The organism is uncultured Pontibacter sp., assembly GCF_947492645.1.
Classification (GTDB): domain Bacteria; phylum Bacteroidota; class Bacteroidia; order Cytophagales; family Hymenobacteraceae; genus Pontibacter.
Window position 1 is genome coordinate 230,685 of sequence record NZ_CANLMZ010000003.1, and the last position, 57,671, is coordinate 288,355.

A 57,671-nucleotide genomic window follows, 5' to 3' on the forward strand; every position below is an offset into this window, starting at 1 on the left:
GGAAAGGGTTACCTAAAGCTGCTGGCCTGAACGCTGTTACCGGCTGGTTATTTAAGCCATAGTATGCGCTTGGCTCAAACAAGGTGCTGAACAAGCTAGGATCGATTCTGTTGTTACCAGCTGTACCGTAACTAACTCTGAATTTAAGGTCGTTAAATATATTTCTGTAACGCTCCATAAAGTTTTCATTCAGCACGCGCCAGGCTACCGAAGCCGAAGGGAAGTACCCCCATTGATTGTCTCCCTCAAACACAGAAGATCCATCAGCACGCATTGTCAGCGTTACTAAGTACTTGTCATCAAAAGAATAATTAAGCCTTGAGAAGAAAGAAAGCAACTTTGTCTCTTCCTCAAAAGAGCGAGGTATCTGAGGGTTCGCACCAAGTGTCATGTTGGCCAAAGCCGTCTCAGCAGGTGTGAAAGACGGGAACGAACGGTTCTCAATATAGTAAGACTCGCTTTTCTCGTTCACGATCTCGTGGCCTAACATAAAGTTGATGTTGTTACGCTCACTAAATGCGGTCTTCAGTTTGCTGTTAGAGAAGGTAATAACGTTTGAATTCGTAAGTACGCTTCTGCTGCGCGTATCAATAGATGCCATTGGCTTACCTGAACCAACTTGTCTTGATATAGACGTGATAGAGTCGTTAAAGACATCGGTACGGAACCTGTTTAAATCCACACCTAATGTACTTTTTACAGTCAGGTAGTTTGTCAGGTTTAGGCTTACGTAACCGTTCAGGTTGGTTGTGGTTCTTCTGTTATTTCTGTACTCTGCCTCAGTTAGCAAAAGCGGGTTAACGAGGGCAAGGCTGTTGGAGTTTGTTTCCTCTGCATAATCCTGGTCGTAATCATATAAACCCTGGCCTCCCATCAATAACGGGCGATATTTCACGCTGTGGCGCAATCTGTTTACCGAAGAAGAGCCTTCTGTGGCTGTACCGGCACCATTAACATCAGTATCATTATACCTCACGTTAAAGCCGGTTTTTACTATTTTGCTTAACTGGTGGTCAAATCGGAAGTTTACAAGCTTTCTGTCGAAATCAGAGCCAAGCATGATACCTTCTTCTTTATTTGAAGTAAGGCTTAAGTTAAACTGCGTCTCGGCAGTACCGCCTGTTACACTTACGTTGTGTGTCTGCATAATGGCATCTCTTCCGAATACCTGGTCCTGCCAGTCAACGAATGGGGCATTTCTGTAAAGCTCGATATCTGCGAAGGTGCCGTATGTATTCTGGAATGTAGTTTCTGCAGAAGAGTTGCCGCGGCTGCGCTCGTACTGGTATTTTACGAACTCATACGGGTTCATAACGTCCAGCTTATTTGCCAGCTGCCTAACACCGAAAAGGCCATTGTAACTAACCGTCGTTTTCATTTCTCTACCACCTTTGGTAGTGATGATAACAACACCGTTTGCACCGCGCGAGCCGTAAATTGCTGTTGCTGATGCGTCTTTCAACACATCAATAGATTCGATATCCTGCGGAGACAGCACAGAAAGTGCATTTTCTACTTGTATACCATCTACTACATATAATGGAGAGTTATCCTGCGAAATAGAGGTACCACCACGCACTTTAATCTGCACATTGGCATCGGGTGTGCCCTCAGAACCCGTTACCTGCACACCGGCCAGACGGCCAGCAAGCGCCTCAGCAGCAGAGTTAATTGGAATATCCTTTAACTGCTTGGCCCCAACAGAAGAAACAGAACCAGTTAAGTCTCGTCTGTTAACCTCAGCATAACCAATAACCACTACTTCCTCCAACACTTTATCGTCTGGAGCAAGCGAAACATTGAGCGTAGTTTTAGAACCAACCTGGATCTCCTGGCGCTGGTAACCTACAAATGTAAATACTAGAACTGCATTGCTGTTAGGAACAGTAATCGTATAGCTTCCATCTATACTTGTAGCGGTGCCATTCGAGGCAGATCCTTTTTGAAGAACGGTAACGCCTGGCAACCCAACGCCTTTTTCATCTACTACCTTGCCGGTAACAGTCAGGCTTTGGGCAACCACGCTTGTGATTGCGATAAAGAACAAAGGCACTATAAATAGATACTTCATCCTTTTGAGTAAGAAATGCTCCATAATTGGCTAGTTATGTTTTTAAGGTATAGAACAGGTTATGATAATACTCTTGTACTAATGCAGGTTTACAAACAAATGGAGTAACACCTACAGGCAATCTCTTCTTTTCACAGCGCCCGGGCCTCTTCAGGCACCTGGGCATCTTCCCACTCTCCCGGACATCACGAATCGCTACACAAAACCCACTAAGGGGCCTCTCCCACATTTTGAAGTACGTTAAAAAAAACACTTTGCGCAAACGTTTGCATAAATATTTTTTAATAATTTGTTTACAATTCCAAAACGCGCAGCTTTAAAAATTCTTTAGCGCAACGATTTGCAACAGCTTAAATTTTAGCTAATTTTCAAAATATGAGGTTAATAATTAACAAACACATAACAAACAACACAATCTCTTAACAATAGACAAGAAAACGCAAATAAATGATTAATACAATTACAAGGTTGTTACAGCATATTTTTTCTGATTTTGTGTAATCGTTTGCACATATTACGTATATTACGTGATCAAACGAGAAAACCTACAAAAGCATGAGCATACACCACAGCACACGCCATGCCGTTCATCCGGCAGATTTTAAGGGCTACGATACTGCTAAGTTGAGAGAAAACTTTTTGATAGAGAATCTTTTTAAGGCAAACGGCATCAGCGTTGTTTATTCTATGCATGATCGCCTGATAGTAGGAGGCGCCAACCCGGTAGACCAGGATGTAACACTAGAAACGTTCCCAACATTACGCTCCGAAAACTTCCTGGACAGGAGAGAACTCGGAATAATCAACGTGGGGTCAGAGAGTGCGGTAACTGTAGCGGGCACCCGTTTTATACTTGCCCCCAAAGAGGCCTTATATATAGGCATGGGTACTAAAGAGGTAATCTTCCATCCGGCAGCTAACGGAGAGGCTAAATTTTACTTTAACTCTGCCCCTGCCCATCGTAATTACCCAACAAAGAAAGTATCGCTGGATGAGGCCGAAACGGTAGAACTGGGCTCCCTGGATAACTCAAACCACAGAACCATACGCAAAGTGCTTATCAACTCGGTTGTGCAGACTTGCCAGCTGCAGATGGGCGTGACAGAACTGAAAACAGGCAGCGTATGGAACACCATGCCAGCGCATACCCACGACAGAAGAATGGAGGCTTACTTCTACTTCGAATTGCCCGAGGACCAGGCAGTATGCCACTTTATGGGAGAGCCTGATGAAACCAGGCACCTCTGGGTAAAAAACAACCAAGCCATCATATCGCCACCATGGTCCATCCATAGCGGTGCAGGCACATCTAACTATACTTTTATATGGGGTATGGCCGGCGAAAACCTCGACTACAACGATATGGATAAAGTTGCCATAACTGATCTAAAGTAAGATAAAGCCATGAAAGAGCTATTTGACTTAACGGGGAAGGTCGCCCTTATCACAGGAGCCACACACGGCCTTGGCATGGCCATGGCAAAAGCATTGGGCAAAGCCGGTGCTACTTTAGTGATTAATGGCAACACCCCCGGCAAAATGCAGCTTGCCCTGGAAAACTACAGGCAAGACGGTTTTGAGGTGCACAGCTACCTTTTTGATGTAACCAACGAGGAGCAGGTAAAGGAAAACATTGATCGTATTGAAGAGGAGGTTGGCCCGATCCAAATACTTGTGAACAATGCCGGCATGATACAGCGTACACCTGCATTAGAGATGGAGGTGGCAGATTTCAGGAGAGTGGTGGATGTGGATTTAACAGCTCCTTTTATACTTTCCAAAACTGTAGGCAGGTACATGATAAGCCGCCAGGGTGGCAAGATTATAAACATCTGCTCCATGATGAGTGAACTGGGCCGTGACACGGTTTCGGCCTATGCAGCAGCAAAAGGAGGTTTGAAAATGCTTACCCGCAACTTGGCTACCGAATGGGCAAAGTATAACATACAGGTAAACGGCATCGGACCGGGCTATTTTGCTACAGACCAGACTGCTCCGATACGCGTAGACGGGCATCCGTTTAATGAGTTCATTATCAGCAGAACACCGGCAGGCCGTTGGGGCAACCCAGAAGATTTAGGCGGTGCCGTGGTGTTCCTGGGCAGTAAAGCAAGCGATTTCGTAAACGGGCAAATTATTTATGTAGACGGGGGAATACTGGCAACCATTGGTAAACCCAGCAATGAATAGTAAATTTAACGCTTCTTTACCCTGGGGCACATCTAAAAGCAATGGCAACTAAAACTAAAATCACCATACAGGACATCGCAGAGAAGCTGAACATCACGGCTTCTACAGTTTCGCGTGCGTTAAACAACAATCCGCGCATCAGCGAAGACACTAGGAAAGCGGTCCTGAAAGTTGCCAAACAGCTAAACTACCAGCCGAACAACATTGCTGCTGCCTTGCGAAACGGCAAAAGCCACATTATCGGAGTTATTGTACCTACCGCTGACAGGAAGTTTTTTGCTTCGGTGGTAAGGGGTATAGAAGAAATTGCCAATAAGCTGAATTATAAGGTTATCATCTGCCAGTCTTACGACAGCTACGAGAAAGAAGTACAGACCATAGATGCGCTTTTAAATGCACGCGTAGATGGCATTATTGCCTCTATTGGCAAAGACACAGAGGATTTCAGCCATTACAAAAAGGTATTGGCGTCAGGGCTTCCGTTGGTGCTTTTTGATAGAACAACAGACCAACTTGACGTAAGCCAGGTAGGCATAAACGATTACTTGGGTTCCTATAAAATTGTAGAGCACCTGATACAGCAGGGTTGCAAGCGTATAGCCCACTTTACCAGCCCCAAAAAGATCAGCATTTTCAGGGAACGTTTAAGAGGCTACACCGATGCCTTATTGGATAATGGCATCCCTTTCGATGAAAACCTGGTTATATCCAGCAACTTGCAGTTAGAAGGTGGCCGCCAAAGTATGGAAAAACTGTTTGAGGCCGGCGACCTGCCTGATGCGATTTTCTCGGCAAGCGACTATGGCGCCATGGGTGCCATGCAGGTGTTAAAAGAAAGGGGCATTGCCATTCCGGAACGCGTAGCGCTGGCTGGCTTTAGTAATGAACCGTTTACATCCTTTACAGATCCGCCTTTAACAACTGTAGACCAGCTTAGCTTAACGATGGGCAACATCACCGCAGAGCTTTTCTTTGAGCAGTTTAAAATTAAAGACAAGAAGTTTGTACCGCAGCGTACTGTACTGATGCCAGAGATCATCATCAGGCAATCTTCATTAAAAAAGCGATAAAATCACTAGTAGTTAAGTTTTAAAATAATAAAGCTCCTTTATAAAAATCGATGCGTAAATCTGTACAATCGATTGCACAGATTCAGGGAATTATACTTATATTTAAATTATAGCAACACAAGGTATAGCTGCCAAAGTAGTAGCAACAATCTATCCGGCTTAGTACAGCTTACCCGATAATTACACAGCATGATGAGGACATTAAATCGAAACACAGCAGGTATACTTATGAAACAGCCTGTAAAGGTGTTACAGTTTGGAGAAGGCAATTTTTTGCGTGGGTTTGTAGATTGGATAATAGACGTACTGAACGAAAAGACAGATTTTAACGGCAGCGTACACATTGTGCAACCACTTGAGTTCGGGATAGTGCACATGCTGGAGCAGCAGGAAGGGTTATACCATGTTCTACTAAACGGCATTCAGGGTGGCAAAGAAACGCAGGTTACACGCCTCATCAGCTGTGTAGAAGGAGCAACCAACCCTTACAAGAACTATAGCGCATACTTAGCCCTTGGCGAAAACCCTGCGCTGGAGTTTGTTATCTCTAACACAACAGAAGCCGGTATCGCTTTTGACGATGCTGACAAAGACTTCACTACCATACCAAGCAGTTTCCCAGGAAAGTTAACGGCCCTTCTGTATCGCCGCTATCAGCACTTTAACGGAGCAGCTGATAAAGGCCTGAACATTATCCCCTGCGAGCTGATCGAGAAAAACGGTGAAGCACTTAAGGCGGCTGTATTGCAATATGCCAGCTACTGGCAGTTACCTGAGGCTTTTGCCGCCTGGATAGAAGAGCACAATACCTTCTGCAATACCTTAGTAGACCGCATTGTTCCGGGCTTCCCGAAGGATAACATAAATGAAATTCAAGCTGAACTTGGCTACGAAGATAACTTAGTGGTAAAAGCAGAGCCTTTCCACCTATGGGTGATTGAGGCGCCTGCCAAAGTACAGGCAGCTTTCCCGACAGCTAAAGCTGGCCTGGAGGTGAAGTTTGTAGAGGACCTGACGCCTTACCGCACCCGCAAAGTACGCATCCTGAATGGTGCCCATACGGCCTTAGTGCCTGTTGCTTACCTGGAGGGTCTACGCACCGTTCGCGAGGCAGTAGAAGACCCGAAAGCAGGAAAATTTATACGTGAGGCAATTTTCGAGGAGATTATTCCTACCCTTGATCTTTCGGCGGAGGAACTGGAGCAGTTTGCGAACGATGTGATTGAGCGCTTCCAGAACCCGTTTATACGCCACGAATTAATTTCAATTGCGCTTAACTCCATATCCAAGTATAAAGTGCGTGTGCTCCCATCTGTACTGGAGTATTATAACAGACAAGGCACCTTGCCTGAGCGCCTGCTTACATCGCTTGCGGCACTCATACTTTTCTACAAAGGCAAGTACAACGGCGAAACAATTCCGCTTAACGATACTCCTGAAGTGCTTAGCTTCTTTGAAAAAGTATGGCAAAGCGAAAATGCAGCGGAAGTAACGCATGCAGTATTAGCTAACACAGACTTTTGGGGAACAGACTTGACCCGAATAGAAGGACTGGAGCCATTTGTGGCGCAGCAGCTGGAATTACTGCAAAAGGCAGAAAACATTGAAATATCTTCATAACCCTGAAGTATAAGAATTATTAAAGCCACAGGTTTCGACCGCCTGCAAAAGCCATTGGTTAGCCACACCTAACCGATGGCAGCTTTAAACTAAACACGGTCAAGTATAAAGTACATCGAAACATGATTACTTCTGAACAAGGAACAAAAACCGCGGCAACTTTTCTGGACGAGAACTTTCTTTTAGAAACAGAAACTGCCCGTAAGTTATACCATGAGCATGCTAAGCACATGCCCATCATCGATTACCATTGCCACCTGTCGCCGGAGGATATTGCCAACGACAGAAAATTCAAGAACCTGACGCAGATCTGGCTGGAAGGCGACCACTACAAGTGGCGTGCCATGCGCACCAACGGTATACCGGAACGCTTCTGCACCGGCGATGCACCAGACTTTGAGAAATTCGAGAAATGGGCTGAAACGGTACCTTATACCATGCGCAACCCATTATACCATTGGACGCACATGGAACTGAAAAAGCCATTCGGAATAGAGAAGATTCTGAAGCCTGAGTCAGCGCGTGAAATTTATGACGCCTGCTCAGAAATGCTGCAGACAGACGAATTTAGTGTGAGAGGAATTCTGCGCAAAATGAATGTCGAGATTATCTGCACCACCGACGATCCTATTGATAGCCTGGAGCATCACCAAAAGATAAAAGCTGACGGTTTTGAGGTAAAGGTACTGCCTACTTTCCGTGCTGATAAAGTTGTTTTTATTGACAACGAGGAAGTTTTCCTGCCATACCTGCAAAAGCTGGCAGCAGCATCAGGCGTGGAGATTAATAATTACAGTAGCTTAGTGGAGGCGATTAAGCAACGGCACGATTTCTTCCACGAGAACGGTTGCCGCTTATCAGACCATGGCCTGGAGACAATTTATACTGCCGAGTATACTTCCGAAGAGGTGAACGCCATTTTTGAGAAGGCGCTTAACAAGCAAGCCCTTACTAAAGAAGAAGCGCTAAAGTATAAATCGGCAATGCTGGTGGAGCTGGCGCTGCTGGATCATTCTAAAAACTGGACACAGCAGTTCCACCTGGGTGCGCTGCGCAACAACAACACCCGCATGATGCGCGAGCTTGGACCTGATACAGGTTTTGACTCAATCGGTGATTTTGATGTGGCCAGCTCGTTGGCTAAGTTCATGGACAGGCTGGATAACTCAGACCAGTTAGCAAAAACTATACTTTACAACCTGAACCCAAGCCAGAACGAACTGTATGCCACCATGATTGGCAACTTTAACGATGGCAGCACGCCAGGCAAAATACAGTACGGCTCTGCCTGGTGGTTCCTGGACCAAAAAGACGGCATGGAGCGCCAGATGAACGCGCTATCAAACATGGGCTTGCTAAGCCGCTTTGTAGGTATGCTTACCGATTCACGCAGCTTCCTCTCCTACCCTCGCCACGAGTATTTCAGAAGAATTCTGTGCAACTTGATAGGCAATGACGTGGAAAATGGTGAACTGCCGGCAAGCGAAATGAAGTGGCTGGGCCAGATGGTGGAGAATATCTGCTATAATAATGCTAAATCATACTTTAACTTCTAAGATGGCACATAAAGTAGTAACCTTCGGAGAAGTGATGATGCGATTGTCTACGCCTGGCTTTGCCCGCTTTATTCAATCAGATGCTTTTGATGTAACCTATGGCGGCGGCGAGGCTAATGTTGCCGTGTCGCTGGCCCAGTTTGGCGTGGGTGCTGCCCACGTAACCCGCTTTCCGGACAATGAGCTTGGGCGTTCTGCCTCTAACCTGATGCGCAAGTATGGCGTGGATACACAGCATATTGTGTATGGCGGTAATCGTTTGGGTTTATACTTTCTGGAGACTGGTGCCAGCGTAAGAGCCAGCAAAGTAATTTACGACCGCGCAGGTTCGGCCTTTGCCGACCTTGACGTGGATATGATAGACTGGGAACGCGCTTTAGAGGGAGCCAACTGGTTTCATTGGACAGGCATCACGCCAGCCATCTCTGAGGGTGCGGCGGCCAGTTGCAAAAGAGCCATCGAGGTAGCAAATAGCATGGGCATTACAGTTTCTGCCGACATTAACTACCGCAAGAACCTGTGGCAGTATGGCAAAAAAGCCAGCGAAGTGATGCCAGACCTAATTGCCGGTTGCGACATTATTGTGTCGGGCAAAAGCGATGCGAAAGACATTCTGAACATCAAGTCGAAAGAAAGTGAAGACGAAGCATCTTACATTGATGTATTCAGCCAGATAATGGAGCGCTTCCCAAAGGTAAAAAAGGTTATAAACACTACCCGCGGAAGTATAAGCGCCTCGCATAACACCTTATCAGGCATGCTTTATAACGGCAAGCAGCTACTCACCACCACCACCTACGATATAAACCCGATTATAGACAGAATTGGGGGCGGAGACGCGTTTATGGCGGGCTTCATTTATGGCATGCTCCAGTTTGATGATGACCAACGGGCAATTGATTTTGGAGTAGCTGCCTCTGTACTAAAACATACTATACTGGAAGATGCAAACCTGGCAACAGTAGCAGAAGTGGAAATGCTGCTAAACGGAGACACTTCCGGAAGGCTGCAGCGCTAACGTATAAACCACCACTACAATGACAAAAAAAGAAGACGCACTACAGGCTATACTACAGCAAGGTTTACTTCCCCTTTTCTTTTACCAGGATGCAGAAGTAAGCCTTGAGATTGTAAAGACACTTTACAGCGCAGGTATAAAAACACTAGAGTACACCAACCGTGGTGCCGCTGCTCTAGATAACTTTACTTACCTTAAAGCTGAGTTGAAAACGGCTTGCCCTGACCTGCAGTTAGGCATCGGCACAATTAAAACAACCGAAGAAGCGAACAGCTTTCTTAAGGCTGGCGCTGATTACATTGTTTGCCCTATCGTGAACCCGGCTGTAGGAGACCTGGTACGCGAGGCAGATATGCTTTGGATACCAGGCTGCTTCACTCCTACTGAGGTACATGTGGCACAGCAGCACCATGCCGCTTTAATCAAGATTTTCCCTGCTAACATTCTGGGGCCAGCTTTTATTTCATCTATCAAAGAGTTGTTTCCGGGCCAGCTGTTTATACCGACTGGTGGCGTGGAGATCGATAAAGTAAATATCAGCACCTGGTTCAAGGCTGGCGTTTGTGCAGTAGGCATGGGATCAAAACTGATAAGTAAAGACGTTTTGGCAGGTCAGCAGTACGATCAACTTTATACCTTAACACAAGAAGCCCTGGCCCTGGTGCAGGAATGCAGAACAAATTAATTGCCTGATATACACCTTTACAGGCACAACTATACGACTAAACCTAAGGCATGCTCTGCCAAAAGCGTGCAACTAACCTTAACTCAGTAAGCTCATGTTTGCTACCAAATTTAAAAAAGCACTCTTAGGCCTGACAGCATTTGCAGTTATACTCTCTATGCAATCATGCCAGCAAATATCCGATACCAAAGAAATTAAGCTAGGCCACGCCCTCGAAACAACGCACCCCGTGCACCTGGCCATGGTGGAGCTTGCTAAAAGAGTAGAACAAAAATCAGCTGGCAAGCTTGTGGTAGACATTTACCCAAACGCCCAGTTGGGTAGCGAACGCGAATGCGTGGAGCTGTTGCAGATCGGTAGCCTGGGAATGACCAAAGTATCCGCAGCTGTCATGGAGAGTTTCTCCCCTAACTTTAAGGTGCTTAGCTTGCCATACATTTTTAAGGACAAAGCACACTACTACAATGTACTGGAAGGCGAAGTTGGCGCACAATTACTTACCGAAGGAGAGAAATACTGGCTTCGCGGCCTTTGCTACTACGATGCCGGCAGCAGAAGCTTTTATACGACCAACAGGCAGATTAACGAACCAAAAGATTTAAAGGGACTTAAAATTCGGGTGCAGGCGAGCCCTACTGCCATTGGCATGGTAAAGAGCTTTGGCGGAGCCGCTACGCCAACATCATGGGGAGAGCTTTACACAGCCCTACAGCAAGGCGTTGTTGATGGTGCAGAGAACAACACACCAAGCTTTTACCTGTCGCACCACTACGAAGTATCCAAATACTATTCTCTAAACGAGCATACCATGGTTCCTGACATTCTGCTTATCAGCAGCAAAGTATGGGAAAGCCTGAACCCGCAGGAGCAGAAGTGGCTACAGGAAGCCGTGGACGAGTCGGCGGTAGTGCAGCGCGAATTGTGGCAGGAGGCCGAACAACATGCATTGGCAGAGATCAAAAAAGCTGGTGTAATTGTAACCACTCCAGATAAAGAGCCTTTTGCAAAGCTTGTTGAGCCACTTTACGAAAGCTACAAAAGCGAGCCGGAGGTTTACTCTCTGATCCAGCGCATCAAGAACACAGGTAGCCAGCTAAGCAAAAAGTAATTATCCTTAACAACCCGTTTATGAAGCTTAGAAATACTATTGATAAAGCCTTATACATCCTGCTGGTTATACTTATGTCTGCGATGGTGCTTAATGTACTGTGGCAGGTAGCCTCCAGGTATGTCCTTAAATCCCCGAGCTCCTATACCGATGAACTTGCCCGCTTTCTGCTGATTTGGGTAGGATTGTTAGGTGCAAGCTATGTAGCCAGTAAGCGGCTGCACCTGGCCATCGATATACTTCCGTCAAAACTGGAAGGTGCAAAACAGGCACGGCTTAACATCCTGATAAATGTTATCGTGGCCTTGTTTGCTTTTTTTGCCATGGTATGGGGTGGGTTAAAGCTGGTTTACATTACGCTTACCCTGGAGCAAACTTCTGCTGCCTTAAATGTACCCCTTGGCTACATCTATGCTGCAATTCCGCTCAGCGGAATTCTGATCGTGTACTACAGCATCGCCAACCTGTTCAGTAAGCCAGACCCCGTTATAGAGGAAAGCAAAGAGGCCTATTAACCAACCATCAAAACAAGCTAACAACATACTGATCCCGAATACGACTAACCTTTAACTTATGGAGTTTCTTGAAGTAATTGTGCTGGTTCTCAGCTTTGTAGTGCTGCTCATACTAGGCGTCCCCATCGCCTTCTCGATTGGTGTTTCCGCTTTGCTGACGATGCTGGTGAGCATTGCCCCTGATGCCGCCTTTACAACTATGGCACAGCGCATGGCCACAAGCCTGGATAGCTTTGCGCTGCTGGCGATCCCGTTCTTTATACTTGCCGGCCAGTTTATGAACCGGGGCGGCATTGCCTCCAGGCTAATTGATTTTGCAAAGGCGCTTGTGGGCACCTTGCCAGGGGGCTTAGCCTACGTAAATATTATTGCCTGTATGCTTTTCGGGGCTATCTCTGGCTCTGCAGTAGCAGCAGCATCTGCCATTGGCGGTATTATGAGTCCGCGCATGGTAAAAGAGGGTTACTCCAGGCCATTTAGTGCTGCGGTAAACATCACTTCTGCCACAACCGGCATGATCATTCCTCCCAGCAACATTCTTATTGTTTACTCCCTTGCCAGCGGCGGCGTATCTATTGCAGCTTTGTTTGTGGCGGGCTATGTACCTGGTATCCTTTTAGGGCTTTCTTTGATGCTGGTTGCAGGCTTTATTGCTTACAAGCAAGGCTACCCTGTAGGCGACAGAACGTCTATAAAAGAAGTGATCAAGAAGTTTTTTGATGCTTTGCCTAGCCTGCTGCTGTTAGTAGTAGTGATTGGAGGTATTATAGCCGGGATTTTTACGGCAACAGAAGCATCGGCCATTGCTGTGTTTTATACTTTTATACTTTCGATAGTAGTATACCGCCAGATCAAACTTGCAAATTTACCCGAGATATTAATTCAGACTGTAATCACCACCTCCATTGTAATGATCCTGATCGGTACATCAATGGGAATGTCGTGGGTAATGTCTTTTGAGAATATACCACAGGGCGTGAGTGAGGCTTTGTTATCCATCAGCGACAACAAAATTGTAGTGCTCATTATCATTAACCTCATCCTGCTGTTCGTGGGTATCTTTATGGATATGACGCCTGCAGTACTTATTTTCACTCCTATTTTCTTGCCAGTAGTTACAGCATTAGGAGTAGACCCTGTTCATTTTGGTATTATGATGGTGCTTAACCTCTGCATTGGTTTATGCACTCCGCCGGTAGGCTCTGTGTTGTTTGTGGGTTGTGGGGTGGCTAACATAAGTATAAGCAAAGTAATAAAGCCGCTAGTGCCGCTGTTCATCGCTATGGTGGTTGCCTTGCTGCTTGTTACCTATATACCTGCTCTTAGCCTATGGTTGCCAGGAATATTTGGTTTGTAATATTTTTCACACATCATAAATAAAAAGAGCCTCTTTGCAGAGGCTCTTTTTATTTATGATACAGTTTTAGAGTTCTTATCTACCAAAGTCATCCTGCACGCGCACAATGTCTTCTTCGTCAGAGGGCTTGTCAGCATCAGTATGGCGCCATATCTCCGCTAAAACGCCCCATTCGCTTAATCCAACCAAACGGTGACGCTCGCCCTGCTTCAGGGTGATCAGGGCTTCCGGAGCAAGCTTTTGAAGCTCGCCTTCTTCGTCGGTGTCGCTGGTTACAACGCCTACTTCGCCCTTAAGCACCTTCCAAATCTCGGCACGGCGGTGGTGGTATTGCCAGGACAGTCTTTTGTCTGGAGCCACAATTAGTATTTTGGGACTCAGTTTACCTGCGATCTTCAAATCCTCAACAGGCATTTGGTTAAAGTATGTTTCAGCAAATCTTGGGGCCTGCTCTTCTTCTATCACAAAAAAGCCACCCCAGGGCCTGCTTAAATCCTTCTTCTCAATTTTAAAACCTAAGTTGGCAAGTTCTTTCTCAACTTCGCTAAAAAGCGTTTGCTTATCTTCTACTAAACTCATCATAGTAAGGGTGTTTAAGGGTAATGTATATGCTAGTGCTTAAGCGTGTTTAATATTTATCTTCTGAGCTGTAAATGCGGGTTTCAGAAACGGCCACTACTGTACGTATGTATAGCGTTACCAACATCTGAACTAACTCATCTTGCCTTCTTAAGCAAAAATTTAACAGGCGCTTAAGTTAAAGTAGTACTTGCTCTTAAAAGATTAAGTTACTACAAAATTAATCAACTGATATAAAATATCCATGCTTATTTTACGAATATGCCACAGCGCCATAACATGCAGAAACGATCAACTGAGGAAGCTTCGTCTAAGTGCCCTATCGCAGTCTTCTGTTTGTGCCCTGGATAATAAGCAAAAAAGCCTTACAAGTATAAACTGTTGAGGCAAACACCAACCGGGCTTTCAGGTCAGTTGTAAGAATTAGATATGCCAGAAGCACCGCAACTACTATCTAAGTTAAGTATTGATTCAGATGCAAAACAGCCGCAGCGGGAGAATAAACTACTATTCTCCCGCTGCGGCTGTTAAGACATGCGGTGTACGTACTTTTTACTGGGGCTAAGCAGCAAAGTATGTTTTACTTCACTCTGTTTAGCACAGCAGGCAAAGGCTTAAGATTAATTATACTTAGACTTCTTAGCTTTGCGAAGCAGGGCACGGCGATGTGATTTAGCAAGCCTCCTTTTCTTTTCAACTACTTTGTAGTAGTCATCTTTGCTACTTTTTTTCAAAAATGTGAATACGCCTGCTTTAGATGTAGCAGCAGCGCTGTTATACTTGTTCACTACTTCTCCGTCAGCAGTATGCGCAGAAGAAGCAAAAGGGAATAAAAGGATTGCAACAAGCAGTAATAATACAAGATTTTTAAAGGGCTTCATAAGGGTTAGCTATATAGTTTTATATAAATTATATTATATATCCTATAACTAATCTTCAATACAAAGGTTGCATTAAATAATACTTATTTTATATATTTTTGTATATAAATATAATACAACACAATTTATAGCTTAGATAAGCCCATATTAGTGTAATTAAATTACTACATAAGATACTATTACCAGTATAAATCTGAGCGCAGGACCCATAACAAATTGTAATTTACTGAGCGGCTAACAATAGCCCCAAGGCAGACACAAAGGGATATTTTACAATATCACCAGGCAAATAGATTGTTAGTGCAAAAGGTACAGAAACCTACTAACATAATTCATTTTAGAAAGTAGCAGGCAAAGGGTAGCATGTACAGTAAAGCAGGCGCTTGACCAATGTTTAACCTGGTAAATAAAAAAGGGCTTCTACGCATCGTAAAAGCCCTTTTTTTGGGGTGTTGTGGAGATGCAGGGATTCGAACCCTGGTCCAGACAAGGAAACCGTCGTGCCTTCTACATGTTTAGGTTTATTCGGATTGTCGGGAGCTTGCTAGTATAAACCAAACTAATGCGCACTCCTTAGATGCTTAATTTCGCCTATGCACCACACCTTTACACAGACTAGTAAATCGGATCGAAGCCTCTGATGTGCAAGCAGATTCACGAAACCTGCACGAGACTATGGCTAGTGCTTAATACCTAGATTAAGCAGCCATGGCGTAGTTATATTCGCCAGTTATTGTTCGAACGGATTTTTAACAGGTGGTACGTTCATCACCCGACATGCTTACACGCAATCTGCACAAGCTGTCAATTCCGGTCATCCCCATTAAGTAAAAGAACGAATTCTTAGTATTTATACTTCAAGAAGTATGCCACAAATGTATAAAATTTGCAGCACACTTCCATCCGCTTATCAGATTAATAACACTTAAATAGCGTAGCAGGTTTCAATAATTTAACGTTTCGTCTGCATATTCCTACTCCAATCCAGCATGGTAGTATACAATTCGTCCATACTTATCTTAGGGTTAGCTTTGTACAGCGAGAGCAGTTTCTGGTTAAAGGCACCGAACCTTACAAAGCCCCTGAGCTGCCCCATCTGGTGCTCCATAATAGGAATAAAGATAGCGTTGTCTTCTGCTGAGAATTTATCTAGGCAGTAAAGTGAGTAGATGCTCCAGGTCATGTATTCGTTAAACACATTGTAGGGCGATGCATAGGCGCTGGTCCCGGTACTTTCTGCTACCCATTTTGCTCTGTCTGCAAAAGCTTCGTTTATCTGATGCAGATATTTATCCGACGTTGGGTTCACAAAATTATGGTCGATCTCGGTAAACACCACGCGCGAGTTACGCATCTCGTTTACCTGCTGGTTATACTTCGGATTCAGGTCGGCGCGTCGCACATACATAACAGTCTGCTCAAACCCCTTGTCCTTGTAGCTCATAGTGGAATGCGCTCCCCCGATAAGCGGCGAGAAAGTAACACGGTAATTGCCATACTTAAATTTAAACTTATCTTCCAGCCATTCTTGCTGGTGGTTAATTGGGTTTAACGTATGGTAGGTCTTAATCAGATCGTTGTAGTATGGCTGGTGCTGCCTGTAAAACTCTCTGAACCCAGATTTCCTGGCAAAATCTTCAATCAGCGTCAGGTTGGCAACAATTGGGTCATCCTGGTTATCAAAACCCATTTTACGGATAATGCCCTCATTTTTGATGTTGCCCTTTTTATCGAATACGTAGGCGCAAGCATTCATTTTCATGGCATAGTAGTACCAGTAGCTCTCGTTATCAAATGGTTTAACGATGTGCTTGTTTACCACCTCCATCACCGGGTGATCTTTGTAAGGCGAGAAATGAGCCATTACTTCTTTATAGTAGGGCGTTGTCATATCTACCATGTTGGAGTCTTGTTGCCCTACTTTAGAGATAGCCACTAGTATGTTTGCCAGCTCATGCACTTCCGGCACCTCTACGCTAAACTTGCCCTGGTGCTCACGGATATACCGCTTTGTAAAGTTCGCGTTTTTGGGCACGCCTACAATCTCTGTCAGCGCTTTTTCTTTGCCAGTTTGCTGCACATAAAACCGAATGGTATCGCCCAGCTTTACCTTGAAGGTAATCGAATCTACGTCAGTCACGAAGGCTACTTTGTTTACCCTCTGCTTACACTCCACCTGCAGCCTGTCGGGTTTTTGTTCTGGTGCTATTTTCCAGCCGGGGTTTCTGTCGGTATCGTTCAGGACGTAAGTAATGCTTTCTACATTCGATTTTATACTTGGCAGCTCTTTTACTTTCTGCGCATACCCTACTGATGCGCCACCAGCCAGCAGCAACGCCAACGTGTACTTTTGCAAGCTTTTCATTCTGTTTTATTTTATGTTTAGAGTTTCTATTTAGCGGCTAGTTTCTGTTCTTTAAGGTGCTTCAGGGCGCGGTCCAGCACAGGGTCTTTTTTCTGGATGTAATCCTGCAGCGTCATTTTCACTTCAACATCAGGTTTTACACCGTAGCCCACAAACTCGCGTCCATCCGGGTAAGTATCTTTTTTGGTGCAGATGCGCGCGTTTCCGCCCCCAGGCAAATCAAACATAAAAGGCTGGCCGGTACTACCAAAAGAGTTCTCGCCAATCTTTGTCATGTGTTTCTGGTTATCAGCGTAAATCAGGAAATCTTCTGCAGCTGAGGCAGTTTTATGACCGATAAGTATGGCAGTTGGCACCACCAGCTTCTCGTGCCGGCTCACTTCATTTCTGGCAGGGCTGTAATCGAATGTGTGGGTAAGCTTATCCTGGTAAGCCTTAAGTGATGTTGCAGCCCACACATCGTTAGCAGTATCTTTAGGCTCAGTAAACACACCCCAGGCCTTAAAGCTTGCCAAATGCTTGCGTGTAGCGTTTTTAGAGCCGTACAGTAGCGTATCCGGGCTCAGGTAACTCAGTATCTGCACACCTATTCCTGTAGAGCCTCCGCCATTATTGCGCAGGTCCACGATCAGCGATTTTGCCTTACGCAGCTCCGGTAATTTCTCCAGGAACATTTCGTTTATCTTAGGGTCGTGGAAGCCGTTAAGCGCCAGGTAAGCCGTTTGGTTCGGGTACCACTTCAGCTCCAACAGCTCCCGCTGCTCTAAAGCCGGGTATACTTCCTGCTCGGTGGTTTTAGCGTGTGTAAGCGTCAGCTCTTTTAGCTTGCCTTTCGGGGTTCTATACTTTATAGTATACTTCTCTCCTTTCAAGCCTTTCAGCATTGTACTTACGGCTCTGTCCATCAGCACATAATCCGTAGACGAGGCAATGTAAGGCATCACCTGCTTTTTAAGGTAATCTGCTGTTGGCTGGCCGTTTACTTCTATAATCTCGCTCCCTACCGGCACCTCATCTTTTATACTTAGGTTGGTTCGGGTAATAATGGCCTTGTTATCGATATTGGTCAGGTAAATTCTATACTTGCCAAACATATCGTTGTACAGCAGAGAGTCTATACTTTTAGGCATGTAAATGTTGGTGTGCCCATCGGCCAGCGAAGCGCAAAGTTTCTGCAACTCGCGGTAATACTCGTAGTCGTTCTGTGTGTGCTGTACTTTCGTGATTGCTTGGCGATAGTCGTTTTCCCATTTGGCACGGTCCACTTTATCTAAATACACAAAGTTGTAGTTTACTTCCTGCCAGAATTTAGACAAGCCGTATACTTTGTCGGCAGCAGAAATAGTGTTAGGAATTTGGGCATTCGCGGCAACGGCCAGCAGCAGCAACAATGGTAAAAATAGCTTTTTCATAGTTTTATTTTATACTTGTATTTATTCTGTCCTGAGGGATGTTACTGGGTTAGCTACTGCCGTTTTAACTGCATGGAAGCTTAGCGTGATCAGGGTAATGATGAACGTAACTATAAAAGCCGAAGCAAATATCCACCAGCTCAGGTTAGTGCGCTCTACATAGTTTTCGAGCCAACCGCTCATAAAGTACCAGCCCAGGGGCAACGCTATCAGGTTGGCAATCAGCACCAGCTTCAGGAAGTCTTTAGAAAGCATGTACACTATACTTGCCACCGATGCCCCCAGCACTTTGCGGATGCCAATTTCTTTTGTGCGCTGCTCTGCGGTAAACAACGCCAGCCCAAACAAGCCCAGGCAGGAGATAAAGATGGCAATACCGGCAAAGTATTTGGTTAGTTGGCCCAGCACGGCTTCGCTCTTATACATTCGCTCAAAGTCCTCGTCCAGGAAGTGATATTCAAAGGGGAAAGCCGGGTTATGTTTTCTCACGATTTGCTCTACTGCGGCCAGCACATCAGCCATTTTACCTGGCGCAACACGGGCATAAAGTGCATTTTGGTTTGTCTCCTGAAGGCGCAGAATAAGCGGCTGCATGGTGCTGTGCATGGAGCGTGAATGGAAGTCGTTTGTTACCCCGATGATGTGGCCTTTGATGTTCCAGATCTGTATAGGCTGGCCGACAGGATCCTGTAGTTGCATCAGGCGGGCAGCTTCTTCGTTTATGATAAAGGCAGAGGTATCAGTACCAAAATCCTCTGAAAAGTCGCGGCCTTCTTTCATCTGTATGCCCATGGTTTCAGTATACTTGTAATCCACGGTCATCATCCCGAACAACACATTTGCGTTAGGATCCTTGCCTTTCCATTTTACATCACCCGTAGAGTTGCCTATATCAAGTGGGTTTTGGTCTGATGCCGATAAAGCGAGAATTCCGGGCGTGTTAAGCAGGTCGCGCTTCAGTACCTCATATTTCTTTTTAAGATCACCTTCCAGGGGCATGTACAGCACGTTTTCGCGGTTCAGGCCTATGTTTTTATTTCGGATGTGATGTAACTGCAGGTATACTACCAGCGTGCTGATGATGAGCAAGCCGGAAAGTATAAACTGGAACACCACCAACCCTTTTCTGAAAACAGATATGCGCTTGCTCACTTTGCCTGTACCTTTCAGCACCACCACCGGATTGAAAGACGACAGAAAGAAAGCCGGGTAGCTGCCTGAAAGTATACCTGTAACCAAGGCCACACCCAGCAACATTGCCAGCAACCAGGGATCACTCAAATCAAACTCTATAAACTTACCTGTCAGTTCGTTAAAGTGCGGCAACAACACACCCGTCAGGTTAAGCGATACAAACAACGCCAGAAAGGCCACTAAAACCGACTCTACCATAAACTGCTTGATAAGCGACGATTTATTTGCCCCGATGGCCTTGCGCACCCCTACTTCCTTGGCACGTTTGGCAGAGCGCGCCGTAGCCAGGTTCATGAAGTTGATACAGGCAATTACAAGTATAAAAATGGCTATAACCGAGAACAAACGTACTGTTTCAATTCTTCCGCTGCCTACTTTGCCCCCTTTAAACTCGTCGTACAGGTACATATCGCCAACCGGCTGCAGAAACAGTTCTATGTTCGTGTCTTTGCTGTACTTTTTTACGTGGTCTTTAATTTTTACATTGAAGGTGGCAAGATCAGTACCCGGTTGCAGTTGCACAAACGTGCGGATGCCATTGTTATCCCAGGTCTTAAGCCAATGGCCATCCGGATGGTTAATCAAATCCTGCAGGGGCAGCACCCAATCAAACTGCATCGATGAGTTTTTTGGTGCATCTTTCATTACACCGGTTACTTTGTAGCTGTCCGTGTTATCTACCTTAAATACCTTACCAACCGCATCGGCAGCAGAACCAAAGAATTGCTCGGCTACTTTTTCAGAGATAACTATGGAGTTAGGATTTGCCAGCACCTGCTTTGCATCGCCGTGCAACAACGGGAAAGAGAACATTTCGAAGAAAGCAGCATCGGTATAGCGGCCACCCACTTTCAGCGCCTTATCCTCGTGCGTCAACAGCTTTTTCCACTCCCAGGTAGAGCTACGCTCTGCGTGCTTAATCTCCGGAAAGTCTTTCTCCAGCGCTTCGGCCAGCGGCCCTGGTGTAGCACTAGTTGTCAGGTTATCAGAGCCGGGGTAACTCTGCACTTCCATTAACCGGTACAGGTTGCCGGTGTCTTCGTGAAAGCGGTCGAAGCTCAACTCGTCCCGCACCCACAATAGTATAAGTATACTGCACGTCATTCCCAGCGCCAGCCCCGACACGTTGATCAGGGAAAAGATCTTGTGGCGCATCAGGTTGCGGTAAGCCATTTTGAAGTAGTTCTTAATCATAGTCTTGGAAATTTATCGGCACGGGTATAAAATCTTATTTTTGAACAGAAGCAAGTATAACCAACCAGCTATATAAGTACCCTAGAAATTAAAGTGCCAATTTTAAAAACCATTAATTATCAAACAATTGCGGCAAATACAATTTTAAGACTGTACGCTTCTGATACACATTTTAAGAGAACAACTGTGCGGTAGCGTTACAGGATTTACACCTGCTGGAACAGCCAAATTGTACTGTAGCAATTTTAAAGCAGCAACCGCAGACCAGAAGTATAGCGCAGCGCTTAGAACAAGTATAAAACTCCAGATAAATTATTTACATTCGGGTATCAGAACCAGAATTGCTTGTACTATGGCCACAGGAAAAACCGGCAGAGTTTTAGTAGTTGACGACGAAACCGATGTGCTATTCGCGCTGAAAATGCTGCTCAAAACTGAAGTAAAGGAAGTGGTTACGGAAAAGAACCCGGACAACCTTTTAAGTCTGCTGTCGAGGGAGAAGTTTGATGCCATTCTGCTGGACATGAACTTTAAAAGCGCCCTGAACACCGGCAACGAAGGCCTGTACTGGCTGCGCCAGATTCTGGACAAAGACAAAGATGCCACCGTTATACTTATCACGGCTTACGGTGATGTTGAGTTGGCTGTAAAATCCTTAAAACAAGGCGCCTACGACTTTATAGTAAAGCCCTGGCACAACGACAAATTACTGGAAACGCTGCACAACGCGCTGCAGGCAAAAGCACAAAAAACCGGCAAAAAAGCAATTGCAACAACAGCCGGGCATACTGCTATACTTGGTACCTCCGATGCCTTGCAGGATATACTTTATAAAATAGAGAAAATTGCCCCCACCGAAGCAAACGTGCTTATACTTGGCGAGAATGGAACAGGCAAAGAACTGGTGGCCCGCGCCCTGCACGAAAAATCCTTTAGGGCCGGCAAGCCTTTTGTAAGTATAGATGTAGCCGCCCTCACCGACTCGTTGTTTGAAAGTGAGCTGTTCGGGTATAAAAAAGGAGCTTTTACCGATGCCAAAGAAGACCGCAAAGGCCGCTTTGAGGCTGCGCAGGGTGGCACCTTGTTTTTAGACGAAATCGGCAATATTTCGCCGGCCATGCAGGCTAAGCTGCTAACGGTGCTACAAAACAGGCAGGTAACGCCACTAGGCTCTAACACTCCTGTACCGGTAGATATAAGATTGATATCGGCTACAAACGAACCTATTTACGAACTGGCAGCCAAAAACCTGTTCCGTAAAGACCTTATTTATCGCATCAATACGGTAGAAATTACGCTGCCCCCACTACGCCAGCGCTTCGGCGATATAGAACTGCTGGCAAGGCATTTTGCTGCTGTCTACGCCCAGAAAAACCATAAACCCGTACCTGAACTTGCGCCTGCCACTTTGCAAAAGCTTAACCAACACAGCTGGCCAGGCAACGTGCGCGAACTGCAGCATGCCGTAGAACGTGCCATTATATTGGCAGAAGGCAATGTGCTGCAACCACAGGATTTCAGTTTTTCGGCTATGGAAATACCACCCGCTGCACAAGCCATACCTGCCTTTGCCGCAGACACAAGCATGCCGCTAAGCGAGATAGAGCGTGAAACCATACGCCGCGTGATCGAGAAAAACAAAGGCAATATTTCTAAAGCAGCCAAAGAACTAGGCCTTACCCGCACCGCCCTTTACCGCCGCCTGAACAAGTATGATATCTAAGCGACTGGAGCTCGGGCTATTTGTCCGGTTTATACTTTTACTGGCCATGATGTATATCACGCTGGAGTACCTGGTGCAGTACACCTGGCTGCAGGTAACGTCAGGTATACTCATCATGCTGGCACAAGTATGGGAAATGGCGCGTTACGTAACCCGAAGCAACAACGAGCTGGCAAAGTTTCTGGAGGCCGTAAAGCAACGCGACTTCTCACAGCGCTTCAACGAGAACTCAAACTCATCGGTACAGCAGCTGCACCACGCCTTTAACCTGATCAACGATACCTTCAAGCAACTGCACATAGAGCGCGAAGCACAGTTCCAGTACATGCAAACCATACTGCAGTTGGTAGATACCGGCATTATGGCTGTGGATATTGAAACCGGCGAAGTGGAGTGGGTAAACGATGCCTTTAAGAAAATGCTGGGTGTGCCTTACCTCAAAAGTATAAACAGCCTGCAAACCCGCTACCCCACCCTGCCCGAGTCGCTGCAAAGTATAAAATCAGGAGAAAGTGTACTTGTAAAGCTAAAGCTGCCTGCTGGCCAGTCGCAGTTGCTGGTTACAGCCACAGCCTTTAGCATGCAACACCGCGACCTGCTGCTGATCGCTTTAAAAAATGTGAGCGCCACCGTGGATGCCACCGAAACCGAAGCCTGGCAAAAGCTGCTCCGCGTGATGACGCATGAGATTATGAACTCGGTAGCTCCCATTGCCTCGCTGGCCGATACACTTGGCAAGCACCTGCACCAGGAACGCGAACGCTATACTTCTGAGCCGGAAACGCCTGTTGATCTGGAGCTGTTGGAAGACACCGAAGAAGGAATCGGGATTATTAAAAAGCGCAGCGAAGGACTGCTTCGGTTCACGCAGTTTTACCGCAACCTGAACAAGTCGCAGCAGCTAAACCTAACCACTATTTACGTGCAGGAGCTTTTTAAAAGTATAGAAGCCCTGATGCGACCGCGGCTAGAGGAACAAGGAATAGCGTTCATCTGCAAAACATCATCTCCGGATTTAACTATAACCGGCGATGTAAACCTGCTGGAACAAGTACTTATCAACCTAATCACGAATGCGCAACGTGCCGTCCGGGAAAACCCGAATCCCCAAATTATACTCATAGCCAAACTACAGGACGGTAAGGTAACCCTGGAGCTGCACGACAACGGCACCGGCATTCCGGAAGAACTGCTGGAAAACATATTTATACCTTTCTTCACATCGCATAAAGATGGCTCCGGCATTGGCTTGAGCTTATCTAAACATATCATGCATCTGCACAAGGGTAGTATACAAGTAGAAAGCGAGGTAGGTGCAGGCAGTACATTCAAACTGGTTTTTTAATTCGCTGATACTGCAGCACTTTCGTTTTGTTAACCTCACAAACACAACACACCCAACTTAAACTTAAATTTATCTTTATAATTATAGATTATCCAAAGTTAGATATAGACAAAATCTATAAACATAACTTATTAAGATAGAGTATACCGGTATAGTCAACTTATCAATCATCAACCGGTATCGCGATATGAACGAAAACAAGAAGTACCGAACTGCCAACTCCGGCAATGGCCAAAAGGGCAAAGAAAACGGCAAAGGCAGCCTGCTAACCACCCGTCAGGGACACCCTGTCACCGACAACCAAAACATCAGAACAGTAGGAAACCGTGGCCCGGCCACTATGGAGAACTACCACTTCATTGAAAAAATATCGCACTTCGACAGGGAGCGTGTGCCGGAGCGCGTGGTGCATGCCCGTGGAGCCGGTGCACATGGTGTGTTTCAGGCATATGGCATGGTAGGCAACGACCCTATAGAAAAGTATACCAGAGCCAAAGTTTTTAAGAAAGGTAAAGAGACGCCAACGTTTGTGCGTTTTTCTACGGTAGGCCATGGCACGCACTCACCGGAAACCCTGCGCGACCCGCGTGGCTTTGCCGTTAAGTTTTATACCGAAGACGGTAACTGGGACCTTGTAGGCAATAACCTGAAAATCTTCTTCATCCGCGATGCCATGAAGTTTCCGGACCTGATCCACTCACAGAAGCCGGACCCGGTAACAAACATACAAAGCGCCGAACGTATTTTCGATTTCTTCTCGGGCACGCCGGAAGCTACGCACATGATCACGTTCCTGTACTCGCCGTGGGGCATACCTGCCAATTACCGCCAGATGCAGGGCTCCGGTGTAAACACCTACAAGTGGGTAAACGCCGACGGAGAGGCTGTGCTGGTGAAATACCATTGGGAGCCAATGAAGCAGGGCATCCGAAACCTTACCCAGAAAGAAGCGCAGGAAATACAGGGCAAAAACTTTAACCACGCCACCCAGGACCTGTATGAAGCCATTGAGCGCGGCGACTTTCCGGAGTGGGAACTTAATGTGCAGATCATGAGCGATGATGACCACCCGGAACTGGACTTTGACCCGCTGGATGATACGAAGCTATGGCCTAAGGAGCAATTCCCGTGGTACCCGGTTGGTAAGATGACCCTGAACCGTAACCCTGTGGATTACTTTAACGAGGTAGAATTATCGGCCTTTGGTACTGGTGTGCTGGTGGATGGACTTGATTTCTCGGATGACAAGATGCTACAGGGCCGTACATTCTCCTACTCTGATACGCAACGCTACCGCGTAGGCGCCAACTACCTGCAGTTGCCGATCAACGCGCCTAAAACGCATGTGGCAACCAACCAGCGTGGCGGCCAGATGGCTTTCAACACCGATTTTGCTGAAGGTCAGAACATCCATGTAAACTACGAGCCATCTATACTTGGCGGCCTGGAAGAGTCTCCGAAGCCAGGCAAAGATTATATGCCGCGCTACGAGGCAAACCTGGTACGCCAGGCAATAGAGCGTGCCAATCCGTTTAAGCAAGCCGGCGAAACCTACCGCAACTTTGAGGACTGGGAGCGCGACGAACTGATAAATAACCTGGGCAACGACCTGGCAAAATGCGACCCGCGCATCCAGGAGAAGATGCTGAGCCATTTTACCCAAGCCGATGAGGACTACGGGCGTCGTGTAAAAGAGAGCATAGAGCGTGCAACCAAAGAGCTGATGAAAATGAAGCACGAAAAAATTGCGGGTACCGATGGCCCATCAGGCAATATTACCGGCGAAGAAGGTGTGGAACAGGCACAGAGCGAATCGCATTCTGCAAAGCCATATTAACGTAAATCAGTAATTTTTATACTTACTACAACAAGGGCAGTTGCTGTTAGCAGCTGCCCTTGTTGCTTTTTATACTTTTAATGCCGATTCCATGCAATCAAAATAGCCTATTAGATTACTGTAAATGGCAGCATTTATACTGATAACAACAAACTATATAGGCTTATTCAATTATTTACTTTGATTATGAAATAAATAACTACGGAAATGCTTATTTTGGAGCTGCGTTAGGCTAAAGCCCTTTATGAAAAAGCATTACCGATCTGATAAAAGCTGTCTTAATTGCGGCACAACCGTTACTGATAAATTTTGCCCGAGCTGCGGACAGGAGAACCTGGAACTGCATGAGGATTTCGTGCACCTGGTGCTGCATAGTGTGGGCCACTATTTCCACTTCGAGTCAAAGTTTTTTAACAGCATCGTGCCGCTTTTCACAAAGCCCGGCTTCCTGACCAAGGAGTATTTTGCTGGCAAACGTGCCTCGCATCTTAACCCGATCAGCATGTACATTTTTATCAGCATCCTGTTCTTCTTCCTTTTTACGGCTAACTCCAACAGCAACAAAAAAGATATTATAGAGGAAAATGCTGCGTCAAAAGAGGCGTTAACCCAGGAAGAGGCTGAAGAGATAAGAACGGAGGTAAGTAACTCCATATCTCCTAAGGCAGGAGACTATACTTATACTATACTTAACAATGCGCAGGTAATTACAGATAGCGCTGGCAGCCAAAACGCTGCAATTGTGCCCGCCACACCTGCAGCAAATACAGCTAAAGCAGACAAAGACAAATACTCTATCAATATTGGGGGCGATAATCCCGTAACAAACTCGTTACAGGCTAAATTCAGGCAAGTGTTGGACGATGACCTGAGCAGCGAGCTTTTCAAAAATAAGCTGGTAAGCCACCTGCCTAAAATGATGTTTATCTTGCTGCCCCTGTTTGCTTTAATCCTGAAGCTGGTTCACCGCAGGTCTAAAAAGTTTTACGCAGAACACCTGATTTACTCGATACATGTGCATTCGTTCCTTTTCCTGTTCGGTTCTATACTTATTGTATTAAAGTGGATTCTGCCGTTCATATCGGGCTGGATACAGTTTATCGGCTTTGTGATTATACTTTGGTACATCTACCGATCAATGCGAAACATTTACAGGAGCACGCGCTGGCGTACTGTTTACAAGTTTTTCCTGCTAGGTTTTGCTTATAGTATCCTGATGCTCCTTAGCGGTGTGATTGTGGTTATTGCCACGCTTTACACGATGTAAGGCACTACAAAAAGTAGCACCGAATAGCAACTGCCCGGAAGGGCTTTTCAGAAGATTTAAAGTATAAACTGAGCTTATTGGTCTGAGCCCAGAAGTTTGTCTTTTGCCCAGCTGACGGCACTAGACGCCTTATCAGCATACGTATTGATATCGTTTACTACATCTCCTACATGGTGCCTCTCCCAGAGCGAGCCGAACACTTTGCTGCGCGGCTTGTCTATGTCCAGTAGCTTTTTTGTGCTCTGAGCAGCTGCCGGGGCATCTTGCTTAAATCCTTTCACCTCGGTAAACACGTAATACTCTTTGTTTAGCAGCACATAAAACTGCTCTGATTTTGCAGGTCGTATCTGGTAAGCGGCCGAATCTATATCGGTATAGAAGGTAACTTTTTCGCTCTGCCCTGTTACCTGTATTTGCAGGGTGTTGGTTTTATATTCCGGTTTTATTGTCCAGAGGCCATTTATGAGCGTGCTGCCTATGCGCATACTTACTTTGCTTGAATTGGCTTTCAGGAGCGGGTATCCTTTATAGGCGCTTTGCCCAAAAACAGGGGTTAGCAGTAGGGTAAACAAAACAGCAATAGCAAAGGGCTTAAGTATTTTCATGGCTCGGGTAAACAAAAACAGACAAATAAATGCAAAGTGCTTATACTTTAGCTACATGGCTGTTATCAATATAATTTAGACATAGCAATTTAACATCTAAATATTAAATTATTAAAATCTAATACACTTTTATTCCTTTACCCGCTTTATTCTTATAGCAAATGGCCAGCAGGTAAAGCAAGTATAAAGTCAGCTTTTCACAGCTACGGTCCAAGTCCTTTGCACATCAAACCTGCCTAAGCAGTTTCAGATAACTTGCCTCCTACGTAAGGCTCGTGGCGAAAGTATAAACCCTCCAAGCATAAGCAATTATAAAATATAGCTGCACGAACGCAAAGAAATAAACATTAACCATTACCCTGTAGTGCCGTTCATACATTAAAAGTATAAACAACTATATAGCAAGAGCTTATACTTAGCAAAACGACCATGAGCGCACCAAAGCTACAACAACAGGTAACTGATATATTAGCCACAGCCGATGTTAATATTAACGGGCCCCGCCCATGGGATTTGCAGGTGCACGACAACCGCTTTTACAAGCGCATACTTTCTGAGGGTACTTTGGGCCTGGGCGAGTCTTACATGGATGGCTGGTGGGATTGCGAAAGTATAGACCAGTTTGTGTTTAAGGTGCTGCGGGCTGATTTGTATAAGCAGGCAAAATTAGGCTGGAGATCGGTGCTGCAGGTGCTGCTGGCTAAGTTGCTGAACATGCAGCCTAAAGGTAAAGCTGCCCGTAATGCCCAACGCCACTACGACATCGGCAATAAACTGTACCAACTGATGCTGGACAAGCGCTTGGTATACAGCTGCGCCTACTGGCAACAGGCAGACAACCTGGACCAGGCCCAGGAAAACAAGCTAGACCTGATCTGCCGCAAATTATACTTACAGCCGGGCCAGCGTGTACTCGATATTGGCTGCGGCTGGGGCAGTTTTGCCAAGTATGCCGCCCAAAAGTATGGCGCAGAAGTGGTTGGGGTAACAGTATCTAAAGAGCAGGCGGCACTTGCCCAGGAGTTGTGCGCAGACTTGCCCATAGAGATAAGGCTACAGGATTACCGCGATGTGAACGAGCAGTTCGACCATGTGGTGTCGGTGGGGATGGTGGAGCATGTAGGCTACCGCAACCACAGAACTTTTATGCAAACTGCTGCACGCTGCTTAAAAGATGATGGCCTTTTTTTGCTGCACACCATAGGCCACAATTTCTCCAAAACTTCCGCAGACCCATTTACGGATACGTACATTTTCCCGAATTGCCTGATACCCTCCATTAAACAAACAGGTGCTGCTATGGAGCATATTTTTAAGGTAGAAGACTGGCACAATTTCGGCCCATACTACGACCCTACCCTAATGGCTTGGTTCCGTAACTTCGACTGTAACTGGGAGCAACTTGAAGGCGAATACAGCATGCGCTTTTACCGGATGTGGAAGTACTACCTGCTTTCCAGCGCCGGCTCTTTCAGGGCGCGCAACAACCAATTATGGCAACTTGTGCTATCTAAAAAAGGAATTGTAGGGGGTTACGAAGCTGTAAGGTAAAGTCGGTTTAAGCATTTTATACTTTTAGTTACCTGCAGGCTTCAGCTTACCTTTATCTACGCCACCGGCAATCAGAAGCATAGGCCCAATTAGCGGAGCCAGAAAACGGCCATCCCAATCCGTATACGTTATCATGATCAAACCTGCATTCAGCAAAATAAAACTGCCTAGAAAAACGAAAAGGGCAGGCTGCTTTTGGATAAAGCCCCACACATTCCTGAACATCAAAGTATAAACTACTGCCAGGAAGCCGACAATGTATAAGTTGTGGCTGAGCGTATAATACGGCCGGACATCAGAAAACAGAAAAAAGAATTTTGCCAGCGCCAGCCTGAAAAAGTATAAAACATCTGCACTTATCAGCTCATACACCACACTTAGCGTGTAGTTGTCGTCCTCATACGTCAGATTATTATCCGGGCTGATTGTAAGGCCATTGTACCCGCATATTATCTCTCCGTTTAAGTACGACAGTTTAAAAAACTCCACGAAGGCAGCAATATTGGAATTAAGGAAAAACAAAAGGCCTACTGCAGCCACCCCCGTAGCCCCTATCAACAACTTGGCTACATACTTATTTGTGTGCCAGGCATACACTATAAAGTAAAGCACAAGCGAGCCAGCCAATAAAAAGCCATTCGGCCGGAGCAACACCGTAAAAACCAGCAAGGGCAGCACCGCCAGCAACAATAATTTTTTAGCGTTGCTTTTGTAGAGCAGGTATGCAAAAATCAGGATGCAGCTTATAAAAAGCGACTCTGTCAGGATGTAGGTGTTCCATAGCTGCACCTGGTAACTTGTACCAAACAAAAATGCGATAACAAAAGCACGTGCCAGGCTTCCACTTAGCTCAAAAACAGCCTGAAACAGACAGTAAAGGGCAGCAAAAGCCACAATTACCTGCAGCAGCACAACGGCTGCATAACCTGTGCCTGAAACATGGGCTAAAAAAATAACCACACAGTAAGCCGCGTACCAATTTACATATCCGCCTGGCCATACCCCTGCCTCCAGCTCTTTGGCAAACCAGATGTAACGGGTAGAGTCGTACATTATCTTCACGCCAAACTTATAGTGCAAAAGCACCTGGACCAGCAAAAAAGAGAGGCCCAGCACAAGCAAACAATTACGCCTGGAGAGTAGCATGTTACGGTTTTGCAGCAAGTAAGCAGGTAATGCTTTCAAGGGATAGCAGGTTTTTGTAAATAAGACTACAAGTATACTTTTTTTGCTGCACTTACCGGCTTCTTTTCTTTTGTGCGTGCTGCAACTCACCAGAAGCTTCTATATTTGTAGTAGTGCAATAGTATGCTTGCCAACACCCAGTTATGTATAAAGGTAAAAAAGTTGTAGTTGTAATGCCTGCTTACAATGCAGAAAAAACGCTGGCACAAACCCACAGCGAACTGGACTTTACAATTATAGATGACCTTATACTTGTTGATGATAACAGCACCGACCAGACCGCTAAGATAGCCGCCAGGTTAGGAATAAAGCACTTTATCAGGCACGACTACAACAAAGGCTACGGAGGCAACCAGAAAACCTGCTACGACAAGGCCTTAAGCTTAGGCGGCGACATTGTTGTGATGCTGCACCCGGACTATCAATACTCGCCTAAACTTATACCCACTTTGGTAACTTATATTAGCAGCGGGCTTTACGATGCGGTTTTTGCGTCGCGCATATTGGGTAAAGGCGCTCTAAGAGGAGGAATGCCGCTATACAAATACATTGCAAACAGGGCATTAACTTTTATTCAGAATATCCTGATGGGGCAAAAACTGTCTGAGTACCATACCGGTTACAGGGCTTACTCAAGAGAGGTGCTGGAGTCGGTTAACTACCATGCAAATTCAGACGACTTTATTTTTGATAACGAGATCGTTGCGCAGATTTTTGCGAGAGGCTACGAAATTGCCGAGATCACGTGCCCTACAAGGTACAACGGCGACAGTTCTTCTATCGGTTTTTTTAAAAGTGTAAAGTATGGGGTTGGTGTCCTGAATGTGTCGATCAGGTACTTTTTGCATAAAAACCGCCTACTTACCTGGAGTAAACTAACAGCTTAATTTTGCATTAATGCGTGACGCCTTTTCTGCAGCCAAGTATAGCGGCAAATCCTGATCTAAGGTGCAGTATCGGCATCTTTCTAATATTTATTGCGCCGGCACATTCTGCTTTTCCTTACACGCTGCTACAGGTAAAACCTGAGTTCTACTAGCAACCACATGCGCCCCCGAAGCTTACCCAAACACAAATTCGATTCTGGAGATAAAAGCCAGTAACAGCAGGAGTTTTAAAGCAGGCACAAGGTATCTTTTCATGATAAGTATAGATAAAAGTATAACTGAACAGCTAAGCCAGCATGCTGGCAGATCAGCGTTTAAATATACTTCTGGCACTTGCCCAAATAATAGGAATAAAATTAAAGGAAGGTAACACAAGCTGTTACGAATATTGCACTACATACAGCACCCAAAAAGCAAGAGATACAAATAATACTAATATCAGAAAATATGAATAGTTATATTATTCAAGAACTCACTCTCCTAAACCTGCAACCAAAGTAACATATTCGCCCATATTAAACTAAAGTATAATCCTGTCATATTTATACTTCCTCCAACTTAAAGCATCAAAAAAAGGCGATCTAAATTGCACTGATATTACCATACTTTACAAACTGGCAACATCCAAAAAAAGCCTGACTGCAGCAGTTGCTGCCACAGCCAGGCCTTAGGGTAATTATGAAAAGTTATAAGTTAATAACCTACTTCATCAGAAGCATGGTACCGGAACGTGTGGTGTTGCCGTTTACAATCTTGTAGATGTAAACGCCACTTTCCTTTCCTGCTGCTTTAAAGCTATGGTTATAGGTAGCACCCTGTTCAGCGTTTCCTTCAAACAGCGTCTCTACTTCGCGGCCTGTCAGGTCGTATACTTTTAGTACCGTATACCCCGACTCTCTGGCTTTAAAGCTGATAGTAGTGCTCTCAGAGAATGGGTTAGGGTAGCTAAGTATAAACTCACCATCTACGGCTTTTACCAGGTCTGATGCTGCCATTGCTGATGTTGTTGTAGCTACCAGGCCACAATTGCCAAGGCTATCGCCGTGACCGAGGTGTGCTGCAACTGCGCTTTGAGCCACTACATTCATTTTACCGTTATGGCAAAGTATGATTTTTGTGTTTTTGCTGTTGCCCGGAGTTTCGCGCACCTCAATTACCTCGATCGTTACAGAAGCTGTTCTCGTGCAGCCATCGCCATTTACGGCAGTAACTGTAAACGCATAGTTACCGGCAGCTGTTGGCCTAAACACAGGGTTTGCTATTGTTGCATCGCTTAGGCCTGTTGCCGGGCTCCAGGTATACGTAAAGCTTGGGTCGCCGCTTGCAGCAAGCGTAACACTTTGGGCGCCGTAGCCTAAGTAAATTGTGGTAGCATTGCCGCCAGTATACACATCAGACGACGGTGTAACAGTAATTTCAGGGGCCTCGCAAGCATAAACCGGCGGTAGGTCATAAGCTTCGACTTGGTCTGCTCTGCTGGCGCTTGAGCCTTGGGTGGCGCTAAAGCCCAGGCCTCTTTTTGCGAACGCTCTCCAGATAAGCTCCTGGTTAGCTCCGCCGTTGTTAAGCTCATCTGCTAACAGAATGGCATTACGGCCATCTACAAAACCAGGACGGCAAGGCTGCAGTTTCAGTCCGTCTATTACCAGCTGCATGGCCATGTTGTTACCGCCATTGCCGTTATAAATGTCCTCATCATAGCTATACTTGTCTATCAGGTCCCATGTCATGTCCCAGAGCATCGTAGACCACACAAAGCCGATACCATGCGGCTGGCTGATAGTGGCGCTATTTGTGGCCGCGTATGTATAGCCATTTACCCCGAAGTTGGTGCTGTAAGGCGCTGGCCTGATACCGTTGCCAGTAGTAGGCTGGTGACTTACATAGGTGCCTATGCCTCTTACATTGTCTCTTTTATCTCCTGGCTTCATGGTCATCATCAGGCCAAACCAATCGCTCCAGCCCTCACCCATTTGCTCTGCGTTGCCAAGGCAGTTTACAAGCAGGCGGCCACCTGTCAGGCGGTTAGATATACCATGGCCATACTCGTGCACGATAATGCCGTTATCAAAATCTCCATCCAGTTCTGGGCCAGAGCCATCATCTTTCAGCAGCACAGTTACTTCCTGGTTGCTTTCGAGTTGCGCTTTTATACTTGCCCCGGTTTCATCGCTAACCATTACAGACGAGATAAGGATCTGATCGGAAGGTATAGCCCCTGCCCCCATTGATATAGGAGCACCTGGTGCATTGTTGATCACCACCACAACAATAGCCCCCGCCTGCTGCGCATTATATACTTTAAGGCTAAAATCGCAGGCGCCTCTGTACAATACTGCGATGTTGCCTGCTACGGCCTCTGCGTTTGTAAGCGTGCCGCAGCCTTCGTTAGGATTAGTGGATGTTCCGCCGATACCCTCTCCCATCACAAGCTTACCAGAGACAGGAGTTGAGGTTAACCTTGGGCCAAAAGCAGCCTGAACGGCCGGGTAGCTGCCAGCTATACTTGCCGGCGCTGCTATTCTGAACATATTCTGGTCTGGCAAGCCGCTCCACAGGTACATCTGCATTCTTGGGCGCTGGCCTTCTGGTGTAGTGGCAAAGTTGGCGTTGTTTCTGGTAGCCAGAATATTCCTGCTATCCTGTGCTTCGGCCATTACATGGTCACCAGCCGTACCACCTTTTCCAAAGTTATCAGCCTGGAAGTTGCCGCTTGCCTCATCAAAGCCATACTGGTACCACACATCATGGATCAGGTTGTTCCAGTAAAACAGGTTGGCAATGGCTGCGTCACGGTAGGCAACCGGCTCTTGCGTAAAATCAACCTCAAAATCAAAAACAAGGCTGTTACCGCCATCCGGGCTGTAGCCGTAAACTTCTTGGGCAGCGCCATTATAGCCGGTATTATTCGGGTCTTCGTAAGCAAAAACGTTATTGCCTCTTGTAGTTAAGTAAGTGTTAGCCCCAACAGTATGCCACCCGGACGGCGAAGCCACAGGATCTGCCGAAGCATTGCTGATGTGCACTCTGCTGCCGTGGCTCGGGCTTTCGGCCGGCATTGGGTACACGTTGTAGTAATTTGACGTAAGCGGTGCGGCAGCCACAATGGCTTCAGGCGCATAAGGCGCAGTTAAGGCTGCATCAAGCATATGGCTCTCATGGAGGGCTCTGCCCCCGGGTCCGTTATTCTCAAAATTGCAATGCGCCACAAGGTTGTCTTTGTCTAATACCTGTCCTGAACCAGCATCAAGCCTGAGCAGCCAGTAATTCATGGCATCTGTCATGTAAATGGCAACTTCCCAAGCCAGTCTTAGCTCACCGTCTTCCATTGGCTGGTAAATAAGCTTGGCAGTAATGGGCTCTAAGGAGATGCCGCCTGTCGAGAAAGTCACTTCCTTGTTAGCTTCATTGCTTCTTTCCTGCACTTTAAGGGGCTCCCTGAGCGGCGTATTCAGATACCTGGCCGCAGCCAATACAGCCGCCTCAGCATCCATCTGGGCAGACCTGCTTGCTTTTAGCTTTTTACCAACTTCTTTGTGAAAGCGGTTACCCATCGAGATCACTTTTCCCTCCTTGTCAATGCTCATGTTGGTAACGGCCCCATGTATTTCAATACCTTGGTGCAGCTGCTTAATGTAGTAGTGCTTTACGCCTTTCTTTCTGCTTTCTGTTTCGCTGCTCAGCTCCAGCTCCGCAATGTCATCATCTGTCACATTAAGTTTTTGCTTGTTCTTTTTCATGTGGTCGAGGGCCACCTGCGGCACCTGTTTCTTACCGGACTTACCCTGGCCATAAGAAACATAACCACCTGAAAGGAATGCGACGAGCAGCATAAGCCGCAGCAAGGATTGTACATGTCTTTTCATTCTGTTTTTGATTATAGGTTTAACAATAGTGGCTGGAAGGCGCTAACTGTCGCACAGAATAATTTAACTACCTAAACCTAAACACATTAAATATCTAAAAACAGGAAGAACTGCAGTTTAAGGTAACGCTGCCTAATCACCGCCTCAAATCATAAAACATTGCATTTCAGGGTTCTAAGAAAGGTACAGGTGCTATAGTCCTATATCAAAATTCTTAAACGTAACATTATAAAGTTTATATACTTTATAGGCATTTTACAAAAATAAACAAGGAGGTAGCTTCTAAACTCAGGATCATACTTAAACCTGCAGCATACACCTGGTGTTATACTGCAGCAATGCGGTGGATAACCCTATGGAAAACTACTGGAAAAATAGCACTCCCATCTGAGCTTCAGATTGATTATCTTTGTAGTAATGGAAAATTTCGTAGTATCAGCGCGTAAATACCGCCCAAGCACTTTCGATAGTGTGGTAGGGCAGCACCATATAACCAATACCCTTAAAAACGCCATTAGCAGCAAGCATTTGGCGCAGGCTTTCCTTTTCTGCGGGCCGCGCGGGGTAGGTAAAACCACCTGTGCCCGTATTCTGGCAAAAACCATTAACTGCCAGAACATTACCCCGGAGATTGAGGCTTGTAACGAGTGCGAATCGTGCCGTAGCTTTAACAGCAACAGCTCTTTTAACATACATGAACTCGATGCGGCATCTAACAACTCTGTAGAGGACATTCGAAACCTGGTGGAGCAGGTGCGTTATGCGCCGCAAACTGGCAAGTATAAAATCTATATTATAGATGAGGTGCACATGCTCTCGAACCAGGCCTTCAACGCATTCCTGAAGACGCTGGAGGAGCCGCCTTCCTACGCCATCTTCATACTTGCCACGACTGAGCGCCACAAGATCATCCCAACTATACTTTCACGTTGCCAGATCTTTGATTTTAACCGAATCAGGATTGAAGACATGGTACGCCATTTGGGAAGTATAGCCCAAAAAGAGAGTATACAGGCCGAGCCAGATGCCCTGCACCTGATCTCGCAGAAAGCTGACGGAGCTTTGCGCGATGCCTTGTCTATTTTCGACCAGATGGTAACCTTCTCGGGCAGCAATGTAACCTACAAGGCTACCGTAGAGAACCTGCACATCCTGGATTATGATTACTACTTCCGGTTAACAGACCACTTGCTGGAGCAAAACCTGCCTGGCTCGTTGCTTTTGTTTGATGAGATATTGAAGAATGGCTTTGATGCGCACAACTTCCTGATTGGTATTGCGGAGCACTTCCGCAGCCTGCTCGTGTGCAAGGATCCACAAACAATTCAGTTGCTAGAAGTATCAGATAACATCAAGGCAAAGTATGCCGAGCAGTCGCAGAAGGCAAGTGTCTCATTTTTGCTATCGGGCCTGAACCTGGTAAGCACCTGCGACACCAGCTATAAAAGCAGCAAGAACCAGCGCCTGCACGTAGAGCTGTGCCTTATGAAACTGGCGCACTTAAACGCAGCCCTGAGTTTTGCGCAAAACGGAACAGAAGTAAAAAAAGCTAAGGTAGCGGCCCCGGCACCAGCCTCTACCGGAAATACAGGTGCCATACCTTCTGCCGCCATGCAGCCAGCCCATACTAACGGCACGGTACCATCGCAGCAGATGCAGCAGCCTGCAGCAAGTATACCATCGGAACGCATGCAACCGCCGCATGCGCCAAGCCAGGTGCCATCGGAGGGCTTGCAACAGCCGCCTAAGCACCAGGACGTAACACCAGACGCGCACCTTAGCCCTCCAAAGGCCCAGGCTGCACCGGAGCAGCCACGCTCTAAAGTTCAGTTGCCGCCGCCCAAGAAGCTCAGCAAGCTGCCTAGCTTAAAAGACATAGGCAATGCTCAGAATGCCGTAGCCGAGGTAGCCGTGGCCGCAGAGGAAGAAGACACAAGCTATGGTGCCGTTGTTCCTGTGGATGAAGCCAGGCTTAAAACGGTGTGGCATGCTATACTTCGCCGTAAAAAAGCTGAGAACATGATGGAGTTTACGCTCCTGAACCGCCAGTACCACATCGGACCGGATAACGAGGTGATTCTGCACCTGGAGAACCACGTTATGATGGATCAGTTTACGGCTTTGCGCCCGGACATACTGCGGGAGTTGAAAAAGGAGACCGGCAACAGAAGTATAAAACTTAGAGCAGAAGTAGTAGAGGCCCAGGACGAAGGCCGTAAACTTTATACTTCACAGGATAAGTTTAATTATCTGGCCGAGAAATTCCCTGTTATCGTCGATCTGAAACAACGATTTGGCTTAGATACTGATTTTTAAATCTGTAATATACTATCTTCGTATAGTCACATCATCACTAATAACTAAACTATGACAGTCAAAAAGGGATTATCTCTGTTTTTGGTTGCGTCTGCCTTTACATTAACTCAATGTAAAAACGAGGCTTATCAAACGCAATCAACTGCCGAAACTACGACCTCTGCGGCCACAGCCACAGCCGAGAAAGAGTATAAATACGAAACAGCGCCCAACGACCCGCTGAACGCCCGAATTTATACTTTAGACAATGGCCTGAGAGTATACTTGTCAGACTATGAAGAGGCGCCACGCATCCAGACGTTTATCGCTGTGCGCGCAGGCTCTAAAAACGACCCTGCCGATGCTACTGGACTGGCTCACTACCTGGAGCACATGGTGTTTAAAGGCACTACCAAGCTAGGCACCCAAAACTGGGAGAAAGAGAAAGTAGAGCTTGATAAGATTGAAGCCCTATACGAAAAGTATAGAGCTACCAAAGACGAAGCTGCCCGCAAAAAGATTTACGCACAGATAGACTCTGTTTCGGGAGTAGCTGCTACCTATGCAGTTGCAAATGAGTACGATAAAATTCTGAGTGCTATAGGCGCTAAAGGTACAAACGCCTATACGTGGGTAGACCAGACAGTTTACACAAACGACATCCCAAGCAACCAGCTGGAGCGTTGGATTGAACTGGAGGCTGACCGTTTTGGCGACATGGTTCCGCGTATTTTCCATACGGAGCTGGAGGCTGTGTATGAAGAAAAAAACCGAACGTTGGATAGCGACGGCCGCAAAGTAGCTGAAGTGATCAACACAGAACTTTTCCCGACGCACCAGTACGGCACGCAAACTACAATAGGTACCATCGAGCACCTGAAAAACCCATCTATCACCGAAATCAAAAAGTATTACAATAAATACTACATCCCGAATAACATGGCTATTGCCATGAGCGGCGACATTGATTTTGACCAGACGATCCGCCTGATTGACAAGTACTGGGGAGGTATGGAAAAGCAGCCTGAGCCAACTTTTGTTGTAGCCAAGGAGCAGCCAATCCAGAAGCCAATTGTGAAAGAGGTTTTAGGGCCAGATGCAGAAAACGTGTCCATCGCTTTCCGTACGCCGGGCATCAACACAAAGGATGCCTTGGTTATACAGATGATCAGCAATTTACTTTATAACGGCCAGGCCGGTTTAATTGACCTGAACCTGAACCAGCAGCAGAAAGTACTACAGTCGTATGCTTACGATACACCGATGAAAGATTACGGCACCTTTAGAATGACAGGCATGCCACGCCAGGGCCAGACACTAGACCAGGTGCGCGACCTGTTGCTGCAGCAGTTGGACATGATCAAGAAAGGCAACTTCGATGAGTCGTTGATCCAGGCTGTTGTAAACAATGATAAGATTAACACGATGAAAGCGTATGAAGAAAACAGCAACCGTGCTGATGCCTTTGTAACTGCTTACATCTATAATATGCCCTGGGAGAAATTTGTGAGCCGCCCAGCTGAGTTTGCAAGTATAACGAAGCAGGACGTGGTGGACGTAGCCAACAAATACTTCGGCAATAACTATGTGCTGGTGTATAAGAAAACCGGCAAAGACCCAATGGCTCAGAAAGTAGAGAAACCTGCTATTACGCCTGTTGCTGTTAACCGCGAAGTACAGTCTGACTATTATAAAGCCTTTATGGCGAAGGATGTACAGCCGCTGCAGCCTGTGTTTATCGATTACACAAAGGATATCACAGAGACTAAGCTAAAGCAGAACATTCCGCTGCTTTATACTAAGAACAAGGATAACAGCCTGTTCCAGCTATACTACATCCTGGACATGGGCACCAACAACGACCCTAAACTGGGCATGGCTGTAAACTACCTGAAGTACCTGGGTACTGACAAGTATACAGCAGAGCAGCTTCAGAAAGAGTTTTACCAGTTGGGTACTTCGTTTGATGTATTCTCTAGCGGCGATCAGGTTTATGTAAGCTTAACCGGCTTAGACGAGAATTTTGAAAAAGGCCTTAACCTGTTCGAAAGTGTACTTGCCAACGCCAAGCCAGACCAGAAAGCGCTGAACGATATGGTTGCCGGTATGCTGAAAGCCCGCGAAGATGCCAAGAAGAACAAAGGCGTTATTCTGCAGCAGGCCATGATGAACTACGCTAAGTATGGTCCTAAAAACCCTTTTAACACAGTACTTAGCGAGAAGGAGCTGAAGGCTGTAAAACCACAGGAGCTGGTAAACATCATCAAGAGCATACCAGCTTACGAGCACCGCGTGTTATACTATGGTCCACGTGAAACGGATAAGCTAACAGCTGCCCTTAACACCGGCCACAATGTGCCTGCTACGCTTAAGCCGGTACCAGCCGAAAAAGTATACGAGGAGATAGAATTTACGCAGCCTACGGTATACTTTACAGACTACAACATGGTGCAGGCCGAGATGATGTTCGTGAGCAAATCTGTGCCTTACACGAAAGATATTATACCTGTAGTGCGTTTGTACAACGAGTACATGGGCGGCATCGTGTTCCAGGACCTGCGTGAGTCTAAAGCCCTTGCCTACTCTACTTACTCATACTATGGCACAGCCGCTAAGAAAGACCGCGCTAACTACCTGGTGTCATACATCGGGGCGCAGGCAGATAAACTTTCTGAAGCCATGGCTGGTATGCAGGCGTTGTTAACAGATATGCCATTGGCAGATGCTAACTTCCAGAACGCACAGGCAGCGTTGCGTAACAGCATCTCTACAGAGCGTATCACCAAGTCTGGTATCCTGTTCGATTACGAGCGTGCCAAGAAGCTAGGCCTGAACTACGACATCCGCCAGGACGTGTACCAAACTGCCAACTCCATGACTTTTGACCAGATGAAGGAGTTCCAGCAGAAGTATGTAAAAGGCCAGAAACAAGCTATACTTGTAATCGGAGCTAAAGACAAGCTCAACTTTAAGGAGCTCGAGAAGTATGGCAAAGTGAAGCAGCTTACCTTGAAAGAGCTGTTTGGATATTAAAAGTATAAACTTACAAGAAGCGTAACGTTTAAATAAAACAAAATCGGCAGCCACATGTGGCTGCCGATTTTGTTTTATACTTTTCAACTTAGTTCATTTGCTTTAGTCTTTCACTTTATCCTTCAGAGATAATTTCGTACTGAATGGGTTTGAAAACGTAGTTATTTGATTGCTCTGCGGAACAGGCTGTCAGACCAATTATCAAATCCATTTTAGCTTCCAGCAATACATAATCGCCGGCTTTGCTTTGCGGCGGGTCCACGGAAAGCGTCCCATCCGGTGCAAACTGCACGTTCATGAAGATATTGAAGGCTGTAGGAATATCATCGGGGGCAATGCCAAACTTACTTAAGTTGGTGTGCAGATTTTCGAAACAACTGGGGTGATACTCCGGATTTTTGTACATGATCTGGAAAGTTTCGGGGCTGCAGGGCGCTAACAAGAAGTCGTTGCGGCCGTTGGTGTCTTCCAGTATCTCCATCATCTTTCGGCTGCGGTTGCTCCAGAGGTGATGACCTTTTGTTATGAGAATGGTCTCCTCAAAATCTAATGTTTTGCCCGAAGAGAGCTTCTCACGTGTATCGTCTGCATTAAACAAGACCATATCGCTTACCTGCTCACCCTGCGGGTCTATTACTTTCAGCCTTTCTCCCTTCCGGAGCTTAAAGGCTGCACCGGTTTGTTTTGCTATAGTGTTAATCATTCTCTTTTCTTATTTCATGCTTAAATCCTGCAAGGAACGGACACTTCCAGCTTTCATCTACCTGGCGGCCGCTGTACTGAGGCGCTTCCAGTCCTTCTCCAAAATTGCTGAGCATCGGGTTAACAGATCCATCGTAGGCAACTTCGCGGTCCCGGATTACCTTTTGCATGTTTTCGTACACATCCTTTTCGCGTAGCTGCTCAAACTGGCGGTGCAAGTTAAAAGCTAGGGCCGTGTGTGGAAACCTCCTGGCCTTGCGGCTGGCATTGGGATGCAGGCCTACCACAAAAAATGCCGTCCCGTTGTAGCTGAAACTAAAATCGCTTTCTTCGGGATTGTTGCTTACAGCCGGGTCCCAGCGCTGAAGGTGTTTTTCACTATCGTGCAGTTTCTGGAGCTGTAGCCACAGCTTTTGCTCAAAACCCACTTCAGATACTGCCTCATCAGAAAACACAGCAATCAACGTCATGTATTCGCTTTCAGTAGATAGGGTTTCTGAAGTATAGCTTTTAAGATCCTCTCCTAATTGGCGTGTGGTTTCGTCGGCTCCCATGCTACCATACACGCCTAAACGGTATTGCCTGGAATTTAAAGCGGCTTTGGCACCTACACAAGGGTAATCGGTGTCACTTATTTTATCAAGTATACTTGTATGAATCTGTTTTATCCGTTCGTCTGGCCATTCCTCTAGCTGCTCGGGCAGGAAATATGTGTTTTGCTTTGTGTTATTTTTAGACATTTTAAGAATTAAAGTTGTTATTCTCTGCTAATCATAAGTAGCAGGAAGCGTTGACTCTGTGTTACGGCAAAATGGCTCCTGGAGATAGGCATTTGAGTAGTATAAAGCAGTAATCTGATCAAATAATCAATAATGCCGGCCATAAGCTTTGGCAGATGGACGTTTATACTTTATCAGCTGCAAAAAAGAGAAAGTTATAAGCTTGCAAATCAGAGAATTATAGAAAAAGGGCTTCTTTGTCTGATCAAATCTGGAGTTGGTCTAATAGTAGAAACCTGTATGGTTGTATATGCTATAGTAGTATAAGAGCCTGGCACTTTGGTACAGGCATGCATCAATAAAACACTTTAAGTATCTGAATATGGAAAACAGAATGAATTACCCTAAGGCAATATTATTTCTTGTGTCAGGTATAGTTGCTATTGTTGCCTCCTTCTTGTTAGGCGCAGAAAGCAAAGCCTATGGATTTTTAGTCGGCTATGGCTATTCCGCTTTACCAGTTGGTCTGGCAGTAATTTTTTTCAACTACTTTAAGGAACAGAAACTTAAGAAGCAGAAGGAAATACTGTAGCAACTCGTTTCCTGCCGCAAGTTTAGCAAAGCGCAGCTTGCGGCTGCACATGGGGCCTGTTTGTAACTGGCGTTGTCCAGATTTATACTTCCGGCTTTACAAACCGCCGCCAAGTATAACCACCTTTACCGCTGCGCTCAAACTGGCGGTATGTTTAGTTTAGAAGTATAATATCCACCATTCCTTTCTCTCCCGCATAATCTATCGCGCTGCTGTATGGGTAATCCTGCGGCTCCCACACAAAACCAGCTTCCACAGGGTTGTTGTGAATATAATTTAGCTTCTGCTCCATCATGAAGTTTGAGCTAAGCTCGATAGGTTGGTTGTGTTGCTGCCAGAACTGGAAATCTTGATTATTACTATTGCGTTTACCCTCCCGCTCAAACATCCACAGCATCCATTCTTTCCGGCTTTCCTGCGGATTATCTACAATGGCTTTTATTATAGTTTTGGAAGTATGCTTTTTCAGGTCACGGATGATATGGGACTGATTTGCAGTTTCTGAGCCAATGATTAAATGCACGTGGTTCGACATGATGCACCAGGCATATACTTCGAGGCCTTTGTTCTTGATGCAGTAATTCAGGCTATCAACTACAATGTATTTGTAAGAAGGTCTGGTAAAAACATCAATCCAGTTTATAGTTGCAAAAGAGATGAAATGTAGTTTACTCTGGTCGCTGATCTTATAGTTTCGGCTCATGGAATACTATACGAACATACCGACAGTTTGAGCGAAGCGGTAACTGGTGGTGGGGTATGGCGGCAGTTTGTAACTGCCGTTTTCCGGAACTAAAGTTTAGCCAGTTACAAACTGGCCCCATAAACAGCCACAAGTTGCGCTATCGCTAAACTTGCGGCATGAGAATTAACAAAAAAGGATTGATATTGATGCTCATCTTTGTAATTTCAGTTTCAGAAGTTTCAAATGTCTAAAGGATTTAAGAAAGCTACTTATATTTCATTAACTGCAATTATTGTGATCGTTGCATGGAATGTGATAGCACATTATTACTCAAAACGGTTTCACGAAGATGTAAAAAGCAGTCCTAAAAAGTATAGTTACGATATTTCAAGAGAGGTTTTGAACCCTGTCATGGTGATTACTGATTTGAAGTATAAGCAGGATTTAGTTGAGTACTATGACAAATTAAGCTCTGGAGAGTCTACTCCTGTATTTCATTTTCCACTAAACAGTATACTTCTCAAGGAACCTGTTTATGTAATTGGTGCTACTCCCGATTCCCAACTGATAGAAGTAGTTTTATATCTCACAGAAGATTTGAATGGCAATTACATGAGAGGCTATATGGATAAAAGAACATTACATGATTTGCCTGCTCCAGATAGTTTTTGGAATGAACAATCAAAAGTAAATTATAGTATGGAAGAACTTTTTTATCTGGATAGCATTCAATCTTCTCTTTAAACTTTTCGAACATAAACAAAAAAAGGCCACCCGATCTCTCAGGCAGCCTTTCTTATTTTATACTTTAACTTCTTAGAAGTTAGCTAAAGCAGCGTTCAGCGTTTCGCTTGGGCGCATGGCTTTGCTGGTTTCCTCTTCGTTCGGATGGTAATAACCGCCGATGTCAACTGGCTTGCCTTGTGCTGCGATCTGCTCGTCTACGATCTTCTGCTCGTTGTCCGTTAGCTCTTTCGCTAAGCTAGTGAAGCGATCTTTCAGCTCCTGGTTCTTGGTTTGCTCGGCAAGTGCCTGCGCCCAGTACATAGCCAGGTAGAAGTGGCTGCCGCGGTTATCGATGCCGCCTACTTTACGAGCCGGCGACTTATCTTTCTCCAGGAACTCAGCATTTGCTTTATTCAGGGCTTCTGCCAATACCTCAGCCTTCTCGTTTTTGGTCTTGTAAGCCAAGTCTTCCAAAGAAACTGCAAGTGCTAAGAATTCACCCAGCGAATCCCAACGCAGGTAGTTCTCTTCTACAAACTGCTCTACGTGCTTCGGTGCAGATCCACCGGCACCAGTTTCAAACAAGCCACCGCCATCCAGCAACGGAACTATAGAAAGCATTTTAGCGCTTGTACCAAGCTCCAGAATCGGGAACAGGTCAGTCAGGTAATCACGCAATACGTTACCAGTTACCGAGATGGTGTCTTTACCAGCTTTGGCACGCTCACACGTATAGCGCATGGCTTCAACCGGAGACATGATCTTGATCTCAAGGCCATTGGTGTCGTGGTCCTGCAGGTATTTTTCTACTTTCTTGATCAGGTTTGCGTCGTGCGCACGCTGCGGGTCTAACCAGAAAATAGCAGGTGTGTTGGTAATTCTAGCTCGTGTAACCGCCAGCTTCACCCAATCCTGAATAGGAAGGTCTTTTGTCTGGCAAGCTCTGAAGATATCGCCCTCCTCTACTTTCTGCTCCATCAGCGTGTTGCCATTCGCGTCAACTATACGCACGGTACCAGCCGCTTCCATCTGGAACGTTTTGTCATGCGAGCCATACTCTTCGGCTTTCTGCGCCATCAGACCAATGTTCGGCACAGTACCCATCGTAGTCGGGTCGAAAGCGCCATTCTCTTTATTGAACTGGATCACTTCCTGGTAGATCTGCGCGTAAGAACGGTCCGGAATGATCGCTTTGGTGTCATGCATTTTGCCATCTGGTCCCCACATCTGGCCAGACGAACGAATAGCTGCCGGCATAGACGCGTCGATGATCACGTCGCTTGGAACGTGCAGATTGGTAATGCCTTTATCAGAGTTCACCATTGCCAGCTCAGGGCGGTTGGCCATCTCCGCTTTCAGGTCAGCTTCAATTTCTGAGCGCTTCTCGGCTGGCAGGTTCTGGATTTTGGCATATACATCGCCTAAACCATTGTTGGCATCCACACCTAGCTCTTTAAATGTAGCTGCGTGCTTCGCAAAAGTATCTTTAAAGAAAACGGTTACCGCGTGGCCAAACATAATAGGGTCGGAAACCTTCATCATAGTAGCCTTCAGGTGCAGCGATAACAGGATGCCTTGCTCCTTCGCCTCAGCAATTTCCTTCTCCAGGAAAGAACGAAGTGCGTTTTTGCTCATCACAGAAGAGTCCATCACTTCGCCGGCTTTCAAGGCAACTTTATCTTTCAGCACTTTGGTATCGCCATTCGCGCCTACAAACTCTATGCGTACATCGGTAGCGTTATCAACTACCACAGATTGTTCTGTACCGTAGAAGTCGCCGCCTGTCATGTGTGCTACGTGCGTTTTAGAATCAGATGACCATTTACCCATCGAGTGCGGGTGGCTCTTGGCATACTGCTTCACGGCATCGGCTACCCGGCGATCAGAGTTACCTTCGCGCAACACAGGGTTTACCGCACTACCTAAGATCTTTGCATAACGTGCCTTCGCATCTTTCTCAGCATCGTTCTTTGGGTCAGCCGGGTAATCAGGTATGTTGTAGCCCTGCGACTGCAGCTCTTTTATTGCCGCTGTCAGCTGCGGAATAGAGGCGCTGATGTTTGGCAGCTTAATGATGTTCGCCTCTGGCGTTTTAGCCAGGTCTCCCAGGTAAGCCAGGTCATCGCTCTGCTTCTGCTCTTCCGTAAGATTCTCCGGGAAAGCGGCAATGATACGACCGGCCAGGGAAATATCTCTTGTTTCTACTTCTATGTCAGCAGCTTTGGTAAAAGCCTGTACAATAGGTAAGAAAGAGCGTGTGGCTAAAGCAGGCGCTTCATCGGTAATAGTATAGATAATTTTTGATGCTTTTGTCGTCATTCTAGTTTTTTGTTTAAAGCCGAGCCTCTGCATAACCAACAGAAGCTACAGGTTAAAAATACTCTGATTTAGGTTGCTATAATGTATAAACTCAGCTAAAGGGCCAAGTGTTTTAGCCCTGCCGATTTAGGGAACAAATATAAGAGTCTTTTTGATATTGGTGGGTTAAAGCAGCAGGTTTATACTTAGTGAGGCCGCGTACTTTAAGCTGTCTGTGATTATCCAGCCCACCTAAGTTATAAGGACTAACCAGCACGCATGCGCTTATTTCATTTAAAAACACTTTTAATAACACTATGTACACAGCAGGCTATACTTGCTAAATAAAAAAGGAGCTTGGTTTAATGAATTCCTGCATTTACCTCAAAATCTGCTACCGACGAATAACCCCTGCTACAACGCTACGTGTTACAGAAGTTCCCTTATTAAAACCGCCTGATATAACGTATGCTACGCACTTTAAAAGCACCAGCACTTATTTTAACATATATACTTTGCCTGTTCCTAAACTGCTCGCCTACAGCAATTTCAGCGCCTTTGCGTATTATGGCTCTGGGCAACTCTATTACACAGTCTAACGCTGCCAATTACAGTTACCGCTATAACCTCTGGAAAAAGCTGATAGACGCTAACCTGGAGGTCGATTTTGTAGGGTCGCATGCGGTGCATTTTGATGGTAACCCTAACTGGCCTGCATACAAAGGCCAAAACTTTGATCCGGATAATGAAGGGCATTGGGGCTGGAGTGCAGACCAGATTCTGAATGGCAACGGCGACCCAGGGCAAGGCAAACTAAGCCAATGGCTAACCGGCTATACTCCTGATATTGTGCTGATGCATGTAGGAACCAATGATATGTTCCGAGAACAACCACTAGACGAAACTTTAAATGAACTACGGGAAATAATCAGGCTCATCAGAGGCAAAAACCCACAGGCAACCATACTTCTGGCTAAGCTCATACCTGCCCACGACCAAGTAGCAGGAACAAATGCTGCCAATAATATTATAAATTTCAACCAGCAGATACCGGCATTGGCGCAGGAACTGAACACAACAGCATCGCGGGTTGTGATGGTAGACCAGTATACCGGCTTTAACGCTACCATCGGTGCAGATACCTGGGATGGCATACACCCCAACGCCAGCGGCGAGGAGAAAATGGCCCAGCGTTGGTTTGATGCAATCATGTCTGTTTTGGGTACGTTGCCAGTAGAGCTTGTGTCGTTTGATGGCAAATTTGTGGAAGGCAAGGGAGTAGAGTTGCATTGGAAAACAGCATCAGAAACCAATAACGCATACTTTGAAGTACAACGCTCCGAAAACACTAGTAATTTTACAACCATCGGCACAGAAGAAGGCGCCGGCACCACGCAAGGCCAGACAACATACACGTACCTTGATACAAACGCGCCCACCGGTAATGTATACTACCGCCTCAAACAGATCGACTTAGACGGCAGCAGCGTATACTCCAAAGTAATTCATGTGCAAACTTCGCCGCTAAGCTCTGGCTTACAAGTTTACCCTACCCGGTCACGGGGCAACTCACTACATTTAGCCCTGCACTTCCCAAGACCATACGCTGAAGCAGAGGTTTTTATTTATGCGGCAGATGGTAAGGCAGTAGAACACTTTAAAGTAAAAAGCAACGCGAGTGGCCGCTTTGAGCAAGCGTTAAACGTAAAGCATTTAAAAAGCAATTGCCTGTACTTGGTAAAAGTTATGGCAGGCGAGCAGCAATTGCAGGCTAAGTTTATTATCGATCGGTAGCAAAACAGGTATAAGAACTCAGCCCTGTGCCTGTAACAGTTGTATAACCTGCTCGTCAGAGACTTGGGTAAACTCTTCGTAAAACTGCCCTACTGCCTGAAAGTATGGCGGAGTCAGTAAACACACCACATCATCTACCATGTGCTTAAACCGTTCAACAGCCTCATAAGGGCCAACGGGCACGGCAATTATTATTTTGCGGGGCTGCTCTGCCCTGACTAGCTCTACAGTAGCCTCCAATGTTTTACCAGTCGCAATACCATCATCCACAATAATGGCAACTTTATCTTTTAGCGGCACCCGCTCCCGATCTCCCATAAACAGTTTATACTTCTGCTGCAGGCTAACGCGAATGCGTTGCACCTCGCGATCAATGTATTCTTCCGGAACTTCTGCCCGGGCATCTACCACAACACTTTTAAGGCTTACCGCACCTATGGCAAACTCAGGGTTAGCCGGGTGGCCAATTTTCTTTGTTAATGTTACCTCAAGTGGCATGCCCAGGCTTTTGGCAATAGGTGCTGCCACCGGCACACCACCCCGGGGTATGGCCAACACTACGCCAGCTTCTCCTTTATACTTTTCTAACCGCTGTGCCAGCAACGCCGCTGCACTTTCGCGGTTTACGATCATATCCATAAATTTAATTCCAAAGCAGCAAGCATGTAAGCACGCTAAGCCATAAATCTAAGTATAATAAAAGTTTTATCAGGGCTGGTTTTGCTGCAGGGGGTGCTGCTTACTGGGCTGCAGGTATTTTCTAAACCAGTCGGTAGCCAGTTGGGCAGCCATTTCTAAAGCACCCGGCTCTTCAAACAAATGGGTGGCATCGGGCACAATCTCCACATCCTTCAGGCATTGCAACCGATCCTGCGCCTGCCTGTTCAGGTCGACAACTTCTTCATCCAGGCCTCCTACAATAAGTAAAGTCGGGGATTGTACATCGGGTAGCACGGCATCGGCCAGGTCTGGGCGACCGCCACGGCTAACAACCGCCTTTACAATATCTCCTAAGGCAGCTGCGGCACCTAAAGCGGCGGCGGCACCTGTGCTTGCCCCAAAATAGCCGACATTATAGTTGGTCAGGCGGCTGTCTTTCAGCACGAAGTTAGTCGCCTCTATCAGGCGCTGGGTAATCAGCGTAATGTCAAAGCGATTATCCTGCCTCTGGTCTTCCTCGGGCGTTAGCAAATCAAAAAGCAAAGTGCCAAAGGCTGATCGTTGCAGGTGCTCTGCAACAAATTGGTTACGGGCACTCAGGCGGCTGCTCCCGCTGCCATGGGAGAAAATCACGAGGCCCTTTGCATTCTCCGGCACAGCCAGATTACCAGTAAGCGTAACCGGTCCTATTGGAATATGCACTTCTTCTTGTATTGTTAAGTTTGTCATAGCGTTACCTGTTTTTTGCAACATCAGCACATGCTGTATGCTTTGATTACGCCCACCAAATGGCAAAGTTCAAAAGGTGATACCATTACTAGCCTGTATTCGTAGTGCAAGTATAAACACACCGCCAGCCCATGCAAAAACTTTCACGACTCCTGATGGCGCTACTACTCCTAAGCGCCTGCAGCACAGACCGCTCCGCATCAAACACAGCAGAAACAGATCCGGCAGCCTCTGACACTACAGCCAAGCCATCGGCCTCAGCCACAACAGACTTTGATGCAGCTTTTGCACGTTTTTTTGAGGCGCTGCACAATTCAGATACCGCTGCCATCAACCAATTTATACACCCAACTTATGGCTTGTGGATTATAGAGCAGCCGGGAGCCGTTCCTAAAATGACGCAGGTTTATGACATCAGTAAGTTTGGACGAGAATACCAGAGCAAATCCTTTTTTACCATTGCCCCCGAGGTACAGCATTGCAAACTAACAAAAGAGGCCTTTCCTGCTTTTGACTGTGCTGAGATGAACTACGACGCTGGAAAAACGGGATTTAGCAAAGATGGCTGCTTTGTATGGGAACCCGATAAATTTAAAAGCAGCGGCTACTGGAATTACGCTAACCTCTCTGAAAGCCAATTGCAACGCATAAAAGAAACCTTGCCCCACATACAGCGCTCTGTGCTGCACACAAAAACTGCCTTCGAGTTTCATTTTGGCTATGTCGATGCCCAATGGCACCTGCTGTTTACCAAGATCATCTACCCATGCAGCGCGTAACAGCACTTTTACATGTTTCTTAGTTCGTTCTCATCCCGGCAGAAACTAATCCGGTGAGGCATACTTACGTACAACAACTCATTTAGTAAACAGCACATCAATACCGATTTTCCGCTGATTAAAAACCGAACTACATGGCCTACTACAGAAGATACGACTACCCTGCACCCGACCCTGCCTTGATGCAAGCACTTTTAGAGCAGCAAAAACAAATGCAGGAGCGCATTATCATCCAGAAGCCAGACTTCGACCTGAAGCTTATTGCCGGCTGCGACTCTTCCTTTATTGGCGAAGACACCATTCTTTCTGTGTTTGTGCTGCTTACTTACCCTGGGCTGGAGGTACTCGAAAAGGTATGGCACCATGGTCCTGTAGATTTACCTTATGTGCCAGGTTTCCTGTCTTTCCGGGAAGCCCCGAACTTGCTGTTGGCGTACCAAAAGCTACAACAAAAGCCAGACCTTATCATGGTAGACGGCCACGGCATTTCGCACCCACGCAAACTGGGTATAGCCACTCACCTGGGGCTGCACCTGAACAAACCAACTATGGGCGTAGCCAAAAAGGTGCTTGTAGGCAAGTATAAAGAACCTGACCAAACCAAAGGATCTGTCTCGCCGCTGCTTTACAAAGATGAAATAATTGCTAATGTGCTCAGAACGAAGGATAACGTAAAACCGGTATTCGTATCAGCCGGCCATTTAATGGACCTGGATACTGCTACAAGTATAGCCAAGGCTTGCGCTATAAAACATAAGCTACCAGAGCCAACGCGGTTAGCAGACCATTATGCTGCAGTATTTAAAAGTGAAGTGAAATAGCGGTGTTCTCTTTTAGATTAACTTCAACTTGCTCTCCTTAGCCCAGGCGGAGCGTGCTGCTAGTACTGCTAAAAAGTATAAGCGCTGTACTTTCTGCCCAAATTCCCTTCTACCAAGATCTTCATAAGATGAAGGAAAGCAATGGTTTGGATTATAACAATCAAAGTAAGAAAGGTAAAAACCCCTGCCCGAGACAAGGGAGGTAGTAGACCCGGAATTACAGAAGCTACTGTAAACAGAAACTGTAAATCAAATATAAAGTTTCTCACTACCGAACTTATACTTACCATGTAGGCAAAAATTGTCTACTCCATGTAATCCTATTAAGCCCATTTCTGACAGAAAGTCTGTTTTAAAAAGGCACATGCTTCTCAAGCCTGACATTATTTCAGTAAAATCACCCAAAAATACCATTGGTAAAACCTTTGCTGATACCCTCGTAGAACTAGAACTGAGGGGAAAACAGATAAAGGCCATGAACTTTAACAACTATACTATCAAAGCTCAGGAAGCTATCCAGAAGGCTACCGAGATAGCAGGCGGCAACCAGCAGCAGGCTATCGAGACCGGGCATATATTAAAGGCAATTCTGGAAACAGACGAGAATGTAACTAATTTTCTGCAGCAAAAGCTGAACATCAACGGCAACATCCTGCACAGTAAGCTGGATGAGGTTGTAGCTGCTTACCCAAAAGTGAGCGGAGGCAGCCCATACTTAGCCAACGATGCGGCAGCTGCACTACAAAAGGCAACATCATATTTAAAAGAGTTTGGCGATGAGTATGTAGCCATAGAGCACATGCTGCTGGGCATACTTGGCGGCCGCGAAAAAGTTGCCGGCTTAATGAAAGATGTTGGCTTTAACGAGAAAGACCTTAAAAAAGCAATTAAAGAGCTACGCGGCGGCGCCAAGGTAACAGACCAAAACGCCGAAGCCAAGTATAACTCGCTGAAACGTTACGCCCGCAACCTGAACGAAATGGCCCGTAGCGGCAAAATTGACCCGGTTATTGGCCGCGACGAGGAGATACGGCGCGTGCTGCAAATACTGAGCCGCCGCACCAAAAATAACCCGGTACTGCTCGGTGAGCCTGGTGTAGGTAAAACAGCCATTGTAGAAGGCCTGGCGCAGCGCATCGTATCCGGCGACGTACCTGAAAACCTGAAACATAAAACGCTGATGAGCCTGGATATGGGTTTACTGGTGGCAGGCGCCAAGTATAAGGGTGAGTTTGAAGAACGCCTGAAAGCTGTTATAAAAGAGGTAGTGGATGCCGAAGGCGAGATCGTACTGTTTATTGATGAGATTCATACGTTGATTGGTGCCGGCGCAGGTGGTGACAGCGCTATGGATGCGGCCAACCTCTTAAAACCAGCTTTGGCGCGAGGTGAGCTACATGCCATAGGTGCAACTACGCTTAAAGAATACCAGAAGTATATCGAGAAGGATAAGGCCCTGGAGCGTCGTTTTCAGGCGGTGATGGTGGATGAGCCAAGTGTTCAGGATGCCATTTCTATACTTCGCGGTATCAAAGACAAGTATGAAGTACACCACGGAGTACGCATAAAAGACGATGCGATCATTGCTGCCGTAGAGCTCTCAAGCCGCTATATTACCGACCGCTTTTTACCAGACAAAGCGATTGACCTGATGGATGAAGCGGCTGCCAAACTCCGTATCGAAATCGACTCGCTGCCAGTAGAGCTGGACGAAATTCAGCGCCGCATTATGCAGCTGGAGATTGAGCGCGAAGCCATCCGCAGAGAAAACGATAAGGACAAGGAAACGATACTTTCGAAAGAGATTGCCGAGCTATCAACCAAACGTGATGACCTGAAAGCCAAATGGCAGAATGAAAAGCAGATCATCGAGGGCATCCAGAAAGAAAAAGAGAACATTGAGAGCTACAAACTGGAAGCAGAGCAGGCAGAACGCTCCGGTGACTATGGCCGTGTGGCAGAGTTGCGCTATGGCAAAATTCAGGAAGCTGAAGCGAAACTGAAAGAACTACAGGAGCAGGTACGCCAGATGCAGGGCGAAAACCCGATGCTGAAAGAGGAAGTAAACTCTGAAGATATAGCCGAGATTGTAGCTAAATGGACAGGGATTCCGGTAAGTAAAATGCTGCAAAGCGACCGCGAAAAACTATTGCACTTAGAGCAGGAACTAGGCCGCCGTGTGGCAGGCCAGGAAGAAGCCATTGAGGCCATTTCGGATGCCGTGCGCCGAAGCCGTGCCGGTATGCAGGACCCCAAACGCCCGATTGGATCATTCATCTTTTTAGGTACAACCGGTGTGGGTAAAACCGAGCTTGCCAAAGCATTAGCCGATTACCTGTTTAACGACGAGAACGCGATGGTGCGTATCGATATGAGTGAGTACCAGGAGCGCCACGCCGTTAGCCGTATGGTTGGAGCGCCTCCAGGCTATGTAGGTTATGACGAAGGTGGCCAGTTAACGGAGGCCGTACGCCGCAAGCCATACTCTGTTGTATTGCTCGATGAGATAGAAAAAGCGCACCCTGATGTGTTTAACATACTATTGCAGGTACTGGACGACGGCCGCCTGACCGACAGCAAAGGGCGTGTGGTGAACTTTAAGAACACCATCATCATCATGACGTCCAACATCGGCTCGCACATCATTCAATCTAATTTTGAGACGATGGATGAGTTTAACCATGACGAGGTGATTGAACGCACCAAGGAGGAAGTGTTTGAGCTGCTGAAAAAGTCGGTAAGGCCGGAGTTTTTGAACCGTATTGATGAATTGGTGATGTTCCGTCCGCTGAGCCGAGAAGATATCCGCAAGATTGTAACGATACAGTTCCGCCATATACAAGACCGATTGCAAGACACCGGCATACGCCTGATTGCAACCGACGAGGTGCTGGATTACCTGGGCGAGCAAGGTTACGACCCACAGTTTGGTGCCCGACCTCTGAAGCGTGTGATACAGCGCCAGGTACTGAATGAGTTGTCGAAAGACATACTTTCCGGTAAAATAAGCAAAGATGCCGTGGTTGAGGCTGTACTGGATAAGAACAGAATAGATTTCAACAACATTGATGTTGAGATCCCGACAGAGAAGTAATTTTGATTAGTTTAAAGTTTAGCAACAGTAAAGCGGCACTTTTAAAGAGGTGCCGCTTTTTTTGGTTATTTATGCAAACCACCCTTACTCTAACACAAGCTTCATCTTTGAAATCTTATAAATAACTTCCCTACCAACCCGTAACAAGCTGTACTTTAGGCCAATTAAAGATATAAACATAATTGTATTTTAATTTATGCCAACGCATCAAAAATGAGCATAAAACAACAAATGTATAATTAAAATTTGCACTAAAACACCAACCCCCATAATTAGCCGGCGTATAACAAGCAGTATTTAAAATTTAGAAAGCTATGAAAAAGATATTTTTTTATTGTATTGCAGGTTCATTAGCCGTAACTACTGCTTGTAGCAGTACAGACTCCGCTACAACCGCCGACTCATCAACTTATGAAACATCAGAAACCGTAACAGCAGCCGGCAGTACCAACGATGCGACAACTACAGAAACTGGTACAACCACGACAACAGGCACCTCTACAACAACGGGCACGACAACTGAATCAGGCTCTATGGGTACCACTAGTACTACTGATGCTACCGGTACCAGCACTACTACAGGTACAGCTGGCACAACCAGCACAGGCATGGATACAGACATGGCAGGCGAGATGACCACGTTGACAAACCTGGATGACATGACCTTTATGATGACTGCCGCAAGCAGCAACATGCTGGAAATAGAGTTAGGTAAAATGGCTGCTGAAAAAGCAACTGACCCAGAGGTTAAAGAGTTTGCACGCATGATGGTGGATCACCACACAAAAGCAAGCAAGGAAATGAAATCGATAGCCTCGGAAATGGGTGTAACGCTACCAACTACGCTCATGCCAATGCACCAGAAAATGGTAGATAAGCTATCAAATAAAACTGGCGACGAACTTAACGAGGACTACATGGACACCATGGAGACAGCCCATAAAATGGATATCGCCATGTTTGAAGCAAAAACTAACAATGCGAAATCACAGAGCGTAAAGGCCTTTGCGTCTAAAACATTACCTACGCTTAAGTCGCACCATGAAAAAGCAAACACCATCGAAGATAAAGTAGACTAAGCTTTAATTTTAAATAACTTGAAAGGCGCCAGAGGATAAAACCTGCTGGCGCCTTTTTTATTTTACCGGATTCAAAACCCCTATTCCCCCGTGGTTACCCATTTCATTGCCTGCTTCTTATGGGATAGATCATAGTACTGCACGCCCCGTTTCTTTACTGGGCTGATAAGCTTTGCCGCCCATTCCTGCCAGTTCTTATCTCAAACCATTGCCACACGGCCATAGTCTAAGCCATGCACTACATCAAACAGACCATTCTCGATGGCAGCAACCGGCTGTACCCAATCCACATCATCCATTTCGTAGTACAGGTGCACTTCCTGGTAGCGCTGCATCAACTCCCGGAGCAAATTGCGATACGTATCAAAATCAGCTATTGTAAGTTTGTTTCTGATGCGGACAGCAAGTATAGCATCGCGGGTTTCTGGCAATATTTCAAGCATACTTCGCTCAGTTAAGCTTTATACTTTATCTCTTGATTCGTAATACATACAAACACTTTACAACCTTCCCATTTATACTTGGCAGCCCTGCCCAGGTTCCAGTTAAATGAGTTTATACTTTAGCAATTGCCTGCTAATGCATATTTTGCAGCCACTATACTTTTAAATGCGAACGATGTACAAAAAACGCTTCCTTCTCCTGCTCCTCAGCCTCACCCTGCTTACGGCACAGGCAAAAGTAGATACGCTTGTCATAAACAGCCCATCAATGCAAAAAACGCTGAAAGCAGGCGTGGTTACGCCGGATGGCTACAAAAAGAAAAAGAATGGCCCTTACCCGGTTTTATACTTACTGCATGGTTACAGCGGTAATTTCAGCAATTGGCTTAAGGTGCCGCCACAAAAAGACCTTTTGCAACGCATGGCAGACAAGTACCAGTTTATAATTGTAACACCCGATGGCGGCTACAGCAGTTGGTACTACAACAGCCCCGTAGACAATAAAAGCCAGTACGAAAGCTTTATCACCTCCGAACTGGTAGCTTTGGTAGACAGCAAGTATAAAACGATAAAGGAAAAGCATGGTCGTTTTATTTCAGGTTTAAGTATGGGCGGGCACGGTGCGCTATACTTGTCGACACGGCACCCGGAGTTATACCATGCTGCCGGCAGCATGAGTGGCTCTGTAAACATTGCCGCCATCGACAGGGAAAAGCTACTGCAAAGCATCGAAGCCGTACTTGGTCCTAAAACAGAGAACCAGCAGCGCTTTGAGGAAAACTCTATTGTGCAGATGGTACCACGACTGAAGCAAAGCGGTGTGCATTTTATTATAGATTGCGGTGTAGACGATTTCCTGATCGAAGACAACCGTGAGCTGCACCGAAGATTGGTAGCCGAAAAAGTGCCTCACGATTACATTGAACGCCCGGGTGCACACTCATGGGCTTACTGGAGCAATGCGTTGGAGTACCACCTGCTTTTCTTTCAGAAGGTGCGAGCAACAGCTTTGCAGCAAACGGTAAAGTAAGTATAAGCCGCCGCAAACTAAGCAGCAAACCTGTGCCTGATTTGCCGGAGCACCCTAATAATGCGCACACGCGAGATATCATAAAACATGGCGATAACCAACAGACCGGCAGGAACGAAGAAAATATGGTAGTGCAACACAGGAAACAGGTAACCGCCTGCCACAGCGCCTGCCAAAAAGAAAAGTATGATTACCAACCTAAGCGTAATACGGTGCCCTAGCCCGGCCTTTTGAGCTGACGACGGTAGCGTGGCAGCAGCCAGATCTATACCCAGATCGGTAAAAATGCCGGTGAGGTGCGTAGTGCGCACCACCGACCCTGAAATCATGGATACCATAGCATTTTGCATGCCCATCGCAAAAAGCAGGCTACCCGCAAAAACTTCCTGCGCTGCCACCTGTCCGTCGTAGCGGTGGCCGTACAGGGCATTTAGCGCCAGAATACCAATCTCTAACAGGATAGGCAAAGTATAGGCAAATGTTTGATTGCGCCCTACCCTGCCGATAATGAAACTAGACGAGAAAGCACCAAGCAGGAACAGAAACATCCAAAACCCAATAATGCGCACCAGCCGGAAATCGCCCTGCGAAAGGCTTTCGGCAAAAAAGGCGGCGTGGCCGGTAACATTGGTTGTAAGCACCGCAAAAGCCAGCAGGCCGGCAATATTTACAAGGCCCGCCGTCAGGCAAAGCAGCGCTGCCAACCTGATGTTGTGTTTAAAGTTACGTCGATGTCCTGTGTGCCGTAGCATAGGCAAAAGGTAAGAACTTTTTACTCCTCTTGCTGCAATTTAATCTGCAAATTACTGTTAAGTTAACAGCACAGATCAAACCTGCAGGTTCTTTATACTTCTAAAAACTTTAGCCCCTGCCTGCAAGTATACATTCACATAAAACAGCTAACTTTCCTGTTCCTCTCGCATTAGCAGATGCCCCTATGAAAGCATACTTTATACTTCTTTCGCTGGCCTTGGTTTATACTTTAGCCAGCTTTACTTATCCAGGCCAGGAGCATCATTACTCGATTGTGGGCAGCTGGAAACTTACCGCTATTCAATTTAATGCCGACGAGAGAACAGCGCAGCAAGAAGAGCAGGTAAACAACAGCCTC

At 46.2% G+C, this 57,671-nt stretch carries 44 protein-coding genes and 1 other RNA gene (2 of these 45 cut by a window edge); 27 read left to right on the forward strand and 18 right to left on the reverse strand.

Annotated elements, in window-relative coordinates; all coding sequences use genetic code 11:
• Positions 1 to 2,071 carry the 5' portion of a TonB-dependent receptor gene (locus Q1A23_RS03845; protein WP_299819716.1) on the reverse strand. It extends 1,124 nt beyond the left edge of the window, so the window shows 2,071 of its 3,195 coding nt (coding positions 1-2,071); it begins with the start codon at positions 2,069 to 2,071; its stop codon lies off the left edge, out of view.
• A 555-nt stretch (positions 2,072 to 2,626) separates the two neighbouring features.
• Here Q1A23_RS03845 and kduI point away from each other — a divergent pair.
• The 10 genes from kduI (at position 2,627) to Q1A23_RS03895 (ending at position 13,190) form a co-directional block, all read left to right on the forward strand.
• Entirely contained in the window at positions 2,627 to 3,466 is an 840-nt protein-coding gene (kduI, locus tag Q1A23_RS03850) for a 5-dehydro-4-deoxy-D-glucuronate isomerase (protein ID WP_299819718.1), read from the forward strand.
• Between the two features lie 9 nt (positions 3,467 to 3,475).
• Positions 3,476 to 4,261 (forward strand): gluconate 5-dehydrogenase, encoded by a 786-nt coding sequence (locus Q1A23_RS03855; RefSeq protein ID WP_299819720.1) that lies wholly within the window; start codon positions 3,476 to 3,478, stop codon positions 4,259 to 4,261.
• A 41-nt stretch (positions 4,262 to 4,302) separates the two neighbouring features.
• Positions 4,303 to 5,331 (forward strand): LacI family DNA-binding transcriptional regulator, encoded by a 1,029-nt coding sequence (locus tag Q1A23_RS03860; RefSeq protein ID WP_299819722.1) that lies wholly within the window; start codon positions 4,303 to 4,305, stop codon positions 5,329 to 5,331.
• 192 nt (positions 5,332 to 5,523) lie between these two features.
• Complete coding sequence (locus tag Q1A23_RS03865) at positions 5,524 to 6,951, forward strand: tagaturonate reductase (protein ID WP_299820104.1); 1,428 nt, start codon at positions 5,524 to 5,526, stop codon at positions 6,949 to 6,951.
• Between the two features lie 122 nt (positions 6,952 to 7,073).
• Entirely contained in the window at positions 7,074 to 8,507 is a 1,434-nt protein-coding gene (gene uxaC, locus Q1A23_RS03870; protein WP_299819724.1) for a glucuronate isomerase, read from the forward strand.
• A gap of 1 nt (position 8,508) precedes the next feature.
• A complete protein-coding gene (locus tag Q1A23_RS03875) occupies positions 8,509 to 9,525 on the forward strand; it encodes a sugar kinase (RefSeq protein ID WP_299819727.1) in 1,017 nt (338 codons plus the stop codon).
• A 19-nt stretch (positions 9,526 to 9,544) separates the two neighbouring features.
• Positions 9,545 to 10,210, forward strand: coding sequence for a bifunctional 4-hydroxy-2-oxoglutarate aldolase/2-dehydro-3-deoxy-phosphogluconate aldolase (locus Q1A23_RS03880; protein ID WP_299819730.1), 666 nt, complete (start codon positions 9,545 to 9,547; stop codon positions 10,208 to 10,210).
• Positions 10,211 to 10,304: 94 nt separating this feature from the next.
• Entirely contained in the window at positions 10,305 to 11,318 is a 1,014-nt protein-coding gene (locus Q1A23_RS03885) for a TRAP transporter substrate-binding protein (protein WP_299819732.1), read from the forward strand.
• A 20-nt stretch (positions 11,319 to 11,338) separates the two neighbouring features.
• Entirely contained in the window at positions 11,339 to 11,833 is a 495-nt protein-coding gene (locus tag Q1A23_RS03890) for a TRAP transporter small permease (RefSeq protein ID WP_299819733.1), read from the forward strand.
• Between the two features lie 58 nt (positions 11,834 to 11,891).
• Positions 11,892 to 13,190, forward strand: coding sequence for a TRAP transporter large permease (locus tag Q1A23_RS03895; RefSeq protein ID WP_299819736.1), 1,299 nt, complete (start codon positions 11,892 to 11,894; stop codon positions 13,188 to 13,190).
• Between the two features lie 75 nt (positions 13,191 to 13,265).
• On the opposite strand, the gene Q1A23_RS03900 is transcribed toward Q1A23_RS03895, so the two are convergent.
• From Q1A23_RS03900 to Q1A23_RS03925, 6 genes are all read right to left on the reverse strand, one after another.
• Positions 13,266 to 13,772 carry a phosphoheptose isomerase gene (locus Q1A23_RS03900; protein ID WP_299819739.1) on the reverse strand — a complete coding sequence of 169 codons (507 nt, stop codon included), beginning with the start codon at positions 13,770 to 13,772 and terminating at the stop codon, positions 13,266 to 13,268.
• A 617-nt stretch (positions 13,773 to 14,389) separates the two neighbouring features.
• Positions 14,390 to 14,650, reverse strand: a complete 261-nt coding sequence (locus Q1A23_RS03905; protein WP_299819742.1) for a hypothetical protein — start codon at positions 14,648 to 14,650, stop codon at positions 14,390 to 14,392.
• A 452-nt stretch (positions 14,651 to 15,102) separates the two neighbouring features.
• Positions 15,103 to 15,472, reverse strand: a transfer-messenger RNA (tmRNA) gene (gene ssrA, locus Q1A23_RS03910).
• 130 nt (positions 15,473 to 15,602) lie between these two features.
• Positions 15,603 to 17,015: a DUF4932 domain-containing protein gene (locus tag Q1A23_RS03915; RefSeq protein WP_299819744.1), complete on the reverse strand. Its 1,413-nt coding sequence runs from the start codon at positions 17,013 to 17,015 to the stop codon at positions 15,603 to 15,605.
• A gap of 26 nt (positions 17,016 to 17,041) precedes the next feature.
• Positions 17,042 to 18,427 carry a S41 family peptidase gene (locus Q1A23_RS03920; RefSeq protein WP_299819747.1) on the reverse strand — a complete coding sequence of 462 codons (1,386 nt, stop codon included), beginning with the start codon at positions 18,425 to 18,427 and terminating at the stop codon, positions 17,042 to 17,044.
• Between the two features lie 21 nt (positions 18,428 to 18,448).
• On the reverse strand, positions 18,449 to 20,815 hold the full coding sequence (locus tag Q1A23_RS03925; RefSeq protein WP_299819750.1) for an ABC transporter permease: 2,367 nt from the start codon (positions 20,813 to 20,815) through the stop codon (positions 18,449 to 18,451).
• Positions 20,816 to 21,167: 352 nt separating this feature from the next.
• Here Q1A23_RS03925 and Q1A23_RS03930 point away from each other — a divergent pair, with 352 nt between their 5' ends.
• The 4 genes from Q1A23_RS03930 (at position 21,168) to Q1A23_RS03945 (ending at position 26,987) form a co-directional block, all read left to right on the forward strand.
• Complete coding sequence (locus Q1A23_RS03930) at positions 21,168 to 22,538, forward strand: sigma-54 dependent transcriptional regulator (RefSeq protein ID WP_299819753.1); 1,371 nt, start codon at positions 21,168 to 21,170, stop codon at positions 22,536 to 22,538.
• Positions 22,528 to 23,883 carry an ATP-binding protein gene (locus Q1A23_RS03935; RefSeq protein ID WP_299819755.1) on the forward strand — a complete coding sequence of 452 codons (1,356 nt, stop codon included), beginning with the start codon at positions 22,528 to 22,530 and terminating at the stop codon, positions 23,881 to 23,883. The genes Q1A23_RS03930 and Q1A23_RS03935 overlap by 11 nt, the downstream gene beginning before the upstream one ends.
• A gap of 187 nt (positions 23,884 to 24,070) precedes the next feature.
• The gene (locus Q1A23_RS03940) at positions 24,071 to 25,720 is read left to right on the forward strand and encodes a catalase (protein ID WP_363322024.1); all 1,650 of its coding nucleotides are present in this window, start codon (positions 24,071 to 24,073) and stop codon (positions 25,718 to 25,720) included.
• Positions 25,721 to 25,964: 244 nt separating this feature from the next.
• A complete protein-coding gene (locus tag Q1A23_RS03945) occupies positions 25,965 to 26,987 on the forward strand; it encodes a DUF3667 domain-containing protein (RefSeq protein ID WP_299819757.1) in 1,023 nt (340 codons plus the stop codon).
• Between the two features lie 74 nt (positions 26,988 to 27,061).
• On the opposite strand, the gene Q1A23_RS03950 is transcribed toward Q1A23_RS03945, so the two are convergent.
• Positions 27,062 to 27,592: a hypothetical protein gene (locus Q1A23_RS03950; protein ID WP_299819759.1), complete on the reverse strand. Its 531-nt coding sequence runs from the start codon at positions 27,590 to 27,592 to the stop codon at positions 27,062 to 27,064.
• A gap of 429 nt (positions 27,593 to 28,021) precedes the next feature.
• Here Q1A23_RS03950 and cfa point away from each other — a divergent pair, with 429 nt between their 5' ends.
• Positions 28,022 to 29,143, forward strand: coding sequence for a cyclopropane fatty acyl phospholipid synthase (gene cfa, locus Q1A23_RS03955; protein ID WP_299819761.1), 1,122 nt, complete (start codon positions 28,022 to 28,024; stop codon positions 29,141 to 29,143).
• Between the two features lie 24 nt (positions 29,144 to 29,167).
• Here the strand turns inward: cfa and Q1A23_RS03960 are convergent, their stop codons facing one another.
• A complete protein-coding gene (locus Q1A23_RS03960; protein WP_299819763.1) occupies positions 29,168 to 30,328 on the reverse strand; it encodes a hypothetical protein in 1,161 nt (386 codons plus the stop codon).
• 143 nt (positions 30,329 to 30,471) lie between these two features.
• On the opposite strand from Q1A23_RS03960, the gene Q1A23_RS03965 reads away from it, so the two are divergent.
• Positions 30,472 to 31,215 (forward strand): glycosyltransferase family 2 protein, encoded by a 744-nt coding sequence (locus tag Q1A23_RS03965; RefSeq protein WP_299819766.1) that lies wholly within the window; start codon positions 30,472 to 30,474, stop codon positions 31,213 to 31,215.
• 701 nt (positions 31,216 to 31,916) lie between these two features.
• On the opposite strand, the gene Q1A23_RS03970 is transcribed toward Q1A23_RS03965, so the two are convergent.
• Positions 31,917 to 35,081, reverse strand: a complete 3,165-nt coding sequence (locus Q1A23_RS03970; protein WP_299819769.1) for a T9SS-dependent M36 family metallopeptidase — start codon at positions 35,079 to 35,081, stop codon at positions 31,917 to 31,919.
• A 417-nt stretch (positions 35,082 to 35,498) separates the two neighbouring features.
• On the opposite strand from Q1A23_RS03970, the gene Q1A23_RS03975 reads away from it, so the two are divergent.
• Entirely contained in the window at positions 35,499 to 37,397 is a 1,899-nt protein-coding gene (locus tag Q1A23_RS03975) for a DNA polymerase III subunit gamma/tau (RefSeq protein ID WP_299819771.1), read from the forward strand.
• A 51-nt stretch (positions 37,398 to 37,448) separates the two neighbouring features.
• Positions 37,449 to 40,409, forward strand: coding sequence for an insulinase family protein (locus Q1A23_RS03980; protein WP_299819774.1), 2,961 nt, complete (start codon positions 37,449 to 37,451; stop codon positions 40,407 to 40,409).
• 115 nt (positions 40,410 to 40,524) lie between these two features.
• Here the strand turns inward: Q1A23_RS03980 and Q1A23_RS03985 are convergent, their stop codons facing one another.
• Together Q1A23_RS03985 and gntA are read right to left on the reverse strand one after the other, a co-directional pair.
• Entirely contained in the window at positions 40,525 to 41,112 is a 588-nt protein-coding gene (locus tag Q1A23_RS03985) for an urea carboxylase-associated family protein (RefSeq protein WP_299819776.1), read from the reverse strand.
• Positions 41,105 to 41,851 (reverse strand): guanitoxin biosynthesis heme-dependent pre-guanitoxin N-hydroxylase GntA, encoded by a 747-nt coding sequence (gene gntA / locus Q1A23_RS03990; protein WP_299819777.1) that lies wholly within the window; start codon positions 41,849 to 41,851, stop codon positions 41,105 to 41,107. Before gntA ends, Q1A23_RS03985 begins: the two co-directional genes overlap by 8 nt.
• Positions 41,852 to 42,212: 361 nt before the next feature.
• Between gntA and Q1A23_RS03995 the strand changes: the two genes are divergently transcribed.
• On the forward strand, positions 42,213 to 42,422 hold the full coding sequence (locus tag Q1A23_RS03995) for a hypothetical protein (RefSeq protein ID WP_299819779.1): 210 nt from the start codon (positions 42,213 to 42,215) through the stop codon (positions 42,420 to 42,422).
• A 154-nt stretch (positions 42,423 to 42,576) separates the two neighbouring features.
• Here the strand turns inward: Q1A23_RS03995 and Q1A23_RS04000 are convergent, their stop codons facing one another.
• Positions 42,577 to 43,125, reverse strand: a complete 549-nt coding sequence (locus tag Q1A23_RS04000; RefSeq protein ID WP_299819782.1) for a transposase — start codon at positions 43,123 to 43,125, stop codon at positions 42,577 to 42,579.
• Between the two features lie 225 nt (positions 43,126 to 43,350).
• Here Q1A23_RS04000 and Q1A23_RS04005 point away from each other — a divergent pair, with 225 nt between their 5' ends.
• On the forward strand, positions 43,351 to 43,851 hold the full coding sequence (locus Q1A23_RS04005; RefSeq protein ID WP_299819784.1) for a hypothetical protein: 501 nt from the start codon (positions 43,351 to 43,353) through the stop codon (positions 43,849 to 43,851).
• A gap of 72 nt (positions 43,852 to 43,923) precedes the next feature.
• Here Q1A23_RS04005 and Q1A23_RS04010 read toward each other — a convergent pair whose 3' ends face one another.
• Positions 43,924 to 46,152, reverse strand: coding sequence for an NADP-dependent isocitrate dehydrogenase (locus Q1A23_RS04010; protein WP_299819787.1), 2,229 nt, complete (start codon positions 46,150 to 46,152; stop codon positions 43,924 to 43,926).
• Positions 46,153 to 46,599: 447 nt separating this feature from the next.
• Here Q1A23_RS04010 and Q1A23_RS04015 point away from each other — a divergent pair, with 447 nt between their 5' ends.
• Positions 46,600 to 47,925, forward strand: a complete 1,326-nt coding sequence (locus Q1A23_RS04015) for a GDSL-type esterase/lipase family protein (RefSeq protein ID WP_299819788.1) — start codon at positions 46,600 to 46,602, stop codon at positions 47,923 to 47,925.
• Positions 47,926 to 47,943: 18 nt separating this feature from the next.
• Here Q1A23_RS04015 and Q1A23_RS04020 read toward each other — a convergent pair whose 3' ends face one another.
• Positions 47,944 to 48,564 (reverse strand): phosphoribosyltransferase family protein, encoded by a 621-nt coding sequence (locus Q1A23_RS04020; protein WP_299819791.1) that lies wholly within the window; start codon positions 48,562 to 48,564, stop codon positions 47,944 to 47,946.
• 69 nt (positions 48,565 to 48,633) lie between these two features.
• A complete protein-coding gene (locus tag Q1A23_RS04025) occupies positions 48,634 to 49,314 on the reverse strand; it encodes a dienelactone hydrolase family protein (protein ID WP_299819793.1) in 681 nt (226 codons plus the stop codon).
• Between the two features lie 131 nt (positions 49,315 to 49,445).
• On the opposite strand from Q1A23_RS04025, the gene Q1A23_RS04030 reads away from it, so the two are divergent.
• The 4 genes from Q1A23_RS04030 to Q1A23_RS04045 all read left to right on the forward strand — a co-directional run bounded on the left by Q1A23_RS04030 (position 49,446) and on the right by Q1A23_RS04045 (position 55,087).
• Positions 49,446 to 50,093, forward strand: coding sequence for a hypothetical protein (locus Q1A23_RS04030; RefSeq protein ID WP_299819795.1), 648 nt, complete (start codon positions 49,446 to 49,448; stop codon positions 50,091 to 50,093).
• A gap of 134 nt (positions 50,094 to 50,227) precedes the next feature.
• The gene (nfi, locus tag Q1A23_RS04035; protein ID WP_299819797.1) at positions 50,228 to 50,914 is read left to right on the forward strand and encodes a deoxyribonuclease V; all 687 of its coding nucleotides are present in this window, start codon (positions 50,228 to 50,230) and stop codon (positions 50,912 to 50,914) included.
• A 475-nt stretch (positions 50,915 to 51,389) separates the two neighbouring features.
• Complete coding sequence (gene clpB, locus Q1A23_RS04040) at positions 51,390 to 54,008, forward strand: ATP-dependent chaperone ClpB (RefSeq protein WP_299820106.1); 2,619 nt, start codon at positions 51,390 to 51,392, stop codon at positions 54,006 to 54,008.
• Between the two features lie 314 nt (positions 54,009 to 54,322).
• Positions 54,323 to 55,087: a DUF4142 domain-containing protein gene (locus Q1A23_RS04045; protein WP_299819799.1), complete on the forward strand. Its 765-nt coding sequence runs from the start codon at positions 54,323 to 54,325 to the stop codon at positions 55,085 to 55,087.
• A gap of 200 nt (positions 55,088 to 55,287) precedes the next feature.
• On the opposite strand, the gene Q1A23_RS04050 is transcribed toward Q1A23_RS04045, so the two are convergent.
• The gene (locus Q1A23_RS04050) at positions 55,288 to 55,530 is read right to left on the reverse strand and encodes an STAS/SEC14 domain-containing protein (protein WP_299819801.1); all 243 of its coding nucleotides are present in this window, start codon (positions 55,528 to 55,530) and stop codon (positions 55,288 to 55,290) included.
• A 175-nt stretch (positions 55,531 to 55,705) separates the two neighbouring features.
• Here Q1A23_RS04050 and Q1A23_RS04055 point away from each other — a divergent pair, with 175 nt between their 5' ends.
• The gene (locus Q1A23_RS04055; protein ID WP_299819803.1) at positions 55,706 to 56,560 is read left to right on the forward strand and encodes an alpha/beta hydrolase family protein; all 855 of its coding nucleotides are present in this window, start codon (positions 55,706 to 55,708) and stop codon (positions 56,558 to 56,560) included.
• A gap of 17 nt (positions 56,561 to 56,577) precedes the next feature.
• On the opposite strand, the gene Q1A23_RS04060 is transcribed toward Q1A23_RS04055, so the two are convergent.
• Complete coding sequence (locus tag Q1A23_RS04060; protein WP_299819806.1) at positions 56,578 to 57,312, reverse strand: YoaK family protein; 735 nt, start codon at positions 57,310 to 57,312, stop codon at positions 56,578 to 56,580.
• 185 nt (positions 57,313 to 57,497) lie between these two features.
• Here Q1A23_RS04060 and Q1A23_RS04065 point away from each other — a divergent pair, with 185 nt between their 5' ends.
• A protein-coding gene (locus Q1A23_RS04065) for a hypothetical protein (RefSeq protein ID WP_299819809.1) crosses the window boundary here: on the forward strand, positions 57,498 to 57,671 show its beginning. The gene runs 231 nt beyond the window's last position; the window shows 174 of its 405 coding nt (coding positions 1-174); the start codon lies at positions 57,498 to 57,500; its stop codon lies off the right edge, out of view.

What these genes read in the sequence shown, in the direction of transcription:
- Q1A23_RS04055 (WP_299819803.1), top strand. Translation starts at nt 55,706, where the DNA reads ATGTACAAAAAACGCTTCCTTCTCCTGCTCCTCAGCCTCACCCTGCTT.
- nfi (WP_299819797.1), top strand. Translation starts at nt 50,228, where the DNA reads ATGGCCTACTACAGAAGATACGACTACCCTGCACCCGACCCTGCCTTG.
- Q1A23_RS03940 (WP_363322024.1), top strand. Translation starts at nt 24,071, where the DNA reads ATGAACGAAAACAAGAAGTACCGAACTGCCAACTCCGGCAATGGCCAA.
- Q1A23_RS03995 (WP_299819779.1), top strand. Translation starts at nt 42,213, where the DNA reads ATGGAAAACAGAATGAATTACCCTAAGGCAATATTATTTCTTGTGTCA.
- Q1A23_RS04010 (WP_299819787.1), bottom strand. Translation starts at nt 46,152, where the DNA reads ATGACGACAAAAGCATCAAAAATTATCTATACTATTACCGATGAAGCG.
- Q1A23_RS03970 (WP_299819769.1), bottom strand. Translation starts at nt 35,081, where the DNA reads ATGAAAAGACATGTACAATCCTTGCTGCGGCTTATGCTGCTCGTCGCA.
- Q1A23_RS04060 (WP_299819806.1), bottom strand. Translation starts at nt 57,312, where the DNA reads ATGCTACGGCACACAGGACATCGACGTAACTTTAAACACAACATCAGG.
- cfa (WP_299819761.1), top strand. Translation starts at nt 28,022, where the DNA reads ATGAGCGCACCAAAGCTACAACAACAGGTAACTGATATATTAGCCACA.
- Q1A23_RS03985 (WP_299819776.1), bottom strand. Translation starts at nt 41,112, where the DNA reads ATGATTAACACTATAGCAAAACAAACCGGTGCAGCCTTTAAGCTCCGG.
- Q1A23_RS03865 (WP_299820104.1), top strand. Translation starts at nt 5,524, where the DNA reads ATGAGGACATTAAATCGAAACACAGCAGGTATACTTATGAAACAGCCT.
- clpB (WP_299820106.1), top strand. Translation starts at nt 51,390, where the DNA reads ATGAACTTTAACAACTATACTATCAAAGCTCAGGAAGCTATCCAGAAG.
- Q1A23_RS03930 (WP_299819753.1), top strand. Translation starts at nt 21,168, where the DNA reads ATGGCCACAGGAAAAACCGGCAGAGTTTTAGTAGTTGACGACGAAACC.
- Q1A23_RS03855 (WP_299819720.1), top strand. Translation starts at nt 3,476, where the DNA reads ATGAAAGAGCTATTTGACTTAACGGGGAAGGTCGCCCTTATCACAGGA.
- Q1A23_RS03945 (WP_299819757.1), top strand. Translation starts at nt 25,965, where the DNA reads ATGAAAAAGCATTACCGATCTGATAAAAGCTGTCTTAATTGCGGCACA.
- Q1A23_RS03905 (WP_299819742.1), bottom strand. Translation starts at nt 14,650, where the DNA reads ATGAAGCCCTTTAAAAATCTTGTATTATTACTGCTTGTTGCAATCCTT.
- Q1A23_RS04020 (WP_299819791.1), bottom strand. Translation starts at nt 48,564, where the DNA reads ATGGATATGATCGTAAACCGCGAAAGTGCAGCGGCGTTGCTGGCACAG.
- Q1A23_RS03885 (WP_299819732.1), top strand. Translation starts at nt 10,305, where the DNA reads ATGTTTGCTACCAAATTTAAAAAAGCACTCTTAGGCCTGACAGCATTT.
- Q1A23_RS04015 (WP_299819788.1), top strand. Translation starts at nt 46,600, where the DNA reads ATGCTACGCACTTTAAAAGCACCAGCACTTATTTTAACATATATACTT.
- Q1A23_RS03915 (WP_299819744.1), bottom strand. Translation starts at nt 17,015, where the DNA reads ATGAAAAGCTTGCAAAAGTACACGTTGGCGTTGCTGCTGGCTGGTGGC.
- Q1A23_RS03925 (WP_299819750.1), bottom strand. Translation starts at nt 20,815, where the DNA reads ATGATTAAGAACTACTTCAAAATGGCTTACCGCAACCTGATGCGCCAC.
- kduI (WP_299819718.1), top strand. Translation starts at nt 2,627, where the DNA reads ATGAGCATACACCACAGCACACGCCATGCCGTTCATCCGGCAGATTTT.
- Q1A23_RS04025 (WP_299819793.1), bottom strand. Translation starts at nt 49,314, where the DNA reads ATGACAAACTTAACAATACAAGAAGAAGTGCATATTCCAATAGGACCG.
- Q1A23_RS03890 (WP_299819733.1), top strand. Translation starts at nt 11,339, where the DNA reads ATGAAGCTTAGAAATACTATTGATAAAGCCTTATACATCCTGCTGGTT.
- uxaC (WP_299819724.1), top strand. Translation starts at nt 7,074, where the DNA reads ATGATTACTTCTGAACAAGGAACAAAAACCGCGGCAACTTTTCTGGAC.
- Q1A23_RS03980 (WP_299819774.1), top strand. Translation starts at nt 37,449, where the DNA reads ATGACAGTCAAAAAGGGATTATCTCTGTTTTTGGTTGCGTCTGCCTTT.
- Q1A23_RS03950 (WP_299819759.1), bottom strand. Translation starts at nt 27,592, where the DNA reads ATGAAAATACTTAAGCCCTTTGCTATTGCTGTTTTGTTTACCCTACTG.
- gntA (WP_299819777.1), bottom strand. Translation starts at nt 41,851, where the DNA reads ATGTCTAAAAATAACACAAAGCAAAACACATATTTCCTGCCCGAGCAG.
- Q1A23_RS04005 (WP_299819784.1), top strand. Translation starts at nt 43,351, where the DNA reads ATGTCTAAAGGATTTAAGAAAGCTACTTATATTTCATTAACTGCAATT.
- Q1A23_RS03860 (WP_299819722.1), top strand. Translation starts at nt 4,303, where the DNA reads ATGGCAACTAAAACTAAAATCACCATACAGGACATCGCAGAGAAGCTG.
- Q1A23_RS04030 (WP_299819795.1), top strand. Translation starts at nt 49,446, where the DNA reads ATGCAAAAACTTTCACGACTCCTGATGGCGCTACTACTCCTAAGCGCC.
- Q1A23_RS04000 (WP_299819782.1), bottom strand. Translation starts at nt 43,125, where the DNA reads ATGAGCCGAAACTATAAGATCAGCGACCAGAGTAAACTACATTTCATC.
- Q1A23_RS03875 (WP_299819727.1), top strand. Translation starts at nt 8,509, where the DNA reads ATGGCACATAAAGTAGTAACCTTCGGAGAAGTGATGATGCGATTGTCT.
- Q1A23_RS03900 (WP_299819739.1), bottom strand. Translation starts at nt 13,772, where the DNA reads ATGATGAGTTTAGTAGAAGATAAGCAAACGCTTTTTAGCGAAGTTGAG.
- Q1A23_RS04045 (WP_299819799.1), top strand. Translation starts at nt 54,323, where the DNA reads ATGAAAAAGATATTTTTTTATTGTATTGCAGGTTCATTAGCCGTAACT.
- Q1A23_RS04050 (WP_299819801.1), bottom strand. Translation starts at nt 55,530, where the DNA reads ATGCTTGAAATATTGCCAGAAACCCGCGATGCTATACTTGCTGTCCGC.
- Q1A23_RS03895 (WP_299819736.1), top strand. Translation starts at nt 11,892, where the DNA reads ATGGAGTTTCTTGAAGTAATTGTGCTGGTTCTCAGCTTTGTAGTGCTG.
- Q1A23_RS03935 (WP_299819755.1), top strand. Translation starts at nt 22,528, where the DNA reads ATGATATCTAAGCGACTGGAGCTCGGGCTATTTGTCCGGTTTATACTT.
- Q1A23_RS03880 (WP_299819730.1), top strand. Translation starts at nt 9,545, where the DNA reads ATGACAAAAAAAGAAGACGCACTACAGGCTATACTACAGCAAGGTTTA.
- Q1A23_RS03920 (WP_299819747.1), bottom strand. Translation starts at nt 18,427, where the DNA reads ATGAAAAAGCTATTTTTACCATTGTTGCTGCTGCTGGCCGTTGCCGCG.
- Q1A23_RS03965 (WP_299819766.1), top strand. Translation starts at nt 30,472, where the DNA reads ATGTATAAAGGTAAAAAAGTTGTAGTTGTAATGCCTGCTTACAATGCA.
- Q1A23_RS03975 (WP_299819771.1), top strand. Translation starts at nt 35,499, where the DNA reads ATGGAAAATTTCGTAGTATCAGCGCGTAAATACCGCCCAAGCACTTTC.